Consider the following 57,327-nt stretch of genomic DNA (forward strand, 5'->3'; position numbering starts at 1 on the left):
CCGCAAGAACCACATCCCGCACCTCGACAAGTTCTGGGAGAAGTTCTACTTCCGTCCCGGCAACCTCGGCTACCCCGTCTTCGACACCGCGGTCGGCAAGGTCGGCATGTACATCTGCTACGACCGGCACTTCCCCGAAGGCTGGCGCGAGCTGGGCCTGAACGGCGCGCACATGGTCTTCAACCCCAACGCGACCAAGCCCGGGCTCTCCAACCGCCTGTGGGAGGTCGAGGGTCCCTGCGCCGCGGTCGCCAACGGCTACTTCGTTCTGCAGCCCAACCGGGTCGGCCGCGAGGACAACGAGTACGGCGACGAGGCCGTGTCGTTCTACGGGACCAGCCAGGTGATCGACCCGCGCGGCAACCACGTCGGCGCGGTGGGCTCGTCGGAGCACGAGGAGATCCTCGTCCGCGACCTGGACATGGACCTCGTCCAGCAGATGCGCGACGACTGGCAGTTCTACCGCGACCGCCGGCCGGACACCTACGGCGAGATCGTGGAGGCCTGACCGTGGGCACCACCCTCGTCTCCGGCGGCACCGTCGTCTCGGCCACCGGCCGCACCGCCGCCGACGTGCTGCTGGACGGCGAGACGATCGCCGCGGTCCTCGCGCCCGGCTCCACCCTGCTCGGCCATGACCTCGCGGCATCCGTCGACACCGTCATCGACGCCACGGGCAAGTACGTCATCCCGGGCGGCATCGACGCGCACACGCACATGCAGCTGCCGTTCGGCGGTACGAGCGCCTCCGACACCTTCGAGACCGGGACCCGAGCCGCGGCGTGGGGCGGAACGACCACCATCGTCGACTTCGCCGTGCAGCGCGCCGGCGAGCGCGTGCAGGACGGCCTCGCCCACTGGCACGAGCTCGCGGCGGGTAACTGCGCGATCGACTACGGGTTCCACCAGATCGTCGGAGGAGTGGATTCCGACTCCCTCGCCGCTCTGCCCGGATTGATCGACGAGGGCATCTCGAGCTTCAAGATGTTCATGGCGTACCCGGGGGTCTTCTACGCCGACGACGCGCAGATCCTCCGCGCGATGCAGGTCGCGGCCGACACGGGGTTGCTGACGATGATGCACGCCGAGAACGGCCCGGTCATCGACGTGCTCGCGGAACAGCTGATCGAGAAGAACAAGACCTCGCCGTACTTCCACGGCGTCGCCCGCGCGTGGCAGATGGAAGAGGAGGCCACCCACCGCGCGATCATGCTGTCGCACCTCACCGGCGCGCCGCTGTACGTCGTGCACGTCAGCGCCAAGCAGGCCGTCGAACAGCTCGCGTGGGCCCGCGACAACGGGCAGAACGTCTTCGGCGAGACGTGCCCGCAATACCTCTATCTCTCGCTCGAAGACCAGCTCGGCGCCTCGAGCGACGAGTGGGGCGACTTCGAGGGCGCCAAGTGGGTGTGCTCCACTCCCCTGCGGTCGAAGCACGAGGGCCACCAGCACCACATGTGGCAAGCGCTGCGTACGAACGACGTCCAGATGGTGTCGACCGACCACTGCCCCTTCTGCATGAAGGACCAGAAGACACTCGGCCAGGGCGACTTCCGGGCGATCCCCAACGGCATCGGCTCAGTCGAGCACCGGATGGACCTCATGTACCAGGGCGTCGTGACGGGGCAGATCACCCTGGAGCGCTGGGTCGAGCTGACCAGCACGACCCCGGCGCGCATGTTCGGCATGTACGGCAAGAAGGGCGTCATCGCCCCCGGCGCCGACGCCGACATCGTCGTCTACGACCCGGCCGGACACACCTCGATCGGAGTCGGCAAGACCCACCACATGAACATGGACCACTCCGCGTGGGAGGGCTTCGAGATCGACGGGCACGTCGACACGGTCATCTCGCGCGGCAAGGTCGTCGTCGACGACGGCGCGTACCTCGGCGCCAAGGGCGACGGACGCTTCGTCAAGCGCGGCCTGAGCCAGTACCTGGTCTGAGAGGAGACCCCATGGATTTCGGCGTCGTCCTGCAGACCAACCCGCCCGCCGCCCGCACGGTCCAGCTCTCGCAGCTGGCCGAGGCCCACGGCTTCAGCCACGTCTGGACCTTCGACTCGCACCTGCTGTGGGAGGAGCCCTACGTCGTGCACTCGGCGATCCTCGCAGCCACGCGACGGGTCACCGTCGGACCGTTCGTGACCAACCCCGCGACCCGGGACTGGACCGTCACGGCCTCCACTTTCGCGACCCTCAACGAGATGTACGGCAACCGCACGATCTGCGGCATCGGCCGCGGCGACTCGGCGGTGCGCGTCACCAACGGTCGGCCCACGACTCTGAAAGCGCTGCGGGAGTCGATCCACGTCATCAGGGAGCTCGGCAACTCCCGAGCCGTCGAGTACAACGGCGCGACGCTGCAGTTCCCCTGGAGCCGCGGATCGAAGCTCGACGTGTGGGTGGCGGCCTACGGCCCGCTCGCCCTGAAGTTGACCGGCGAGGTGGGCGACGGGTTCATCCTGCAACTGGCCGACCTCGACATCGCGGAGTGGATGATCAAGACGGTCCGTCAGGCCGCCGAGAACGTCGGCCGCGACCCCGACGAGATCGCCTTCTGCGTGGCCGCACCGATGTACATCGGTGAGGACACTCCGGAGAGCCGCGCGCACATGCGAGAGCAATGCCGATGGTTCGGCGGGATGGTGGGAAACCACGTCGCCGACATCGTCGCGAAGTACGGCGTCGGCTCCGACGTGCCCGCCGCGCTCACCGACTACATCGCCGGGCGCACCGGGTACGACTACAACTCGCACGGCAAGAGCGACAACGACCACGTCGACTTCGTGCCCGACGAGATCGTCGAGCGGTTCTGCGTGCTCGGCACCGCCGAGGAGCACGTCGCCAAGCTCGAGAAACTGCGGGCGCTGGGCGTCACCCAGTTCGCCGGCTACCTCCAGCACGACAACAAGGAGGAGACGATGCGGGTCTACGGCGAGACGGTCATCCCCTCGCTGTCCGAGCACGTGACGGCGAAGCAGTGAGCACCCCGTGACCGATCAGGTCCTGACCCCGGGCGCCACCGAGGTCGTCGGTGCGGCCCGCTCCTCGCGGGGACGCGGGATGGCCGCCCGGATCGGCTGGGGAATCGCCGGAGTGACCGCGGTCGTCGTGCTGTGGGAGCTGTACAAGTTCCTCGGACCGGCGGACGGCGTGACCGTGGGCGGGGACGGATCGGCGGGGTCGGGTGTCATCCTGCTCCCCCGCACCCACGACCGCGCCATGCCGCACGTGTGGGACATGGTCGCGCGGATGTTCGCCCCGACAAGCGGGGGCGACACCCCGCCCCTGATCCTCTCGGTACTCCAGGCGGCCGGAACGACCCTCGGGCTGGCCGCCCTGGGATGGCTCATCGGCGTCGTCGTCGGCGCCCTGCTGGGGATCGCGATGCAGCGCTGGCGGCTGGTCGAAGCCGGCCTCCTCCCGTGGATCGTCGTCAGCCAGATCGTTCCGCTGATCGCCTTCGCGCCCGTCGTCAACGCGCTCGGAACGCAGATCGACCGCGGCGGATTCCCCTGGCCGCAGTGGCTCTCGGTCGCCCTCATCGCGTCGTACCTCGCGTTCTTCCCCGTCGCGATCGGCATGCTCCGCGGGCTCGATGCCCCGGACGCCCTGCACCTCGACCTCATGCGGTCAGGCTCCGCCGGGTGGTGGCAGACGCTGGTCCACCTGCGCCTGCCCGCGGCCGTGCCGCATCTGCTCCCCGCTCTGCGTCTCGCGGCGGCATCCGCCGTCGTCGGCGCCGTCGTCGCCGAGGTGTCGATCGGACTGCGCGGCGGGATCGGCCGCATGCTCATCCAGCTCGCCGGGCAGGCGTCGTCCGACCCGGCCGCCCCCTGGGCGCCGACTCTCGGCACCGTCGTCATGGGACTCGTCGCGGCCCTCGGCGTGGCCCTCATCGGCGTCGCCCTTCATCGATTCCGTCGCGGGGAGGACACCGCATGACCACCACCACCGCTGTTCGGGCCCGCGGGCTCGGAAAGGTCTTCCCGAGCGCCGGCGGCGAGGTGATCGCCCTGACCGACGTCGATCTCGACATCGCCGCCGGGGAGTTCGTCTCGCTCATCGGCCCCTCCGGCTGCGGCAAGTCGACGCTGTTGCGTCTCATCGCCGACCTCGACACGGCCACCAGTGGAGAGCTCACCCTCGCGGGCAAGACCGCGCGGCAGGCGCGACTCGACCAGGACTACGGCATCGCGTTCCAGCAGGCGGGGCTCCTCCCCTGGCGCACGGTCGCGGCGAACATCGCCCTGCCCCTCGAGCTGCACCGCTGGACCCGCGCCCGCCGCGACGCGCGCGTCGCCGAACTCGCCGACCTCGTGGGTCTCACCGACTTCGTCGGGCGCTACCCCGACCAGCTGTCCGGCGGCATGCAGCAGCGCGTCGCGATCGCCCGCGCGCTCGCGGCCTCACCGCGACTGCTGCTGATGGACGAGCCGTTCGGCGCCCTCGACGAGATGACCCGCGAGCGGCTGCAGTCCGAGCTCGCGCGCATCGCCGCCGAGACCGGGGCCACGGTCGTCTTCGTCACGCACTCGATCCCCGAGGCGGTGTTCCTCTCCGATCGCGTTGTCGTGATGAGTCCCCGACCCGGACGGATCACCGAGGTCGTCGACACCCGACCGGGCCGGGCCCGCGACGACCTCCTCCGGGAGTCGCCGGAGTATTTCTCGCGCGTCACCGCCGTCCGCGAAGCGCTCCACGGCTCGCCCCTGCACCGGGCGAACGAGCGATGACGGCCGCTCGACTCCCCGGGTGGGTGCGGCTGCTGGCGCCCCTCGTCGTCGGTGTCGCCGGACTCGCCGCGTGGTACGCCTTCGTCGCCTCGGGCAGCGCCCCACGGATGCTGCCCGCCCCCTTCGCGGTGGCGAACGAGTTCGTCGATCGCTTCGGCCTGATCGCCGAGGCCGCGGGGATCACGGGGACGAACGCCCTCGTCGGCCTCGTCGCCGGCAGCCTGCTCGCGATTCTGTTCGCCGCCCTCGCCGCCACCTGGCGTCCCGTCGACGGCATGACCGCACCTCTCGTCGCCGCGCTCGCCGTCGTCCCCATCGTCGCGCTCACCCCGATCTTCAACACGATGTTCGGCGCGTCGAGCCAGTTCGGTCGCCAGGCGGTCGCCGGGATCGCCGCGTTCGTCCCGGTGTTCGTCAACACCCTCCGCGGCCTCCGTCAAACCAGGCCCGTCCAACGCGACTTCTTCCGCGCCACCGCCGCGAGCGGGGGCCAGACGTTCCTGCGCCTCACGCTCCCCACGGCCCTGCCGTATCTCGTCACGGGCGTGCGGGTCGCGGCATCCCTCGCCGTCATCTCCGCCCTCGTCGCCGAATACTTCGGCGGGCCCGCCGACGGTATCGGCACCGCGATCGCCACCTACGCCAAGTCCGGCCGCGCCTCTCTCGCGTGGGCGTTCGTGGGCGGGGGCATCGTCATCGGCCTCGTCTTCTTCCTCGTCACCTCGCTGCTCGAACGCCTCGTCACCCGCCGCCTCGGCGCGGGCCGTGCGCCGAGCTGACCGGCGTCCGCCCTCCGACGAAAGAGCCTGCACCACCCGACACACGCTCCACCCGAACCGGAAGGACCTTCCATGAGACACAGCACCCGACGCACGCTCGGCGCGATCGCCGGCGTCGGCGTCGCCGCCCTCGCGCTCTCCGCCTGCTCCGGCGGCGGCTCCGCGCCCGCGGCATCCGACGCCGACTTCACCCCGCTCACCTCGGTGAAGCTGCAGTTGCAGTGGCTGCCGCAGGCGCAGTTCGCCGGCTATTACGTCGCCCTCGACAAGGGCTACTTCCAGGAGGAGGGCTTCGACGACGTCGAGGTGCTGCCTTCCGGCGGCGACATCGTCCCGCAGGACGCGCTCGTCGCCGGCGACGTCGATTTCGCCGTCGCGTGGGTACCCAAGGTTCTCGGGACGCTCGAGAACCAGGGCGTCGAGCTGACCGACATCGCGCAGGTGTTCCAGAAGTCGGGCACCACCCAGGTGTCGTGGAAGGGCTCGGGCATCACGAGCGTCGACGACTTCGAGGGCAAGCGGATCGGCTCGTGGGGCTTCGGAAACGAGTGGGAGATCTTCGCGGCCATGGCCGACAAGGGCCTGGACGCCTCGACCGTGCAGATCACGACGCAGGACTTCTCGATGAACGCCCTCCTCGACAAAGACGTGGATGCCGCGCAAGCGATGACCTACAACGAGCTCGCGCAGCTGCTCGAGACGGTGAACCCCGCCACGGGGAGGCTCTACACGATGGATGACATCGACGTGATCTCGTACGAGGACACCGCGGGCGCGATGCTGCAGGACGCCATCTGGGCGGACACGACGCGCCTGGCCGACGACCCGGCCTACGCCGACGCCGCCACGCGCTTCCTCAAGGCCGTGATCAAGGGCTGGGTCTTCGCGCGCGACAACCCCACCGAGGCCGCGGACATCACCTACACCGCCGCGACGGCCCCGGGCGTCGACGCCTTCCCGGTCGGCCCCACGCACCAGCTGTGGCAGATGAACGAGGTCAACAAGCTCATCTGGACCGGCGGCGACTTCGGCATGATCGACGCCGACGCCTGGAAGAAGACCGTCGATGGCGCTCTCAAGGCGGTCAACCAGGACGGGCTCAACCTCATCACGGCGGAGCCGGCGGCATCCGCGTATTCCAACGACTACATCGAAGCCGCTCTCAGCGCCCTGAAGGACGAGGAGGTCACGGTCGACGGCGACTACACGCCGATCGACGTGACACTCACCGAGGGCGGGCAGTAGGACGCGAGGAGCCGAGGAGGCGGGGCGGCCGGGTCATCCGGCCGCCCCGCCGTCGTGTCTGCGCGTCGTCTCCCTCGTGCGCGGTCGGCGGAATCGAGCCGGGCGTTTGATCGCTGCTCCCGGCTCCGCCGAAGGTGACCACCGCGCCGCTCGTGCAGCCGGTGCGCGGCCCGGCACCGGGACGAGCCGGCTCCCGCGTGGTTGACTGACCCCATGCACGCCAGCCCCGCCCCGAAGCACGCGCGCCGCCGGCCCGAGTCCGGGCTCCGCCGCGGGCTCACCCTGCTCGCGATCGCCGTGGCCGTGATCGTCGTCGCCGGGGTGGCGGTGGGAGGCTTCTACGCCTGGTCGCTGACGAGCCGCCTGCAGGAGGCCTCGGTTCCGCTGAAGGACGCCCCGGCCGAGCCCCCGGCCCTCAGCGAGTACAACGAGCCCTTCGCGGTGCTGGTGGTCGGCACCGACGAGTGCGACGACGTCGTGGCCGCGGCGTTCGGCCCGCGCTGCACCGACCCCGAGAACGACGGCGCGCGCAACGACGTCAACATGCTGCTGTACGTCTCGGCGAACCCGCGGCGCGCCACCGTGGTGTCGTTCCCGCGCGACCTGCAGGTCGCGATCCCGGAGTGCACCAACGACGACGGCGCCGTCTTCGGCGGCACCGACCGCGCCTCGATCAACACCGCGTTCGAAGACGGCGGTCTGTCGTGCGTCGCCGACACCATCTCGAACCTCACCGGGCAGAGCATCCCCTTCGCCGCGAAGGTCAGCTTCGGCAACGTCGTCAACATCACCGACGCGATCGGGGGCATCGAGGTGTGCATCGGCGGCGAGGGGATCGACGACCCGGATGCCGGCATCCAATGGGAAGCCGGCCCCCGCACGGTCAAGGGTTTCGACGCCCTCGCCTTCCTGCGCACGCGCAAGGGCATCGGCGACGGCAGTGACCTCGCCCGCATCGGCAACCAGCAACAGTACATGTCGCGCCTGGTCAACAAGCTCCGCAGCGACGAGGTGCTGTCGAACCCGGGCACCCTCATCGGTCTGGCGAACACGGCCGTCAACAACATCCAGCCGAGCGAGAGCCTCGCCGACCCCGTCCGCATCGCGCAGCTGGCGTACACGCTCAAGGACGTGCCGTTCTCCGACATCACCTTCGTGCAGTACCCCGTCGTCGACGACCCGTACGACAGCAACCGCGTCGCGCCCGACGAGGCCTCGGCCCAGGTGCTGTTCGAGGCCCTCGCCGCCAACGCGCCCCTCACGATCACCGGCGAAGCCGGCCGCGGCGTGGTCGCCGACCCGTCGGCTCCCACCGAGGAGCCCACCGCGCCGGCCGAGCAGACCCCCGCTCCGGATGCCACCGATGCCACCGCCTCGCCCGACGCGAGCGCCGCCCCGGGCGTGGTCGATCTGCCCCAGAACATCAACGGCACGAAGGCGGACCAGGCGACCTGCTCGGCCGGCAACGGCTGATCCCGACCACGACGTCGCCGTCCGACGGGCGCACGCCCCCGCGCACGGAGACCGCACACTCAGGTCGATGGGACAGCATCGAGGGGTGAAGACCTCCGCCCGCTTCTCGCTGGTCGTCGTGACCGCAGCGTTCGCCCTCGCCGGGTGCGCGCCCGCGGCCGCCCCGTCGACCCCGACGGCATCCGCCACTCCCACCCCCACCCCGACGCCCAGTCCCACGCGCACGCCCGATCCCCTGGACGGCATGAGCCTGGCCGACAAGGTCGGGCAGCTGTTCATGGTGGGCACCTCGGTCGACGGTGCCGATGCGACGACGGTCGCGGCCGTGCGGGACGACCACATCGGTGGGATCTTCCTGCACGGACGATCGGATGCCGGCACGGAGGCGATCGCGAACCTCGTGAGCGGATTCACCTCGACGGTGCCCGCGGGTCGACCGCCGCTGTGGGTCGCCACCGACCAGGAAGGCGGGACGGTGCAGGTGCTGTCGGGTCCGGGATACGACGACATCCCGTCGGCGCTCGATCAGGCGCAGTCCGATGACGTCGCCCTGCGCGCGAGCGCTGCGACGTGGGGGACGCAGCTCGCCGCCGCGGGGGTGAACATGAACCTCGCGCCGGTCGCCGACATCGTCACGAGCGCGGAGTTCGCGGCATCCAATCCCCCGATCGGCGAGCTGGCCCGCGAGTACGGCTACGACGAGGCGACGGTCGCCGCGAAGGCGGGTGCGTTCGCCGCCGGGATGCGAGACGGCGGGGTGCTGCCGACGTTCAAGCATTTCCCGGGCCTCGGACACGTCGACGACAACACCGACTACTCCACGGGCGTGACGGACGACACGGTCACCGCCGACGGACCCGACGTGGGCGTGTACTCCACGGTGCTGCCGCAGGGGCCCGCCGTCGTCATGCTCTCGACGGCGATCTCCGCGCAGATCGACCCCTCGGCCCCCGCCGCCTTCTCCCCCGCGGTGGTGGGCGTGCTGCGCGACCGCGTGGGGTTCGACGGGGTGGTCACGGTCGACGACCTCTCGGCCGCGCGCCAGGTGCAGCCCTGGTCGCCCGCCGACCGGGCGACGCTGGCGGTCGACGCCGGCGTCGACCTGCTGCTCGTCTCGGCCGACCCGTCGGTGTACCCCGAGATGCATCAGGCCGTGCTGTCGCGCGCCGAGTCCGACCCCGCCTTCGCCGCGAAGGTGGATGCCGCCGCCCGCCGCATCCTGGCCCAGAAGGCCGCGATGCCCTGAGCTCTTGCGCGAGTCTCCACGATTCGTCGCCTCCGACACCGGCGGAGCGACAGATCCTGGCGACTCACGCGCGCTGCGGGCGATACGCTGGAAGGCTGTGTCTGTCGAACCCGTCATCGTCTACCCGCCCGAGCTGCCCGTCAGCGCGGCCCGGGACGAGATCGCGCGCGCCATCCGCGACCACCAGGTCGTGATCGTCGCCGGGGCGACGGGCTCCGGGAAGACCACGCAGCTGCCCAAGATCTGCCTCGAGCTCGGGCGCACCTCGATCGCGCACACCCAGCCCCGCCGCATCGCCGCGCGCACGATCGCCGAGCGCATCGCCGAGGAGATGCAGGTCCCCCTCGGTTCCACCGTCGGCTACAAGGTGCGCTTCACCGACAAGGTGTCGGCCGACACGCGCGTGGCGCTGGTGACCGACGGCATCCTGCTCAACGAGATCCACCGCGACCGGCTCCTGCGCCGCTACGACACGATCATCGTCGACGAGGCGCACGAGCGCTCGCTCAACATCGACTTCCTGCTCGGCTACCTCCGCCGCATCCTGCCGAAGCGCCCCGACCTCAAGGTCATCGTCACCTCCGCGACGATCGACCCCGAGAGCTTCGCGCGGCACTTCGCCGCCGCCCCCGCCGAGCCCGGCGGCGAGCCGGTGCCCGCGCCGGTGATCGAGGTGTCGGGGCGAACGTATCCGGTCGAGATCCGGTACCGGCCGCTCGACGGGGCGGACGAGGTTCCCGACGACGCCGACGACGAGACTCCGCATGCCGGGACCTCGACTCCGCACCCGAAGAAGCCCCGCAGCCCCGCACGGCCGACCGCCACGTCCGGCCGCTCCGCCGACGACGTCGACGAGGTCGGAGCCGTCGTCGCGGCCCTCCGTGAGCTCGACCGGGAGCCCGCGGGCGACGTGCTCGTGTTCTTCCCCGGTGAGGCCGAGATCCGGGATGCGGCGGATGCCATCCGCGGGGCATATCAGAAGGACGCCGCGCCCACCGAGGTGCTCCCCCTGTACGGCCGCCTCTCCGCCGCCGAACAGCACCGCGTGTTCGAGCGCTCCACCGTCGCGGGTGTGCGCCGCCGCGTCATCCTCGCCACGAACGTCGCCGAGACGAGTCTCACGGTCCCCGGCATCCGGTATGTCGTCGACACCGGCACCGCGCGCATCTCGCGCTACAGCAACCGCTCGAAGATCCAGCGCCTGCCGATCGAGGCCGTCTCGCAGGCGTCCGCGCAGCAGCGGTCCGGCCGCGCCGGCCGTACGTCGCCCGGTGTCGCGATCCGCCTCTACTCCGAAGACGACTTCCTCCGCCGTCCGGAGTACACCGAGCCCGAGATCCTGCGCACGTCGCTGGCATCCGTCATCCTGCAGATGCTGTCGCTCGGGTTCGGCGACATCCAGGCGTTCCCGTTCCTGACCCCGCCGGATTCGCGCGGCGTGAAGGCGGCGTTCGACCTGCTCGTCGAGCTCGGCGCGGTGAAGCTGCCGGCACCGGGTTCCGAACGCCGCGATCCCCGCGGCGACGGCGACCCCTCGCGCCAGCGGGGTGGGCGGGGAGACGATCGCGGCCCCCGCCTCACCGAGATCGGCCGCGAGATCGCGCGCCTGCCGATCGACCCCCGCTTCGCGCGCATGCTCATCGAGGCCCGCCGCAACGACGTGTCGAGCGAGGTGCTCGCGATCGTGTCGGGCATGTCGATCCAGGACGTGCGCGAGCGCCCCGAGGAACGCCGCGAGGAGGCCGACCGCTTCCACGCGCGCTTCACCGACCCCACCAGCGACTTCCTGTCGCTGCTCAACCTCTGGGACTACCTGCAGGAGAAGCAGGCCGAGCTCGGCTCGAGCGCGTTCCGACGACTCTGCCGCAGCGAGCACCTCAACTACGTGCGGGTGCGCGAATGGATCGATGTGCACCGGCAGCTGCGGTCGCTGGGCGCCGAGCGCGGGTCGGGCGACGGCGGGCGCGCGGGGAGCCCTGCCCCACGGCGCACCGGACCCGCCCCCTCCCGAGCAGAACGCGGATCATCGACCGTCGACCACACCACCGCCCCCGAGGGACACGCCGCCGGCGACGCGATCCACCGCGCGATCCTGTCCGGGCTGCTGTCGCACCTCGGCATCCTGGATCCGCGCACGATGGCGCAGACCAAGGACCGCAAAGCCCCGGGCGACGCCCGCCCCGTCAAGGGCGAGTACATCGGCGCGCGCGGGGCGCGGTTCGCGATCTTCCCCGGCTCGGGGCTGAAGAAGAAGCGTCCCTCGGCCGTGATGGCCGCCGAGCTCGTCGAGACGTCGCGCTTGTTCGCCCGCACGGTCGCCGCCGTCGACCCCGCGTGGGCCGAAGAGCTCGCGCCCGACCTCGTCAAGCGCTCGCTGAGCGAGCCGCACTGGTCGAAGGATGCCGGCTCCGCCGCGGCCTACGAGAAGGTCACCCTCTTCGGGGTCGAGCTCGTCGGCCGTCGCCGGGTGCAGCTCGCGCGCTTCGATCGCCCTCTCGCGCGCGAGATGTTCGTGCGCCACGCGCTCGTGGAGGGCGAGTGGGACCCCTCGGTGCTCGACAAGCGCCTCACGGCGTTCCTGCGCCGCAACGTCGAGCAGCGCCGCCTGCTGGAGAAGATCGAGGAACGCGAGCGCCGCCGCGACATCCTCATCGGCGACGAGGCGGTCTTCGCGTTCTACAACGCGCGCATCCCCGCTGATGTCACCGACGTGCGCTCGTTCGAGACGTGGTGGAAGGATGCCGTCACCCGCACGCCCCACCTGCTCGACCTGCGCGAGTCCGACCTCACCGGCGACCGGGCGCAAGGCGACGACCGCGCCTTCCCCGCGCGCTGGCGCCAGGGAGACCAGACCCTCAACCTCGCGTACCGCTTCGAGCCCGGTGCCCCCGACGACGGCGTGACGGTCGTCGTGCCGCTGCCGTTGCTGGCTCAGCTGCGCCCCGACGGGTTCGACTGGCAGGTGCCGGGCATGCGCGACGAGCTCGTGACCGCGCTGCTGCGAGCCCTGCCGAAGACGATCCGCCGCAACGTCGTGCCCGCCGCCGACTGGGCTGAGAAGTTCTCCGCCGAGCTGGCCGAGAGGGGCCCCGAGCACACGGGCGGTCTGCCGAAGACGCCGCTGGTCGACGCCCTCGCCGCCCAGGTGCAGCGCGTGGCCAACCAGCGCGTGAGTGCTGCCGACTTCGAGCTCGAGCGCGTCCCGGGGCACCTGCTCCCGTCGTTCCGCGCGGTCGATGCGCGCGGGCGGGCGATCGGCAGCGACCGCGACCTCGGCGCCCTGCAGCGCCGCCTGGCCGACAGGGCCCGCTCCAGCGTGGAGTCGACGATCGCCCGACCGGCGCAGAGAGCCGCGAAGGTCGCCGAGGCCTCCCCCGCGTTCGCCGCGCGCACCAAGCTCACGACGTGGGACCTCGACGAGCTCACCGAGGTCGTCGACACGCCCGTCGCCGGCGGCGTCGTCCGCGGCTACCCGGCCCTCGTGGATGAGGGGGACAGCGTCACGCTGCGCGTCGAGGCGACGCCCGAGGATGCCGCGCGGCACACGCGCACCGGCATCCGACGCCTGATGCTGCTGGCCGTGCCCTCCCCCGCCACGTACGTCCTCGACCACCTCACCGCGAACGAGAAGCTCGCCCTCGCGGCATCCCCGTACCAGAATGCGAAGGCGCTGATCGAGGACGCCCGTGTCGCCCTCGCCGACGACGTGCTCCTGCGCGAGGCGCCGGCCGGTGTCGTCCGCACGAAGGCCGAGTTCGAGCGCGTGCGGGATGCGTTCTCCGCCGTCTCGGTCGAGCGCACGTTCCAGACGGTGTCGCTCGCCGCGAAGATCCTGCTCGCGCAGCGCGAGGTGGAGAGGGCGATGAAGGATGCCGCCTCCATCACGCTGTTGGGCGCGCTGAACGACGTGCGGGGTCAGGTGGCGGGGCTGCTCTTCCCGGGCTTCCTCTCGCGCACGGGCCTGCATCGGCTGCAGCACTACCCGCGCTACCTGGCGGGGGCGCTGGAACGTGTGAAGACCCTGTCGGACAACCCCGGTCGCGACCGCCAGCGGCAGACCGAGTACGAGCGCTCCGCGACCGCGTTCGCCGAGGCGGGCGGTGTCATCCCCCTGCCCGCCGATGCTCCCGCGAACCTCGTGCAGACGCGGTGGCTGCTGGAGGAGCTGCGCGTGAGCCTGTTCGCTCAGCGCCTCGGCACGGCCGAGCCGGTGTCGCCCCAGCGCATCACGAAGGCGCTGAAGGGCGCGTAGGCCGCCGAGGCGGCACGACCGAGCCCCCGGTGCGGGACGTTCGCGTCCTCACGGGTGAATCGCCGCACTTCGCCGCCCAGGCACACCGCACCCGACCATGTCAGGCAACCCGAGCGGGCGCGCCGGCAGCGGCAGCAGCGTGAGATGCCGCACATGGCCGCGCGGGCACACCCTGAGCGACGAAGTCAGGCAACCCGAACGCCCCCGGCCGCGTCGTGCGCTCGCCGTGCAACCGTCCGTCGCACTCACACGCCGAGCGACGCGCCCCACTCCCGCAGGAGGCCCTCGAGCGTCCGCCGCTGAGGCGGGGTGAGGCCCGCGAGCAGGCGTTCCTCGTTCGCCACGTGGGCTGCGAAGGCCTCGTCGATCACGCGTCGCCCCGCCGTGGTGAGGCGGATGACGCGTCCTCGTCCGTCGTCGACGTCGGCGTCGCGCACGACGAGACCGGATGCCACGAGGCGGTCGACGCGTTTGCTCACCGCTCCCGTGGTGACCATCGTGTGCCGCGCGAGCTCGCCGGGGGCGGCCGCGAACGGCTCCCCCGCACGCCGCAGCGCGGCGAGGATGTCGAACTCGCCCTCACCCAGGCCGTGGCGACGGTACTCCGCGACCAGTTCCTCGCGCAGGTGGTCGGCCAGTCGATGCAGGCGTCCGATCACGTGCAGGGGGGAGACATCGAGGTCGGGACGCTGGGCGCGCCACTGGGCCGTGAGGGAGTCGACGCGGTCGGGCGTTGTCATGGCATCCATCTTATCTTCCACGGAAGCTATTGTGTCTTCCATGGAAGCTACGTTGCGCACCGTCGCCGTGACCGCCGTCGCCCCGATCGCGTGGGGCGCCACCTACGTCGTGACGCGGCACGCGCTGCCGGCCGACGCTCCGCTGTGGGGCGCGGCGCTGCGCGCCCTGCCGGCTGGGCTGCTGCTGTGGGCTCTCGCCCGACGCCGCCCGCGCGGATCGTGGTGGGCGAAGGCGCTCGTGCTGGGGCTGCTGAACTTCGCGGCGTTCTTCGTGCTCGTGTACGTTTCCGCACACCTGCTGCCGTCGTCGATCGCCGCCTCGGTCATGGCGCTCGCTCCCCTCGCCCTCGCGGGGATCGCGTGGCCCCTGCTCGGGCAGCGGCCGACGGTGCGGTGGGCCCTGGCCTCCGCCGTCGGCATCGCCGGCGTGCTGCTCGTGGTGGGTGGGAGCACCGGAGCGATTCCCCCCGTCGGCGTCATCGCCTCCCTTCTCGCCCTGATGGCGTCGTCATCCGGGGCGATCCTCACCACCCGCTGGCGTGACGAGACGCCGCTGCTCGCCACGACCGCCTGGCAGCTCACCGCCGGAGGACTCGTGCTCGTCGTCGTCGCCGCCGTCGGAGAGGGCCCTCCGCCTCGAGTGGATGCCGCGGGGGTCGCCGCCTATGCCGGGATCGCGGTCGTGGCCACCGCCCTGGCGTTCGTCTGCTGGTTCACGGGTCTGCGACACCTTCCGGCCGGAACGGTGGGCCTCATCGGACTGCTGAACCCGGTGACCGGGGTGCTCCTGGGCGTCCTCGTGGGCGGGGAGACCCTCACCGGTCCCCAGCTCATCGGCATCGCCGCGGTTCTCGCCGCCATCGCCGCCACCCACGCGCGGCGGCGGAGTTCGCGGCGTTCCACGCGCGGACCCGTGCCCTCCCCGAAGGGATGAGCACGGGGCGCGCGGGGAGCGGATGGTCACGAGCGCAGGCGCACCTCGCCCATCGTCGCCGTGACATCGACCTCGGCGGTGGCCGTGGGGCTCTGCCGCAGACCGTTGTCGACCTGCCCCAGACCGTCGTCGATGCTCACGCGGTACTCGTCGTCCGGCAGACGGAGGTCGACGGACCCGGCCGTGAGCTGCACATACGTGCGGATCGGGGTGGATCCGCGCAGGTGCGCCGTCACCTCTCCCCCGGTCACCTCGAACGCGGCGGTGCCGACGTCGCGCAGCTGCACCGAGGCCGATTCCCCCGATATGTCCAGCTCGAGCTCCCCCGCCGCGCCGTTCAGCGAGGTGGTCCCGCCGGCGACGCGGACCGAGACCGTGCCGTAGTCGCCCTGGAGGTCGAGAGCGCCGCCGCTGACCTGCGCCTCGACACCGAGTCTCGTCCCCGCCCACTGGCGCGGAAGGGTGATCGTGGCGGATGATCCCCCGCCCCAGTCGACGAACGACCGGTTCGGCGAGGCGACGCGCAGCGCGTCTCCGCGGCGTTCGAAGGTCCAGCCCGCACGACCGGTCGCGGCATCCAGCCGTGCGCTGTCGACGTCGCCGTAGGCGATCGTCAGGGCTCCCCCGGTGACGTCGATGTCGAGCGACCCCACCGCCTGCGCCGCACCGTCGACGCGGACCGATCCGCGGTCGGCGTCGCGCAGCACGACGACCGCCGAGGCGGCGGTTCCGGCGACCGTGCCGAGGGCGACGCACGCGCCCACCACGATCGTGACGATCGACACCGCGAAGGCGGCGACGCGACGACGGGGCGGCGCAGGGGCGGCGGGAGGTGTGTCGATGGTCATGAGGTCGCTCCGGTGTGGTCGTGGCCCAGGTGCACGAGAGCGGCGATGACGCGGCGGTTGCCGGTCTCGTCCTGCTCCAGGCCGAGCTTGGTGAAGATGGCGGTGATGTACTTCTCGACGCTCGCCTCGCTGACGAACAGCGCCCCGGCGATCGCCTGGTTCGAGCGCCCCTCGGCGATCAGGCCGAGGACGGCCCGCTCGCGGTCGGTGAGGCTCTGCAGTCGCTCGTCGCGGCGACGCCGTGTGAGCAGCTGCGCGACGACCTCGGGATCCAGCACGGTGGCACCGTCGGCGATGGAGGCAACGGCGGCGAGGAAGTCGGCGACGTCGGCCACACGGTCCTTGAGCAGATAGCCCAACGCGCCCTGCCCGTCGGCGATCAGGTCGCTCGCGTAGCGCTCCTCGACGTACTGCGACAGCACGAGCACCGGGAGCCCCGGATGCCGCGACCTCAGCGCGATCGCGGCGCGGATGCCCTCGTCGGTCCAGGTCGGCGGCAGCCGCACGTCGAGGATGCACAGCTGCGGCGCCGTCGCGGCGACGGCGGCGTCCAGGCCGTCCGCGTCGGGCAGGGCCGCGACCACCTCGTGGCCGTCGTCGGCGAGCAGGCGCACGAGGCCCTCGCGCAGGAGGACGGAGTCCTCGCAGATCAGGATGCGCACGGGACGTTCACCTCCACCGTCGTCGGTCCGCCCTGGGGGCTATCGATGCGGGCCGTGCCGCCCGCCGCCGTGACGCGATTGACGATCCCGTCCAGGCCGCCACCGGGCACGATGCGCGCCCCGCCCAGACCGTCGTCCTCGACGCGTGCCCACAGCGACCCGTCATCGCGCACCCGCACGTCGACACGGCAGGCGGCGGCACGGGAGTGCTTGGCGGCGTTGGTGAGGGTCTCCGCGATGGCGAAGTACACGGCCTCCTCGGCCGCCCGCCCGCAGCGGCGGGGCAGGCGCACGTCAAGGGTGACCGGGATGTGCGAGCGCGACGCGAGCGCCGAGAGGGCGGCATCCAGGCCCCGATCCTCGAGCACCGAGGCGTGGATGCCGCGGGCGAGCTGCCGGAGTTCCGTGATGGCCGACTTGGTCGAGGCGTGCGCCTCGGCGACGAGGGCCTTGGCCGCCTCGGGGTCGTCGTCGATCTTGGTCTGCGCGAGTCCGAGGGTCATGCCGATCGACACGAGCCGCGGCTGGACCCCGTCGTGCAGGTCGCGTTCGATGCGCGTGCGCTCGACCTCGGCCGCGCGGACCGCTCCGGCCCGACGGGTGTCGGACGTGCGGGCCTGCTCGACGAGCTGCGCCTCGCGGGAGGGGACGAAGATCGCGCGCACGATCACGCCGTGCAGGATCGCGAGGCCGATGACGGTCGCCACCCCGACGATGACGGCGATGACCCCCACGAGGGGGACACCCGCGCCGCTCAGCGGGATCAGATCGAGGAAGCGCGTGTTCGACCAGCCGAAGATCGGGCTGACGGCGAGGGCGAGGCCCCACGCGAGTCCGGCGAGGGCGGTCACCGTCACGAGTCCCATCACCGTCGCGATCGAGAACGAGGCCACCGCGCGCCACTGCAGCGGGTCGATCGCCTGCAACCAGATCGAGTGCAGCACCCCGACGAAGCCCGGCTTGGCACTGCGGCGCGGCCGCAGCGGCGCGAGACCGAGATCGTAGAGCCCGTCGACGCGCGCACGTTCGAACCAGGCGACGGCGAAGAGCGCGTAGACGAAGACGACCAGCACGACGACGCCCACGAGAAGCGCCGCGAGCAGCCCGACGCCCGAGCCCAGCATGCTGAACAGCCCTGTGAAGACGGCCGGCCCGATCACGCCCAGCGCGGCCAGGTGCGCGACGGCAGCGGCGACGCGCCCGGGCGAGGCGACACGCACCCGCTCCGGCACACCGCCCGTCGGCGGGGCGGTCTCGACGGGCCCGCCGGGAACCGGCGGAGGGGGCGGGAGGACGGATGCCGTGGTCATGCGTTCCACGCTAGGGCGCGGTCGGCGCGGGCACCGCCCGGTCAGCCCCCGCGCGGGTTCGGGTTATCCCGAATCACGCGGTCACAGCTCGTCGGCGGAGATCCACCCCGAGGCGATCAGCTCTTCCACGTCGTCGGCGCGCAGGATGCTCGGCGCCACCTCGTCGCCGGCCTCGTCGGGCGCGTCGCGGTCGGCGAGCAACGCCTCGACGGCGTCGGCGGTCGCCGACACGAGTGCCCGCGGATCGGCGAACACGGTGGCGTCGAGGTCGCCGTCGCGCAACGCGCGCACGGTCGGCGCGTCGGCTCCCGATCCGACCACGAGCGGTGAGGGGGCGGGCTCGGCATCGCCGTCGCCGCGGTCCGTCGCCTCCGGGGAGGGCGTCGGCGTGGCGGTCTCGCCTTCGGCCTCGGGAGCCTCGGTCGTGAGCGCGGTCACCACACCCCGGGTCACCGCGTCGCCGAGCGCGAGCACGGTCGTGGGCACGTCGCCGGGGTCACCCGCCCGGAGCTCGCGCACGCGCTCCTCTGCCGCGTCGGCCTGCGCCTGCGCGGTCCGACCGCCGACGGCGGCGGCCTCGGGGGTCGCACCCGACACGATCTCGATGCGGCCGTCCGCGACGGCCGGCTGCAGGGCGGCGAGGGCGGCGGCGTAGCGCTCGACCTCCCAGGCGTCGGAATCCGCGCCGCTCAGCACGGCGACCCGGGCCGTCTCGGCCTCGGCGGTCTCGGTGCCCGGCGTTCCGGGCGTGGCGGCCGGGCTCGGGCTCGACGACGCCGTCGCGGTGCGCGGCGCGTCGGCGAGATCGGCGAGAAGCGCCTCCGCCTGCGCGCGCCCGAGGGCGGCGGCGTCGAAGGCGACCGCTCCCCCCACGTCGAGTCCGTCGAGCGACCGCCCGAACGCGACGACCGGCACCCCCGCCTCGTCGGCGGCGGCGATCGACGCGGACAGGTCTCCGGATGCCAGGGGCGCGACGACCACGGCATCCACGCTCTTCGTGAGCATGTTCTGCACCTGGGCGGCCTGCGTGCGAGCGTCGGAGGCTGCGAACTGCAGGTCGACGCGGTACCCGCGCGCGGAGAGTTCGCGGCTGAGCGCGTCGCCGCCGCGACTCCACAGCGCGTCGGCCGTCGTCGGCAGCGACACCCCGATGACGCCCGCGCCGTCGTTCGAGCCGGGGGCGGTCGCCGGCGCCGGGGAGCAGGCGGCGAGAGCCACGGTCACGGCGACCAGGGCCGCGGCCGCACGGAGCGCGCGCGAAGGTGTCATCCGATCCATCCTCCCCCACGCGACAACGCCCCGCCGCACGAGGCGACGGGGCGTTGCAGGGAGAGCGGGACTCAACCGCGGGTGCGGTTCTTGTTCCACACGTCGAAGGCCACGGCCAGCAGCAGCACGAGACCCTTGATGAACTGCTGCACGTCGGTCGAGATGCCCATGAGCGACATGCCGTTGTTCAGCACACCCATGACCAGACCACCGGCGATCGCGCCGACGACGCGGCCGACGCCACCCTGCACGGCGGCACCGCCGATGAAGGATGCCGCGATGGCGTCCAGCTCGAAGAGGTTTCCGGCGCCGGGGCCGGCCGAGTTCAGGCGGCCCGTGAAGACGATGCCGGCGAGGGCCGCGAGCACTCCCATGTTCACGAAGAGCAGGAAGTCGACGCGACGGGTGTTGATGCCCGACAGCTTGGCCGCGGTGCGGTTGCCGCCGATCGCGTAGATGTGGCGGCCGAAGACGCTGCGGCTCATGACGGTCGAGTACCCGATGATGAGCAGCGCCAGCACGACGAGCACGATGGGCGTGCCGCGCGATCCGGGCGCGACACCCAGCAGGTAGGTGAGGTACGCGATGAGGGCGCCGCCACCGATGACCTTCACCAGGAACGCCGCGGTGGGCTCGTTCTGCAGCTCGAGGGCTGCGCGCTTGGCGCGCTGACGCACCTGCGACGCGACGAAGAGCACGAGGGTGAGCACTCCGAGGGCGACGGTGATCCACTCGGCCGGCGAGCTGGTCGCCGGGAAGAGGTCGGGGAACAGGTAGCCGCCGCCGAGCTGGCGGTACTCGGTCGGGAAGGGCGTGATCTGCGTGTTGCCGAGCGTCATCTGCGTGAGGCCGCGGAACAGGAGCATGCCCGCCAGGGTCACGATGAAGGCCGGGATGCCGATGTAGGCCACCCAGAAGCCCTGCCACATGCCGACCACCGCGCCCAGCACGAGGGAGAGCAGGATGCCGAGCCACCAGGGCAGGCCCCACTGCACGATCAGCACGCCCGAGACGGCGCCGACGAAGGCCGCGACCGATCCGACCGAGAGGTCGATGTGACCGGCGATGATGATCATCACCATGCCGATCGCGAGGATCAGGATGTAGCTGTTCTGGACGATGATGTTCGACACGTTGCCCGCGGTGAGCAGGCGCCCGCCGGTGAGGGCCTGGAACAGCAGCACGATGACGATCAGCGCGATGAAGATGCCGATCTCGCGCAGGCGCGAGGTGAAGAACTGCACGATGCCGCCGGCACCGCTGCCACTGCCGTTACCGGCGCCACCGCCGACGGGGCCCTTCGGCGTTGAGGGACCCTGCGGGGTCACCGTGTTGTCAAGCGCTGACATGGTCGGCTTCCTTTTCCTTCGTCATGAGCACCATGAGGGCCTCCGGTGTGGCCTCTTCGATGGGCAGCTGGCCGGTGATGTGGCCTTCGCTGAGGGTGTAGATGCGGTCGCAGATGCCGAGGAGCTCGGGCAGCTCCGAGGAGATGACGAGCACCCCCTTGCCCTGTGCCGCGAGGGAGTTGATGATCGTGTAGATCTCGTACTTGGCACCGACGTCGATGCCACGGGTGGGCTCGTCGAGGATGAGCACCTCGGGGTCGGAGAACAGCCACTGCGACAGCACGACCTTCTGCTGGTTGCCGCCGGAGAGCTTGCCCACGACCACGTCGACGCTGGGCGCCTTGATGTTCATCGACTTGCGGTAGCGGTTGGCGACCAGATACTCCTCGTCGCCGTCGACCCAGCCGCCCTTCACGAGCTTGCGCATCCCGGCGAGCGAGATGTTGCGCTTGATCGTGTCGATGAGGTTGAGCCCGGCGCCCTTGCGATCCTCGGTCACGTAGGCCAGACCGCTGCGGATCGCCGCGGGGACGGTCGAGGTGTCGGCCTTCTGCCCGCGGATGTAGACGCTGCCGGAGATCCGCGAGCCGAAGCTCTTGCCGAAGACGCTCATCGCGAGCTCCGTGCGACCCGCGCCCATGAGACCCGCGATGCCGACGACCTCGCCGGCGCGCACGTTCAGGTTCGCCTGGTGGATGACGGTACGGGTGGCATCCGTGGGGTGGCTGACGTTCCAGTCCTCGATGCGCAGGACCTCCTCGCCGATCTCCACGTCGCGGTCGGGGTACCGGTTCTCCAGCTCACGGCCGACCATGCCGCGGATGATGCGGTCTTCGCTGGTGCCGCCGGTCGCGACGTCGAGCGTCTCGATCGTGCGGCCGTCGCGGATGATGGTCACCTCGTCGGCGATCGCGCGGATCTCGTTGAGCTTGTGGCTGATGATGATGCAGGTGATGCCCTGGCCGCGGAGGTGGCGGATCAGATCGAGCAGGTGCTCGGAATCGTCGTCGTTCAGGGCCGCGGTCGGCTCGTCGAGGATGAGGAGCTTGACGTCCTTCGACAGCGCCTTGGCGATCTCGACGAGCTGCTGCTTGCCGACGCCGATCTCGTTCACCGGCACGTCGGGGCTGTCGCCGAGTCCCACGCGCGCGAGGAGCTTCGAGGCCTCGCGGTTGGTGGCATCCCAGTCGATGAGACCACGGTGGGTGATCTCGTTGCCGAGGAAGATGTTCTCGGCGATCGAGAGGTAGGGGCTCAGCGCGAGCTCCTGGTGGATGATGACGATGCCGGCCGCTTCGCTGTCGCGGATGTCCTTGAACTCCACGGTCTGGCCGTCGAAGACGATCTCCCCGCGGTAGTCGCCCGCGGGATACACACCGCTGAGCACCTTCATGAGGGTCGACTTGCCGGCGCCGTTCTCGCCGCAGATGGCGTGGACGGTCCCGCGCTCGACGGTCAGCGACACGTCGGCGAGCGCGATGACGCCGGGGAACTCCTTGGTGATCGAGCGCATCTCGAGGATGGTGCTCACGAGGTCCTCCTTGCAGAACCGGCTCGTGGCCGGTCGGGATGGTGGGGCGGGCGCCGGAGGCGGACCCGCGGGAGCCTCCGCCGCGACCCGACGGGGCCGCGGCGGAGGCGGGGTGGGAGACCGGGGTCCCCCGGGGGATCAGCCCAGGTCGGACTCGGAGTAGTAGCCGCTGTCGACCAGGATCTCCTTGTAGTTGTCCTTCGTGACGATCGTCGACTCGAGCAGGTACGACGGGACGACCTTCTCGCCGTTGTCGTAGGTCTCGGTGTCGTTGACCTCGGGCTCGGTGCCCTTGCGGATGTCGTCGACCATGGTCACGGCCTGCTTGGCGAGCTCGCGCGTGTCCTTGAAGATCGTCGAGTACTGCTCACCCGCGATGATCGACTTGATCGAGCCGACCTCGGCGTCCTGACCCGTGATGACGGGCAGGTCGGAGGCCGAGTAGCCGCCCGAGGTGAGGGCCGAGATGATGCCGATCGACAGGCCGTCGTAGGGCGAGAGCACGCCGTTGAGCTTGGTGCCGCCGATGACGGTGAGGATGTTCTCCATGCGCTTCTGCGCCGTCTCGGGCAGCCAGCGGAGGATGGCCGCCTGGCCGAACTCGGTCTGGCCGGAGGGGACGACGAGCGTGCCCTTGTCCAGGTACGGCTGCAGGGTGTCGATGGCACCCTTCCAGAAGAACGTGGCGTTGTTGTCGTCGGGGCTACCGGCGAACAGCTCGACGTTGAAGGGACCGGCGGCGCCCGTCTCCTTGCCCGAGGCGTCGAGGACGCCCAGGCCCGTGAGGAGCGAGGTGGCCTGCTGCACGCCGACCTTGTAGTTGTCGAACGTCGTGTAGTAGTCGACGTTCTCGGTGCCGTTGATGAGGCGGTCGTACGCGATGACGGGGATGTTCGCGTCCTTGGCCTGCTGCAGCACGTCGGTCAGCGTGGTGCCGTCGATCGAGGCGATGATCAGGGCCTTGGCGCCCGTGGTGATCATGTTCTCGATCTGCGAGACCTGCGTGGGGATGTCGTCGTTGGCGTACTGCAGGTCGACCTGGTAGCCGAGCTCCTCGAGCTGCGACTTGACGTTGTTGCCGTCGGCGATCCACCGCTCCGACTGCTGCGTGGGCATGGCGACGCCGATGGTTCCGCCGGCCTCCTGCGAGTCGCCGCTGCCGGCGCCGGTGCGGTCTCCCGCGCAACCGGCGAGGCCGATGCCGAGCGCGAGGACGCCCGCTCCCGCGACCGCCTTGAGCATGCTGTGCTTCTTCACTCTGGTTCCCTCCGTTGGGTATGTGGCGCGGTCTCTCCCCATGGAGCCCACCGCTTCAGCGAGCGACGCACCGGCCGGGCGCAGAGGTCGGCGGGGCGAAACGAAGCCGTTCGGCGAGGCGGTGACCCGCATCGTTCGAAACCTCTTCGTCTCGACGGATCCGCTCCGCAGCGAGTCCCGTCGGCCTGTGCGACCGGTCATGTGACCGTTCACATCGTGTGTGTGATGCTACCCCGCCGCCGGAGGAAGCTGTCAAGTCCCGGTGCGCTCACCGCCAGCCGTTGCCGAAACGTGACGATTCGAGGCCAAGGCGGCACGCGCGACGCGGGCGCGGTCAGCGGGAAGGCGGTGCGGTGGAGGAGCGCACGATGAGGCGCAGCTGGGCGGGGTCCGACGACGAGTCCTCACCCGTCGCCTCGCCCAGGGCGGCGAGGAGGTCGGTCATCGCGCGGGTCCCGATCCCGACGAAGTCCTGCCGGACGGTCGTCAGCGGGGGCCAGAGGTGAGCGGATTCGGGCACGTCGTCGAACCCGACGACCGAGATGTCCTCGGGGACGGAGCGACCTATGGCCCGAACGGCATGCATGAACCCGAGCGCCATATGGTCGTTGCCCGCGAACACCGCGGTGGCGTCCTCGGTGCGCAAGAGCTCCAGCCCGGCCTCGAAACCGAACTGCGCGGTCCAGTCGCCCAGCACCGGCGGACGGGGCGACAGGTCGTTGGCATCCATCTCGGCGAGGTAGCCGCGCATGCGGTGATCGGCCTCGACCCAGTCGCGGGGCCCGGCGATGTGCAGGATGCGGGTGTGCCCCAGCTCGATGAGGTGGCGCACGGCGGCGCGGGCACCGGCCGTCTGATCGTTGTGGGATGTCGCGGTGCCGGTGGACGCGACGATCTGCACCGGAACCGGGAGCTTCAGCTCGTCGAGGATCGGGACCACCCGTGTCTGCGGCGCGACGGCGATCAGCCCCTCGATCGACTGCTGCATGAGGTGGTCGATGGAGGACCGCACGTCGCCGGGGGCACTGGTGGCGAGATTGGTGATCGTGAGCCGATAGCCCGCAGCGCGGGCGGCCGACTCGATCGCCTGGACCATCGAGGCGACGCCGTGCGTGGGCGTGCGCGGACCCAGCACGCCGATGAGCTTCGACCGGCTGGTCGCCAGCGCGCGGGCCGCCTGGTTCGGCACGAACTTCAGCTCGGCGATGGCGGAACGCACCTTGGCGGCGGTCTCGGGCCGCAGCGCGGAACTGTTGTTGATGACCCGCGAGACGGTCTGGTACGACACCCCGGCGAGCCGCGCGACATCGCGGATGCTCGGGGCGCGCCCCGTGGTCTCCGGGATGTCGGTGTCGCTCATCAGCCGCCTCATTGCGGGTCGCGCGCGTTGCGTGACCGGTCACACGAGAATAGCCGACGCGGCGCGATTCCCCGTTCCCGGCCCGTTCTCCCCGCTCCGACCACTCGCCGCAGACTTCCCGTCGCCGACGAAACCGCCGCCGGCTGCCGCCCCGATGTCAGCCGGATGCCGTCTCGCGCGGCCCGCGGCGCGGGGCGACCCGCTCGGCGACACCCCGCGCTCACGCGGGCCGGCACGAGTGCGCTCAGGAACGCAGCAGGGCGCCGTAGAACCGAATGCCGCGCAGCCACACGTCGACACGGATGCGCTCGTCGGGCGCGTGCAGGGCGTCGCGCTCGGAGCGGGTGAGGTGGAACGGGGCGAAGCGGTACACGGCATCCGTCAGTCCCGTGTAGAAGCGGCTGTCGCTCGCCCCCAGCTGCAGGTACGGCAGGGGGACGACGTCGTCGCCGAGGGTCTCGGTCACGGTCCGAGACAGCCGCCGCCACGCCTCCCCCCGCCAGGGCGAGACCGGCGACGGATCGTCTCCGTGGCGCAGCTCGATGTCGACGAGGGGGTCGCGCACCGCGCGCCGCAGATGGATCGCCGCGTCCGCGAGCGTGTCGCCGGTGAGCAGCCGCACGTTGACGCTCGCCCGCGCGGTGGTGGCCAGCACGTTCTCGCCCGGCGATCCCTCCAAGCGGGTGACCACGGCGGTCGTGCGCACGAGGGCGTTGGTCTCGGGACCGAGCGCCGACAGCACGACGGTGAGCACGGGTGCCGCCAGCCGCGGGCGTCGGAACACCGAGGCCAACGGCTCCGCGACGTGGGCGGCGGCGGTGGCGAGCATCGCGTGCACGGGAGGGGCGAGACGCCGAGGGAACGGGTGGCGCCGCAGTCGGTCGATCGCCCGCGCCAGCCGCGCCGTGGCCGGCATCGGCGGCGGCGTCGACGCGTGTCCGCCCGCCTCGCGGGTGACGAGGTCGAAGGTGGCGACCCCGCGCTCGGCGACCCCGATCATCGCCGTCGGCGCCGCGACCCCGGGAACCGCGCCGTCGACGACCGCTCCGCCCTCGTCGAGCACCAGCGCCGGTCGCACGCCCCGCTCCGCGAGGAGCCGCGCCATCGCACGGGCCCCGGTCCCGCGTGTCTCCTCGTCGTGGCCGAACGCGAGCCAGACGTCGGCCCGCGGTACGACGCCCTCGGCGAGCGCCTCCTCGACCGCTTCGAAGACGGCGACGAGCGCCCCCTTGTCGTCGATCGCGCCGCGGGCGTGGATCGTGGCATCCGGCCCCTCGCCTTCGATATCGGCGGCGAAGGGGTCGTGGCGCCAGGATTGCCCCTCGATCGGGACGACGTCCTGGTGCGCGAGGAGCAGCAGCGGCGCCTCGGTCGAGGCGCCCGGCCAGCGGTACAGCAACGAATGACCGGCGACGACCTCGCGCTCGAGGTGCGCATGCGTGAGGGGGTAGAGGCGCTCGAGCGCGTCGCGGAAGAGCACGAACGCGTCGTCGTCGACCTCGGCCGGATCGGCTCGGGAGACCGTGGGGATGGACAGCAGCTCACGGAAGCGCTCGACGGGCGTCATGCGACGAGCCTACGGGCCGTCCCGCCGCGCGTGCGGGGCCGCCCGCGTCGCCGGCGGAGGTGCGCGCGGCGTCCTGTCGGCGCCCGTGCGGCCCGGGCACGGATACGGTGGAGCGCATGACCGGACTGCACTGGGGCATCCTCGCAACGGGCGGCATCGCGCACGCCTTCACCTCCGACCTGCGCACCGCGGGCCTCGACGTCACCGCCGTCGGCTCGCGGAGCCTCGACAGCGCGCGGGAATTCGCCGCGGCGTACGACATCGCGCACGCGCACGGCTCGTACGACGACCTCGTGGCCGACCCCGACGTCGACATCGTCTACATCGCCACCCCGCACCCCTCGCATGTCGAGAACGCGCTGCTCGCCCTCGACCACGGCAAGCACGTGCTGGTCGAGAAGCCGTTCACCCTGAACGAGGCGGAGGCCGCAGCCATCCGCGAGAAGGCGGCCGAGAAGGGCCTGCTGGCGATGGAGGCGATGTGGACGCGCTACCTGCCGCACATGGTGCGCATCCGCGAGATCATCGCCGCCGGAACGCTCGGTGAGATCCGCGTCGTCGCCGCCGACCACACGCAGAAGATCTCGACCGACCCCGCGCACCGCCTCAACGACCTCGCCCTCGGCGGCGGCGCCCTGCTCGACCTCGGCATCTACCCGATCTCGTTCGCCGTCGACGTGCTGGGCCTGCCCGAGCAGGTGTCGGCACTCGCCCGGATCTCGGATGCCGGCAGCGACGCCGAGGTGGCGACCATGTTCGTGCACGAGGGCGGCGCCCTGTCGACCACGGTGTCGTCATCGCGCGCGGCGGGCGCCGACACGGCGCAGGTCGTCGGGACCGAGGCCCGCATCGAGATCGACCGCGTCTGGTACACGCCCACCTCGTTCCGGGTGATCACCTCCGACGGCACGGTCACAGAGGAGTTCACCAGCGAGATCGAGGGGCGCGGCATGCAGTTCCAGGCTCTCGCGGCGGAGCGCCTCGTCGCCGACGGCGCGATCTCGAGCGATGTGCTGGGGATCGACGAGACCGTCGCGATCATGGGCGTGCTCGACGAGGTGCGTCGTCAGATCGGCGTGGTGTATCCCGGCGAGCGCTGAGCGCGCCGCCCGTCACCCGCCCCGTCCGACCCCGTGGTCGGGCGGGGCGTCGCGTTTCAAGCAAAGAAGCGGGGCCGCACGGGCGGTGGTTGCGCGCCGGGCGGACCGGGATTCGGCCGCGGCGCATCGGTGCGCGGACCGGGCCCCGGCCCGGCGGCATCCGGGACGCCTCCTCGGCGCAATGGCCGCACGCAGCGCGTGACGGACCACGGCGGGACGGATGCCGGATCGCACCGCGGCTACCCGGGAGGGGTCGCGACCGGTCAGACTGGAGGCATGCCCGACACCCAGACCGCCCGCGTCGCCGTCTACCTCGACTTCGACAACATCGTGATGTCGTGGTACGACCGCGTGCACGGGCGCAACGCGTATTCGCGCGACCGACAGAAGATCGCCGAGAACCCCATGGACTCCGAGATCGCGGAACGCCTCACCAAGGCGACCATCGACGTGGGCGCCGTGATCGACTACGCGGCCTCGTTCGGCACGCTCGTGCTCACGCGCGCGTACGCCGACTGGTCGGCTCCGGTGAACGCCGAGTACCGCTCGCAGCTGGTGGCGCGCGCCGTCGACCTCGTGCAGCTCTTCCCCGCGGCGGCGTACGCGAAGAACGGAGCCGACATCCGGCTCGCGGTGGATGCCGTGGAAGACATGTTCCGCCTCCCCGACCTGACGCACGTCGTGATCGTCGCCGGCGACAGCGATTACGTCCCGCTCGCTCAGCGCGTCAAGCGCCTCGGTCGCTACGTCGTGGGCGTGGGGGTGGCGGGGTCGACGGCGAAGTCGCTCGCCGCGGCCTGCGACCGCTTCGACGCATACGACTCGCTGCCCGGCATCCCGAATCTCGCCGAGACGAAGAAGGATGCCGCGCCCTCGCGGCCCCGCGCCCGCAAGCGCTCGAAGGACCCGGCGGTCGACCTGCTCGACCGCGCCATGCAGCTGGAGGCCGAACGCGCCGACGGCGAGTGGCTGCACGCCTCGGCGGTCAAGGACCTCATGAAGCGCCTCGACCCGTCGTTCAGCGAGAAGGCGCTCGGGTTCCGCAGCTTCTCGGACTTCCTCAAGGCCCAGACCGACCACGTCGAGGTCGACGAGGAGTCGAACGTCGTGCAGGTGCGCGCGGTCGCCAGAAGCTGAGGCGCGCGGGCGGCTCCGCAGCCCCCCTGGTCGAGTGTCCAGAACACCCGGACGCCGAAGGAAATCGTCCGGGTGTCGTGGACACTCGATGGTGGCGGAGGGCGCGCGGGAGCGGCGTGTCAGCGGCGCTCGGTGCCGGGCGCGACGTGCGCGAGCACGCGCTCCCAGACCGACGTCAGCGTGACGTGTCCGTTGATCGAGCCGATCTCGTCGGCGGGGATGACCTCCATCTCGGCGACGCGCATGCGCTCGACGTACCACTGCGCGTCGGCGGGGTGCGCGGGCCCCTCGCCACCCACGATCACGAGCGCCTCGGCATCCAGGTGGTCGAGGAGAGGGGTGCGCAGGTCGCGACTGAGGGGGTCGACGGGACTCTCGACGCCCACGATCGCGAGACGGTCCACGACCGGGCCCATGGCGGCGGCCAGATAGATCGCGATCGGCCCCGCCGATCGTTCGCCGACCAGCCCCACCGTCGCGCCGGGGGCCTCGCGGTCGAGTAGCGCCCGGAGCGCCTCGACGGTGAGACCGGCGGGCGTCTGGCCGCCGAAGACCGGCGGGTCCTCGAGCTCCGGAGCATCGAGGCCGACCGCCACGACGCGCACGTCGAAGGCCGAGGTCACGCGGGCATCGGGATCGGTCGTGGCGACGTCTCCGGTGCGCAGCACGACGACCACGCGCGGAGCACCGGGGGTGCCGAAGCTGCGGTAGCCGAGTTCGCCGTCGAGCCAGGGGGCCAGACTCATCGCGTCATCCTTCCGTCGCCGCACCGCCGCCGGGCAGCAGCGCGCGCAGGGTGTCGATCGTGTCGGCCTCGGCCGCGGGCTTGTCGGAGCGGTACTGCTTCACCCGGGCGAAGCGCAGGGCCACTCCCCCGGGATAGCGGACCGACCGCTGCACGCCGTCGATCGCGATCTCGACGACGGTGTCGGGGACGACACGGATGCCGCCGGGCACCTCGCCCGTCTCGCGTTCGGCGAAGTGCGCCGTCTGCCAGGTCAGCAGTTCGTCGGTGAGGCCCTTGAACGTCTTGCCGACCATGACGAAACCGCCCGGTTCGCCGAAGACCCCCTCGGGATCGCGGGCACCGAGGTGGAGGTTGGAGTACCAGCCCGACCGGCGACCCGAGCCGCGCTCGACGCCGAGCACGACGAGGTCGAACGTGTGCACCGGCTTGACCTTGAGCCAGCTCTTGCCGCGGCGGCCCGCGGTGTAGGCCGCGTCGAGCCCCTTGATCATGACGCCCTCGTGACCCGCCGCCAGGGCGTCGCGTGCGAAGGCGTCTGCGGCGTCGGAGTCGTCGGTGACGACGGCCGGGATGCGCCAGGCCGCCGCCACCCGCTCGAGCGCGTCGAGGCGCGCTCCGAGGGGTTCGTCGACGAGGTCGCTCCCGTCGAGATGCAGGATGTCGAAGAACCACGGTCGCAGGGCGATCTCGCGCGCGGCCTCGGCGCCGAATCGCGCCATGGTGTCTTGGAAGGGGCGCGGGGCACCGTCGTCGTCGAGTGACAACGTCTCGCCGTCGAGGATCACCGCCTCGACGGGCAGAGCCCTCACGACCTCCACGATCTCGGGGACGCGGTGGGTGACGTCGGCGAGGGTGCGGGTGTACACGTGCACCTCGTCGCCCTGGCGGTGCACCTGCACGCGCGCGCCGTCGAGCTTGTACTCCACCGAGGCGCGCCCCGCGACGGCCAGCGCCTCCGCGACGGAGGTGGCGGTCGAGGCGAGCATGGGCTGCACGCCGCGGCCGACGACGAGTCCCACGGCATCCAGCTCGGCGTCCGAGCCCGTGAGGGCGACGAGCGCGGTGCCGCCGAGGTCGCCCGAAAGCATCGCCGCGCGTCGCACCGCGGTACCGTCGCGATCGGAGGCCCGGGCGACGGCATCCAGAAGCACGCCTTCGAGGGCACCCGTGCGCAATTCGCCCGTCATCACCCGCACGAGCAGGTGCCACTCGGCGGCCGTGGCGCGACCGGCCACCTCGTCGAGCAGTGCGGTGCGCTGCGCGGCCGATCCGCTGCCGCCGAGGGCCACGAGTCGGTCGAAGGCCTCGTCGACGTCGGAGACGGTCAGCGACGGGGTGTCGGCGTGCTCTCCCCCGCGGCTGGACAGCGTCTTCCACCCGACGCCGAGTCGCCCCTGGCGCGGGGAGGCGGTGAGGATCCCCACCGCGGGGACGATCTCGTCGGGCGCGAGCCCGCGCAGCAGTTGCGCGAGGGCGTCGACCTTCGCCAGACGCGAGCGCGTGCCGGTCACCGCCGCGAGCGCCGTCTCGATGTCGCCGAAGAGCATGTCGGCATCCTGGCATCCCCCTCCGACATCGCCGCGCCGCTTGCGTCGGCGCTCGGCGCGTGCCACCTCGCCGGACGGTGCGCCTCGCGCGTCGCGCACCACACGTCGGCCCCGCCCGCAACCCCCGAGCCGTTGCGGAACGCCTGAGGTGTGCTGGAGGACCTCCCCCCAGGAATGAGGCCTTCGTGAACGCTCCCGCCACCCTCGAACAGTCCGCCCGCACCGCCCGCGAGGTCTTCGGGTGGGACGACCTGCTCCCGGGGCAGGCCGAGGCGATCGACGCGGTGGTCAGCGGACGCGACACCCTCGTCGTCTTCCCCACCGGCGCCGGCAAGTCGGCGGTGTACCAGATCGCGGGGTGCGAACTCGGCGGCGTGACGGTGGTCATCTCGCCCCTCCTCGCCCTGCAGCGCGACCAGATCGACTCGATCGACCGCGCTCCCGACGCCCCCGCCGCCGTCGCGCTGAACTCCCGCACGAGCGCGAGCGCGAAGCGCGCCGCGTGGGCCGCCATCGAGGGCGACGATGCGGTGTACGCCTTCCTCGCCCCCGAGCAGCTGGCCAACAGCGAGGTGTTCGACCGTCTCGCGCGCGCCGACGTGCGGCTCGTGGTGATCGACGAGGCGCACTGCGTCTCGGCCTGGGGCCACGATTTCCGGCCCGACTACGCGCGCATCGGCGATGCCGTCGAAGCGCTGGGCCATCCCCCGGTGCTGGCGCTCACCGCCACGGCATCCGCCCCCGTCCGAGACGACATCGTCTCGAGCCTCGGCATGCGCGACCCGCACCTCGAGGTGCGCGGGATGGACCGCCCCGAGATCCACATGGCCGTCCGCCGACACGAGCACGACGACGACAAGCGTCGTGCCGTGATCGCGGATGTGCAGGATGCCGACGGTCCGACGCTCGTGTACGTGGCGACGCGCAAGGAGACCGACGCCTACGCCGACGAGCTCGCCGACCTCGGGCTGCGCGCGGCGCCGTATCACGGGGCCATGGCGCAGAAGCGACGCGACGAGGTGCACGCCGCGTGGAGCGCGGGCGACCTCGACGTCGTCGTGGCCACCTCCGCCTTCGGCATGGGCGTCGACAAGTCCGACGTGCGCCTGGTCGTGCACGCCGACGTGACGGAGTCGCTGGACTCGTACGCCCAGGAGATCGGCCGCGCGGCGCGCGACGGCCGCCCCGCCCGCGCGATCCTGCACTACCGCGCCGAGGACTTCTCGCTGCGGTCGTTCTTCGCCGGTGGGCACAGTAAGCGCGCCGATGTCGCCGGGGTCTGGGACGAGCTGCGGCGGGCGGAGAAGCCGATGCGCGCGAAGGACATCGCCGCGTCGTCGGGCCGCTCGGTCCGCGCCATCGGGCGCGTGCTCAATCAGCTGGTCGCGTGCGAGCTCGCCGAGTCGGGTCCCGACGGCGTCTCCGCGCGCACGAAGGCGTCGGCGGGCGATGCGGTGGCCGCGGTCCGCGATCGCGACGAGGCCGAGGAGCGCGTCCGCGCCTCACGCATCGAGATCATGCGCGGCTACGCCGAGACCTCGCACTGCCGCCGTCGAGCCCTGCTGGAGTACTTCGGTGTCGAGACCCCGACCCACTGCGGGTCGTGCGACCGCTGCGACGCGGACGCCACCGCTCCGGCCCCGGTCGAGACGACGGCCCCGGATGCCGCGGCGGCCGACGCGGACGGCATCCGCATCGATTCCGTCGTCCACCACGGCGAGTTCGGCACCGGGACGGTGATGGGCGTCGAGGAGGACCGCCTCACGGTGTTCTTCCCCGAGCACGGGTACAAGGTGCTGGCCCGCGCGGCGTTCGAGACCGGCGTGCTGGAGCTGGGCGAAGCGGCCTGAGGCGCGGGGCTCGCGCTCGCGCGAGGTCGCAGGTGCGGGGGCGGTACGCGCGAAGCGGTCTGAGGCGCGGGGTCAGTGCTCGCGCGTCGCCCACCACGCCCACGCCACGAGCGGCGGCTGCAGGAACAGGCGGAGGAAACGCGACCGGTCGGTGTTCAGGCCCGGGGCCGAGCGGCCCGTGCGCCACTGGTGCACGTTGCCCGGGAACACCGCGACGAAGAACGCGGCGATCGCCGCCCCGACACGCCGCCGCTCCGCCGGAAGGGCGATCAGCGCGACCCCGAGCACCATCTCCACGGCGCCGGATGCCACGACGATGGCGTCCTTGTCGGTGTGCAGCAGTCGCGTCGCCCATCCCGGGACGACGATGCGGTAGCCACGACGCCCCCACGTGAGGTGGCCCGCGCCCGCCGCCACCAGCAGGAGGGCCAGCGCGCCGCGCGAGACCGATCGGAGTGTGGGGCGTCGTCGTCGTGGCATCCGGTCAGTCTGCCACCGCGCTCGACGCGCGGGGCCGATCGTGGGGGATCTCGAGACGCGGGCGGCGTCCCTCCGCGGCAGCGCGCCACAGCCACTCCACCGGTCCGAGCGCGAACCGACGCAGCCAGAGATGGGCGGACACGGCGACCACCCCCGTGATGACGACGAACGCCAGGACGGTCACCGGAACGCGCCAGGCCTGGGCGCTCTCGGCCACCCCGAGACCCCAGCCGTAGAAGAGCGCGCCCCCGAGCAGGTTCTGCAGGAGGTAGGCGCTGAGGGCTACGCGACCGACCTCCCTCCCGCGTCGGGCGAACCACCCCTCGGTCCCGCGCCGCAGGCACAGCTCCGCCACGAGCCCCAGGATGCCGAGGGCCACCACGGGCGCGACCACATAGCGCTCGAGCAGCAGACTGCCCGGCGATGCCGTCAGTGCGAGAGCCACATCGATCGGCACGGCGACGGCACCGGCCGTCATGAGACGTCGACGCACGCGCGCGCCTGCGTCGCCGAAGACCTCGGCTCGCCACAACGCCGCGCCCGTCAGGAACATCGCGACCGAGAGGAAACCGATCAGCACCGGCTCCGCCCGGAAGACGGCGACGTTGTCGAGGCGGAAGAGCGCGAGGCCGAGGAAGGACTCCGTCGCGTACGGGCTGGGTCCGGCGGGGAGACCGGCGTCGACATCTGCGCCGGGCACGGCCGTCAGCAGCAGCACGAGCGCGGAGATGAGGGCGAGGTGGAGTGCACCGAAAGCGAGGATCATCGCGCGCTGAGCCCGCGGCCGCGTCAACAGCAGCACCGACACCACGGCGGCAGTGACGGCGTAGCCCATGAGCACGTCGAACTCCGCGATGAGCACGTAGTTCACCACGCCGTCCACGAACAGCAGGGTGGCGCGCCAGAGGTAGCGTCCGGGCCAGCGCCGCGCGCGGCGCCGCGCTGCACGGTGCTGGATGGCGAGACCGACGCCGAAGGTGAGCGAGAGCAGGGCGAGGAACTTCCCCTGCGCGAGGGCCATGAGCACCAGCTGCGTCGTCGCGGCCCCCGCGGATTCGTCCGGCAGCACCGGGTCGTCCAGCATCCCCCACAGGCCCCACGGATGCGAGAAGACCCAGATGTTCGTGGCGAGAGTGCCGATCAGGGCGATACCGCGCACGACATCGAGCGTGTCGATCCGGCGAGACCCCGTCGGCCCGGGCAATACGTTCGTATTGTTCACGGGTTCACCGTAGCCTACGACGGTGACCTCCTCCCCTCCCCCGCGCGCCACGCGCGCGGGTATCGCCGAGGCGGTGCTGGAGGTGCTGTCGGAACGCGGTGCCGACGCGCTGAGCGTGCGCAACGTCGCCGCCGCCGCGGGGGTGTCGGTGGGCGCCGTGCAGCACCACTTCCCCACGCGCGCCGCGCTCGTCACCGGAGCGATGGATGCTGTCACGGCCGGTTTCCGCGCTCGTCTTTCGACCGCGCTGACCGACGTCGACTCCGCCCCTCGCCGCCTGGAGGTCTTCTGCGCCGAGCTCGCCGCGCTCGGAGATGCCGGTCGTCGTGACGCCGTCGTGTGGACCGCGTTCGCGTCACGCGCCGGCACCGATCCCGACGTCCGCGAGATCCATCGGAGGGAATGGGCGCTCACGGAGGCCGGCTTACAGGCTCTGCTGGCGGCCGCTTACCCCGACGCCGGGATCGACGCGGACGACGCGGGGCTCGTCCTCGCCGTCCTCGACGGCATCGCCGTGGCGCGCGGCGCCGAGGGCGATGAACGCATGTCGCCGGATCGGGGGCGACGTCTCATCGACGCGACGCTGGCGCACTTCGCCACTCGACGCGGAGGTCGACCTGCCGTCACCCCTCCGGTGGAGGGCGCGGGTCTCGCCGACGAGGGCCGCCTCGGGTGAACGGACCCGCTGCCCCGAGCGCCGTCGGGCGCGGCCGCACGACGCGTGGGGCCGACGCGAGCGCGGAGCGGGCGTCCGGCCGCGGCGCCGACCCGCGTGCCCGGAGGCGCCCGATGCCCGCGTCTCCTAAGCTCTCGCCATGACGCCCGCGGAGACGACCATCACCATCCGTCCGGCCCGCCCCGAGGATGCCGAGGGCATCGCGTTCGTGCACGCGACCTCGTGGCGCGAGACGTACGGGCGGTTCGTCGACGATCCGGAGACGAACCCGTGGTTCGCCGTCGAGCCGCGGATCGGCATGTGGCGGTCGAACCTCGCCGATGACGTCCTCTCGACGGTGGTGGCCGTCGCCGGGGAACGCATCGTCGGGTTCGCGTCCGTGCAACCGACCCCGGATCCCGACGCCGCGCGACCGGAAGAGCTGACCATGATCTACGTCCTCAACGCCGCCCACGGGACGGGAGCGGGGCAGAGCCTTCTCGATGCCGTCCTGGGCGAACGACCCGCCTCGCTGTGGGTGGCCGCCGACAATCCCCGCGCCCGTGCGTTCTACCGCCGGAACGGCTTCGTCGCGGACGGGGCGCAGTCCTCGTTCGGCCCGATGAAGGAGACCGTCCGGTTGGTGCGCTGAGTCGGACGACGCGGCGCGGCGGCGCAGCACGAGCCCCGCGTCCCGGACCCGACCCGGCGCGGGCGCGCGCGGGTCGCGCCTCTCAGCCCGGGTTCGGCGCCGTCCGTCGCGCGAAGTCGACGTAGGCGGCCACGGTGTCGTCCGGCACGATCGCACGGAGCACGACCTCGTCGGCGGCGGCGGCGTAGGCGTCGAGGGCGTCGGCGAGCTCGGTGACGTCGCGGATCGTCGTGTCGATGGCATCCACCCCCATCCGCTCGAAATTCGCGGCGTAATTCGGGAACGACGCGTAGCGCGCCGTCTCGGCCTCGAGGCGCTCGCGCGCCGCGGGGACGATGGCGGTGCGCACGTAGACCGCCACGTGCGTCTCGGGTGCGATGTCATGCAGGGCGGCTGCCTGATCGGCGGCCTCGGTCGGCGGTACCCAGTTCAGCAGCACGCCGTCGGCGCGCTCGGCGGCGAGGCGGCGCATCTTCGGGCCCAGTGCCCCGACCAGAACGCGCGGCAGACCGGCGGCGTGCAGCTCGTCGGCGGCCGCGCGTACGCGGGCGAGGGCGCCCTCACGCGCCATGCCCGAGCCGATGCCGATCGTCACGCGATCGGACGGGAGCGACAGGGATGCCGCGTCGGCGGCGATCGCGGACGCGGGGCGACGATCCACCGGCACGACGCCCGTCGCGAGCCGGAGGCGTTCGGTCACGCGCGCGGCCGCGGCGACCGCCGCGAGGGCGTCACCGTCGGGGGTGTCGTTGACCCACAGGGTGTGGAACCCGGCCTTCTCGACCTCGGGGGCGATCTCGGCGATCGCGTCGGGACCGAGCGACCCGGCGACGCCGAGCGAGACGACGCCCCGGGTCATGACACGCCCCCGGCGTCGGGGACCGCGACCGCGACCTGACCCACCGCCGAGAAGAACGCGCGGAGGTCGACGTCGTCGGTGGGCAGCAGCACCACGTCGTCAACGCCCGCCGCCTGGAACCGGGCGACCCCCTCGGCGACCTCGGACACGGATCCCGCGAGCACCCGGTCGGCGGCGTCGGGGCGGTCGGCGAGCACGGCCGTCGCGCGATCGTGGGCGTCGGGTCCGAAAGCCGTGAGCACGTACGCCACGACATCGGCCCGACCCGCGCGGCCGGCCGCACGACGCGCGGTCTGCACGGTCTCGACGGCGGCGGCGATCTCGGCGACGGTGTGCCGGCTGTCGAGCACCACGCCGTCGGCCACCTCTCCCGCGAGGGCGAGCGTCTTCGGCCCCTCCGCCGCGGCGTAGACGAGAGGAGCGGCCGCCGGCGGCCAGTCGAGCGCGACGTCGCGGAGTGTCACGTAGCGCCCTTCGGCGTTCACCGTCTCACCCGCCAGCAGGGCGCGCAGGGCCGGGAGCTGTTCCCGCATGAGCGTCAGCGGAGACGCGGCCTTGGCGCCGACCTGGCGCATCCAGTCCTGCACGCCGTGCCCGAAGCCCGGAAGGAGCCGCTGCGGGAACATGCGCTCGATCGTGGCCACCTCCATCGCGGAGGCGGCGACGTTGCGCAGCGGGAGCGGCGCGATGCCCACGCCGACGCGGAGGTGGTCGGTCACGGCGAGGGCCGCGGCCGCAGCCGCCCAGGCGGACGAGCGGAAGCAGTCCTCCCACAGCCACAACTCCTCGACGCCGGCATCCTCCGCCGCGCGTGCGGCGTCGCGCAGCTCTTCGGGCGGGTGGGGGTACGGGCTGAAGATCGTGCCGATACGACTCATGCGTCTACTCTGCCCCGAACCTCCGACATCCGGGCAGGGGTGGCGCCCGCGGACGACGACGCCCCCGGCGCCGAAGCACCGGGGGCGTCGAAGAAACCGCGCGTCAGGCGGCGACGGCCGACACGACGGGCATCACCACGAACGCCGAATCCGTGGCATCCACCGTCACCGTCCCGCCGTCGCTCAGGGCGCCGGAGACGAACAGGTCGGCGATGCGATCGTCGACCTCGCGCTGGATGACGCGGCGCAGCGGCCGGGCGCCGTACTCGGGCTCGTACCCGACCTCGGCGAGGCGGTCGATCGCCGCATCCGTGACCTCGAGAGTCACCTCGCGGCCCGCGAGCCGGCGCGAGGTGGCGCCCAGCAGCAGCCGCACGATCTCGCGCAGCTGCGCCTTATCGAGCTTGCGGAACAGCACGATGTCGTCGATGCGGTTGAGGAACTCCGGCCGCATCGCCTCGCGGAGCTTGCCCATCACGCGGTCGCGCAGGTCGTCCTCGGCGAAGTCGCGACCCGTGGTGGTGAAGCCGATGGCCCCCGAGCGGGATGCCAGCACTTCGGCGCCCAGGTTCGAGGTCATCACGATCACGGTGTTGCGGAAGTCGACCGTCCGCCCCTGACCGTCGGTCAGTCGACCGTCGTCGAGCACCTGCAGAAGCAGGGTGAACACATCGGGGTGGGCCTTCTCGATCTCGTCGAACAGCACGACCGCATAGGGGTTGCGGCGCACGCGCTCGGTGAGCTGACCGGCCTCGTCGTAGCCGACGTATCCCGGAGGGGCACCGATCAGACGCGATACGGTGTGACGCTCGCCGAACTCGCTCATGTCGAAGCGGATGACGGAACCGTCGTCGTCGAAGAGGGAGCCGGCGAGCGCTTTCGCAAGCTCGGTCTTGCCGACGCCGGTGGGTCCGAGGAAGAGGAACGATCCGACGGGCCGGTTCTCGTCCCCCATGCCGGTGCGGTTGCGGCGCACGGCCTTGGCGACAGCGGCGACCGCGTCGTCCTGCCCGATGACGCGGGCGTGCAGCTCCGTCTCGAGCTCGGCGAGGCGTCCGCGCTCGGTGGCGGTGAGACGGGCGACCGGGATGCCGGTGGCCCGGCTGATGACCGCGGCGATCTCGGGTTCGTCCACCACCGCGGCGCCGCGCGGGGCGGTCGTCGCATCGTCGAGCCGGCTCTGCACGGCGGCGATCTCGTCGCGCAGGCGCGAGGCCTCCTCGTAGTGCTCGGCGGACACGGCGGCGTTCTTGTCGGCCTCGAGGGTGGCCAGCCGTTCGAGGAGCGCCGAGGTGTCGACCGAGACGCCCAGGCGCAGGCGCAGCCGGGCTCCGGCCTGATCGATCAGGTCGATCGCCTTGTCGGGCAGCACGCGGTCGGGCAGGTAGCGGTCGCTGAGTTCCACCGCGGCGCGCAGCGCGTCGTCGGTGTAGGCGACGGCGTGGTGCTGCTCGTAGGCGGCGCGCAGGCCGCGCAGGATCTCCACGGCATCCGTGATCGAGGGCTCCCCCACGCGCACGGGTTGCAGGCGCCGCTCGAGGGCGGGGTCCTTCTCGATCGTGCGGTACTCGCGCAGGGTGGTCGCCCCGATCAGGTGCACGTCGCCGCGAGCGAGCCGGGGCTTGAGGATGTTGCCGGCATCCATCGATCCGTCGCCGCTGCCGCCCGCGCCGACGAGGGTGTGCACCTCGTCGATGAAGACGACGAGCTTGTCGGATGCCGAGATCTCGTCCATCGTCTGGGTGAGGCGCTCCTCGAAATCGCCGCGGTAGCGGGCACCCGCGAGCATCGCGGCCAGATCGAGCGAGACCACGCGGGTGTCGCGCAGCTGCTCGGGCACCTCGTCCGCGACGATCGCACGGGCGAGTCCTTCGACGACCGCGGTCTTGCCCACGCCGGCCTCGCCGATGAGCACGGGGTTGTTCTTCGTGCGACGACTGAGGATCTCGATGGTCTGCTCGATCTCGTCGGTGCGGCCGATCACGGGGTCGAGTTCGCCCGCCGCGGCGCGCGCGGTGAGATCGGTGCCGAAGCGGTCGAGGTTCGGGGTCGTGGATGCCGCCTCGGTCGGGGCATCGCTCTGCTCCCCGCCCACGACGGTCTCGCGCACGCCCTGGGTCAGGGCTTCGGCGGTGACGCCGGCCTGCGCGAGGATCTGCCCGGCCGGGGCGTCCTGCGCGAGTACGAGAGCGAAGAAGAGGTGGTCGGGGTCGACGTAGGTCGAGCCCGCGGCGCGGGCGACCTGGAAGGCGTGGAAGAGGGCGCGCTGCACGGAACCCGCGACGACCGCTCCGTCGACGTGCGCCGGGGCGCCCGCGGCGGGCAGGCGGCTCTCGGCGGCACGCGCGATCGCGGCCGGGTCGGCGCCGAGTCGGGCCACGGCGTCCTTCGCGGGCGAGCGCCCCACGAGCACGTGCAGCACGTGCAGGGCGTCGAGTTCACGCTGCCCGCGGCCGAGGGCGAAGCGACCGGCCTCCTGGAGCGCGTCCTGCGTCCGCGCGCTCAGGAACCGGCTGAGGTCGATCGAACGCTCGGCGCGTGCCTGCTCGCCCGCGAGGTAGCGCGCGAGGAACTCGTCGAACGACTGGGCGCCGTCTTCCCCGGCGCCGGGGGTGAAGTCTTCGGGCAATTCCGTCTCCTGTGATACGTGAGTGCGGTTGGCTCAAGTCTGCAACTTGAGCACCGTCGTATCAACTTCAACGCGTCACCCGCGCGGCTATTCCCGGGTAGCCGCGATCGACGGGTCGACCTCGTCCCAGAGCTCCACCGTCTGCACGATCCAGAACACCGCGAACAGTGCCAGCGCCACCGACTCCCCCACCAGCACCACCGGGATGCCGCGCTGCTCCACCCCCGCGAGAACCCCGACGATCAGCAGCACCAGAGTGGCCGCGATGGCCCCCGCCACCGTCGCGTACGCCACGCGCAGGCGGCTCCGCCTCACCCGCGCGGGCCGGGGGCGCCACGCGGCCAGGCCCGCCACGACGGCGATGAGCACGAAGAACGCGACGGCGGCGGCCTCGTGCGCGCGCGCGAGGAAGGCCTCGGGCGCCACCCGGGCCCAGACGCCGCCGCCGAGCACGATCGCCGTGATCACCGCGGCCGTCGTCACCACCCCGCGACTCCGCGTGCCCTGCACCCGCGCGAGCACGATCGCGACCACGACCCCCAGGAGAACCACGGATGCCACCGCTCCCGCGTTGTTCGCGACCGTCGCGCGCACCTCGGGCGGGATGCATCGCACGTCGACACCGCAGGAGACCGAGGTCGGCACGAACGCGATGACGAGGGCGAGCACGGCCGCGACGTCGAGCAGCCCCTGTTCCACACTGCGCCCCGACAGGGCGAGCAGCGCCAGCGCGATGGCGCTGAGAGCGCCCACGAAGACGGGACCGGCGGGCGTGTAGTACGCCGCACTCACCGAGGGGAGCACGCCCCTCCCGACCAGTTCGATCCCGACGCCGACGGCGAGGAACACCGTGGCCCCCACGATCGCGAGCCGCACGTACCGGTACGTGCGCTGGGTCGACGTCGTGCGGATGCGCATACCCGCATCCTGGCAGGAGCCGCCGACACGACCGGTCGCCCGGCGGGTGTCGGCGGCGTCTGGAAGACTTCCCGCATGCGCGAATTCCTCGCCGGAGCAGGTCTCCTCGCTCGTGGGCTCGGCCAATGGCGTCGCACGCCGGGCGCGATGGCGCTCGGACTCATCCCCGGGACGCTCGTGGGCCTCGTCTTCGGCGGCGCCCTCGTGGCCTGGGGTCTGGTCCTGCCCGGTCTCGTCGACGACTGGACGCCCTTCGCCGACGGCTGGGCGCCCTTCTGGGCGGGGGCGCTGCGCACCGCGATCGGGGTCGCGTCGTTCGGCGCGGCCCTGCTGCTGGCCGTCGTGTCGTTCACCGCCGTCACCCTCGCCGTCGGCGAGCCGTTCTACGACCGCATCTGGCGCGCCACCGAACGCAGCGCCACGGGCGAGGTCCCCGAGGCCGAGTACGGCTTCTGGCGAGCCGTCGGCGACAGCGCACTGCTCATCCTCCGCGGCATCCCGGCCGCTCTCCTCGCCTGGCTGCTGGGCCTGATCCCCTTCGTCGGCGGGGTCGCGGGGTTCGTCGCCGGCGTGCTGCTCACCGGCTGGCTCCTCGCCGACGAGCTCACCTCCCGCGCCCTCTCGGCGCGGGGCCTCGACCGGCGCGCGCGTCGCGCGATCATCCGCGCGCATCGCGCCCGCGCCCTCGGATTCGGGGTCGCCACCCAGCTCTGCTTCCTCGTGCCGTTCGGCGCGGTGGCCGTCATGCCCGCGGCCGTCGCCGGCAGCACCCTCTGGGCGCACGCCGCCCTCGGGTCCGCCGCGTCGCCCCCTCAGACGAGGGAGGCCGACAGGGCCGCGACGCAACCCGCGCCGGCCGCGGACCGTTCCTCCGACGCGGCACGATAGCCTGGAGCGACCGAAGGGATCTTCATGTTCATCGTCTCGCTCATCCTGTTCGTCGGCGGCATGCTGCTGACGGGACTGTCGTTCTCGCTCGCGGCCCCCGCGCTGTTCTTCGCCCTCGGCATCCTGCTGGTCACGGCGTCCCTGGCCCTGCCCTTCCACTTCGGCACGCGGTAAGTCCTCCGCTCGGCGTCCGCGTGAGCGGCGCCGAGCCGCCGGGTACCGTTGCACGGTGCCCTTCTCGTTCGACGCCCTCCGTCGCCGCCCCGATCTCGAGGGTCCCGACCTCGTCGCCGTCGACGCCGCCGATCGCCTGATCCTCGACGAGTCGGCCGTCGCCCGCGCCGACCTCCCTGACGGCGCCCTCGTCGTCATCGGCGACACGCACGGCGCGCTCACCCTGGCCTCCGCCGACGCGGGGGCGCGCGGCATCCGCGTGCATCAGGACGAGCTGCTCGGCGAACGGGCGCTGGCCGCGAACGCTTCCGACGCCGGGCTCGACGAGGCCTTCACCTCGCTCCCGCTCGATGCCGACCTGCTGCGCGGTGCGCGCGTCGTGCTGATGCGCCTTCCCCGCTCGCTGCGGGCCCTGGCCGATGCGGCCGGGCTCATCGCCCTGCACGCGCACCCTGAGGTGCAGGTGTTCGCGGGCGGGCGCATCAAGCACATGACGCTCGCGATGAACGAGGTGCTCCGCGAGCACTTCGACCGCGTCGACGTCTCGCACGCGCGGCAGAAGTCGCGCGTGCTCCTCGCCCGCGGACCGCGCGGCGGCGCGACCCCGGTCCCCGACGAGGCGGAGGTCGACGGCATCCGGATCCGCGCCTTCGGCGGCGCGTTCGCGGGAGCCTCGATCGACATCGGCACCCGCCTGCTCCTCGCCCACCTGCCCGCCCCGCGCGGCGACGAGGCGATCGACCTCGCGTGCGGCACGGGGGTCGTGGCGGCGGCGCTGGCCGTGCGCACCCCCTCGCTGCACGTCGTCGCGTGCGATCAGTCCGCGGTCGCCGTCGCCTCGGCCCGGGCCACCGCGGCGGCCAACGGCGTCGCCGACCGCGTGCGCGTCGACCGCGACGACGTACTGGGGGCGAGACCGGATGCCAGCAGCTCCTTCATCGCGCTCAATCCCCCGTTCCACGCGGGTGCGGCCCTCGCCGACGGTCTCGCTCCCCGCATGTTCGCCGACGCCGCGCGCGTGCTGCGGCCGGGCGGCGAGCTGTGGACCGTGTGGAACTCCGCCCTGCAGTATCGACCCGCCCTCGAGCGCCTCGTCGGCCCGACCCGCCAGGTCGCCCGCGACCGCAAGTTCACCGTGACGGTGTCGACGAAGCGGTGACCGACCGAGGGGACGCGACGGCGGGACATGCCGTGTCCCCGTCGCAGGCAAGCCGTCGCATCGGCACGCGCTTGGGCGTAGATTCGGGGACGCTCGACGAGGAGGGAGGACAGCACCATGCGCGTGCCCGCCATCGCCACCTCTCTCGTCGTCCTCTCGGCACTGCTCTCCGGCCCCGAGCCCGCCCTGGCCGACACGCGCGCCGACCCGCTGGATGCGACGGTGTCGACACCGGCGCTCGCCGACTGCTCGAGCATCACGGCGACGGGACGCGAGTACGCCCGCCTGCACGGCATCGCCCTGTGCGGGGCCGATTCCGCTCCGGCATCCGCGCCCCTGCGCACAGAGCAGGTCGGCGGCGAGGAATGCGGGTCGGCGACGCTGGTCATGACCAGCCGCGGCGGCGGCGTCGCCACGGTCGAGTGGCGCGTCGAGTCGACGACCGGGCCGGTGCTCGGGGTCGAGCTCGACGTGTCGACCGCGGGCCGCTCGGGCGACACGATGCGGCGGTTCATCGATGACGCCGCCAGTCAGCGCGTGCGCCGGAGCACGGTGGCGTTCCTGGGCGTGGGGCGGGCGGTGGCGACCGTCTCGGGCACCGTCACCACCTTCCTGGCGACGTGCCGCATCGCGCCCGCGAGCGTGCGCATCCACGTGCGGTGACGCCCGCGCACCACCGCCGCGCGGGCGGTCAGCCCTTGCCGCCCGGCGGACCCGCGATCAGCAGCACGACGAACACCAGCGCGACGACCACGACCAGCACGAGGCCCAGAATCGCGGGTCGGCGCAGGAAGAAGCGCAACAGGCGGTCGAGCGGGCGACGATCGCGCGGATCCGACGTCTCGTCGAGTCGCCAGGCACCCTGCAGGCGTCCCGTGCGGTGCAGCCAGATCTCCGTCGGCACGGTGGCGTACGGGATGACGGCGCTCACGACCGCGATCGCGGCCGGGCCGAAGCCCCACCGCTGATTCAACGCCACCAGCACGGCCGTGGCGCCGTAGGCGAGGAACACGAAGCCGTGGATGCCGCCGCCGATCGACACCGCGATCGGCAGGTCGGCCGTGGCCCGCAGGATGAGGCCGGCGATGAGCAACGTCCACGAGACCGCCTCGGCGATCGCGAGGGTGCGGAACAGGGTCAGGGGCGTGCGGAACACGTCTCTCCTCGATCGGTCGGGACTTCCCACCCTACGGAAGGGCTCGACGGGTCACCCGGGCACCTTTCGACGTCGAGACGTCCCGCCGCCATCACTCGATCGGCTGGTCGTCGCCGTCCAGGCTCGGGTCGGAACGCTCCCCCTCGGCGGCCGTGGTGGTGTCGGGCTCGGGCCCGGGTTCGATCGGGGGCTTCTCGCGGTCGGCATCCATGCCCCCACCTCACCAGATCCCCGCGCGCAGGCCACGGCCTTGACGCCGCCATCTCGGAACGGATGCCGCCCACCCGGCGCGTAGGCTGGAGGGGTGGCGGAATCCCGGGGGCGCGTGTGGACCGGCGTCATCCGGGTCGGCCCCCACCGGGGCGATCATCGGGTCGCGGTGCGCGCGGTGCTCAGCGTCGGCATCCCCCTGATCGCCCTCCTGCTGCTGAACCGCCTCGACCTCGCCGTCTACGCGAGCTTCGGCGCGTTCGCCGCCCTGTACGGCCGCACCGACGCGCCGCGAGCCCGTGTGCGCATGCAGGCGACGGCGGGGGTGATCCTCGTCGGTTCGATGCTCGTGGGCACCGCCCTGTCGGCCCTGTCGACGCCCGCCCCCGTCAGCGTCGCGGTCGTCGCCGTGCTCGCCGCGATCGTGACGCTCTTCGCTTACCGCGCCCAGTGGCATCCTCCCGGCGCGCTCTTCGCGGTGTTCGCCGCGGGAGCCACCGCGAGCTTCCCGGCGACGGCGTCGACGTTCGCGACCGTCGTCGTGGTCGGCGGCGCGAGCGTGGCGTGGAGCCTGCTCGTCACGACCGTCTTCGTGCTGGCACGCCGGGGGTCGTGGGCGCGTCCGACGCGCCCCCGGCCGTCGATCGGCGCGGTGGCCGGGGAGATGACCGCGACCGTCGGAATCGCCGCACTGCTCGCCGGCATCGCGGGGGCGCTGCTGGTCGGGACGCACTGGTACTGGGCGATGGTCGGCGCCGTCGCCGCGGTCGGCGGGGCTCACGTCACCGCGCGCCTCATCCGGGGCGTCCAGCGTCTCGTGGGCACCCTGCTCGGTGTGCTGATCGCGGCGGGGCTGCTCGCCCTCCACCTCCCGCCGTGGCTCGTCATCGCCGTGGCGGTCGTGCTGCAGGCCGGGGCCGAATTGTTCGTGGGGCGCAACTACGGCATCGCGATGCTCTTCATCACCCCGCTCGCGCTGCTGATGATCTCCCTCGCCTCGCCGGCCTCCCCCGACCTGCTGTTGCGCGACCGCGTGATCGAGACGGTCATCGGCGTCGCGGTCGGCACCGCGGTGGCGATCGTCTCCGCCGGACTCCGCCGCCGCGGAACGCGGGGGTGACGACGATGGATGCCCCCTCCCCCCGCCGCCTCGGACACGACGCCGCCGAGCGCATCAGTGCGGGCTGCTACGGCGCGCTCGTCTCGGCATCCACGCTCATCGGGCTGAGCGACAGCGAGCTGGGACTCGTCGTGGCCGTGGTCGCGCTGACGAATCTCGTGTACTTCGCGACGCATGTCTTCGCGTACTCGCTCGGCGACACCTCCACCGAGCGCCCGTCGAGGATCTTCCGCCACCACCTCGCGGTGAGCGCGCCCATGGTGTCGGTGACGTTCCTGCCGCTGCTCGTGGTCGTGCTCCTCGTCGCGTTCGGTGTCGCCCTGGCGACCGCGCTGCTCTGGGGCGTCGGGGTGGCGATGGCCTACCTCGTCGTCGTCGCAACGGCCGGAGCGCGCCTGCGGGGGTACTCCCTCGTCGGCGTCGTCCTGACGGCGATCGGGGCCGCACTGGTGTCGGCGCTGCTGATCGTGGCGAAGCTGTTGCTGCACTGACCTCGAAAGGACCCGCGCATGCCCTCCCCCTCCCTCACCGTCGTCGGTGCGATCAACGTCGACCTCACCGCGCGCGTGGATCGCGCGCCCGCCGCGGGCGAGACCGTCGCCGACGGCGTGCTGCAGCGCGGACCCGGGGGAAAGGGCGCCAACCAGGCGGTCGCCGCGGCCCGCCTCGGCGCCGCCGTGCGTCTGGTCGGCGCGGTCGGCGACGACCTCGACGGGCGCGGGATCCGCACGCAGCTCGCGGCCGAGGGCATCGACGCCTCCGGGGTGCAGACGGCGTCGGCCGCCACGGGAACGGCGCTCATCGTCGTCGATGCGACCGGCGAGAACTCGATCGTGGTGTGCCCGGGGGCGAACGCCGAGATCGACGCGACGCACCTGCGCATCGAGCCCGACAGCGCCGTGCTGCTGCAGCTCGAAGTGTCGGATGCCGTCGTGATCGCCGCCGCGCGCGCGTCGAGCTTCCTCGCCGTCAACGCCGCCCCCGCCCGCCCGCTCCCGCCCGGCGTGCTCGAGAAGTGCGACGTCGTCATCGTCAACGAGACCGAGTACGCACAGCTCCCCGAGGTGCACGACGTGCCGCTGCTGTGCGTGACGCTGGGCGCCGCGGGTGCTCGCCTGTACCGTTACGGCGAGCTCGCGGCATCCGCCCCGGGACTCGCCTCGACCGTCGTCAACACCGTCGGCGCGGGCGACGCGTTCTGCGCGGCCCTGGTCTGCGGTCTGCTGCGCGGCGACTCCGATGAGACCGCGCTCGTGCGCGCGTGCGCCGTGGGGGCCGCCGCGGTCGCCGATCCCGCCTCGCAACCCCGTCTCTCCCACCTCGACACCTACGGAGCCGACGCATGACCCGCCGCCCGATCCTCGTCGACTGCGACACCGGCATCGACGACGCGCTCGCCCTGGCGTACCTGCTGGCCGAGCCGGCGGTCGAGGTCGTCGGCGTCACGACGGTGTCGGGGAACACGGATGCCGCCCGCGCGGCCGCCAACACGCTCTCGCTGTTCGAGCTCGCGGGGGTGCACGACATCCCGGTGGCGATCGGCGCGCACGACTTCCGCGGTCGGGCCTACGCCGGAGGCGCTCCCCACGTGCACGGCGACGACGGCGTCGGCGGCATCGCCCTGACCGCCGCCGCCCGGACCCACGACGCGCGACCCGCGGTCGAGCTCATCGATCACCTGGCGACGCGGCATCCCGATCTCACCGTTCTCGCCCTCGGTCCGCTCACCAACCTCGCCGCCTACGCCGAGACGTCCGGAGTCGCCGCCTTCGACCACCTCGTCGTGATGGGCGGCGCCTTCGCCCACTCCGGCAACGTCACGGCGTGGGCCGAGGCGAACATTCACAACGACCCCGAGGCGGCGGCCGTCGTGTTCGCGCAGGACTGGGACACCACCCTCGTGCCGCTGGACGTCACCATGACGCAGACGCTCGACGAGGCCGACCTCGTGCGCCTCGAGGCGATCCCGGGCGCCCTGCCGCGGGCGCTGGCCGCGATGCTGCCGCTGTACCTCGACTTCTACGCCGGACGCGTCTTCCCCGATCGCCGGTGCGCCCTGCACGATCCCCTCGCCGCGATGGTCGCCGCGGGGGCGCTGCGGGGCGTGAGCGTCACCTCGGGACACGTCGACGTGCGCCTCGAGCGCGGCGAACGCGGGCGCACGGTGTCGTCGCGCGGCTCCGACACGCAGCGCTGGGTGCGCGGCATGGAGGGCTCCGCGGTCGAGGTGCTGCTCGAGCGGCTCGAGGCGCGGGAGTGGCCGGTCTGACGCGCTCGCGCCGGGCCGGCGCGCCGCTGATCGCGGGCGGGGCCGGTTCCGCGAGAGGCTGTCGATGCCGGCGGGGTCGGCTCCGCGAAAAACCGTCCGCACCGGCGCCGCCGGCTCCGCGAGGGAGCACCGGCGCCGCCGCGCGAGCGGACCGGCGCGCCGGGCCCCGGCGGCCCGCTAGCGGCTGAGCGGAGCCCCGGCGCCGAACGCCGCCGCCGCGAACCGCTCCCCGATCAGGCGGTGCGTCGCCGTGTCGGGGTGCAGCCCGTCCGGGAGCGGGTGGGTGACCGCCTCGTCGGCGCCGTACAGCGACAGACCGTCGAGGTAGTGCAGCGCGGGGTCGTCGGCCCGCGCAGCCATCACCGACGCGAGCAGATCCCGGATCACCTCCAGAGTGAGCGCTCCGCGCGCGACCTCGGCGGGCGACCCGGTGGCGACGAATCGCGCCGACCCGGAGCGCAGGCTCTCCGGATCGAAGGCGCCGGGGCCGGGGGTCTTCTCGTGGATGCCGCTGAAGATCGGCGACACCACCAGCAGCGGGGTGTCGGGATGCCCCTCGCGGATCGTGTCGAGGAACCCGTGCACCGCCGGGACGAAGGCGCGCGCCCGCATCGCGTCGGCGTTCACGACGTTGATGCCGAGCTTGACGCTGATGAGGTCGGCATCCCGGTCGCGGATCACCCGGGCGAGGAAGGGGTCGACCATCGCGCTGCCCCCGAAGCCGAGGTTCTGCAGCTGCACCCCCGCGGCGCGCGCCGCGACGACGGGCCAGATCTCGGTGGGAGCGGCGGCGTTCGAGCCGTGGCTGATGGAGCTGCCGTGGTGCACCCAGACCGGTCGGGCGTCGGCGATCGGGGCGAGCGGCGCGTCGGACTCGAGCGAGACGAGGTCGATCTGCTCGTTGTGGGGCAGCCAGATCTCGACGGTCTTCTCGGCCGGAGCGAGGTCGCCCACCGCGACGGTGTCGGCCGCCCCGGGCCGAGGAGTCGCCGCTCCCGTCGCCAGGTCGAGCTCGAGCGCGTCGCCGTCTTCGAGAGGTCGACGCCGCACGAGCACGTCGTCGACCAGCACGTCCACCTGCCCGCGGGCACGATCGAGCCCGCGGTACGACACCCGCGTGGCGTGCAGGCGCAGGGTGAGGGTGGTCGCCGTCGTCCGGAAGCGCAGATGGATGCCGGACGGCTGACGCTCCACCATCGCGAGCTGCCCGTCGGCCTCCCGGGAGCGGTACGGCAGCGGCAGGCGATGCAGGCGCAGGCCGCGCTCGACCGGCTCGAGCTCCGCGCCGCCGCGAATCAGCTCCGGGGTCAGGGGGGTCGTGATCACTTCTCGTCCTTCGCGTTCCAGTGAGCCAGGAGACCGTCGAGACGGTCGATGAGCAGGCGCCAGGAGTCGTCCGCCGGCGGCGCGCTGTGCGCGAAGCTCCCGATGTGCTCGAGGTGCAGGAAGCCGTTCAGGAACGACCCGATGAGCCGCGTCGCGTGCACGCGATCGTCCTCGGGGATGCCGTAGCCGCGCAGCACCGCTGCCGGCCCACGGCTCGATCGCGCGGCCTCCTCGGTGCGCGCGACCGCGTCGCCGGCCCGGCGCTGCAGGCTCTCCCAGCGGCCGGGGTGGGCGCGCGCGTACTCGCGGTGCGCGTCGCACAGCGCGCGGAGGGCGTCTCGCCCGGCGCGACCGGCCACCGCCTCGCTCGCGCGGTCGCCCACCTCGCCGAGCGCGAGGGTCGTGATGCCGTCGCGGAGGGCCGCGAGATCGCGCACGTGGCCGTAGAGGCTCGGGGTGCGCACGTCGAGTTCACGGGCGACGGCGGAGAGGGTCACCTCGGTGAGGCCACGCGCGTCGGCGAGGTCGGCCGCGGTGCGGATGACGGATCGCGGGGTGAGCGGAGGGCGTTGCATGCCGTAAGCCTATAGGTATTAGGCTATTAGCTACTAATCGTAGTTGGGGAGCGGCGAATGACGAAGGCCCCGCACGGTCGTCCGTGCGGGGCCTTCGTCGTCGGAACTCAGAAGTCCCAGTCGTCGTCTTCCGTCGCCTCGGCCTTGCCGATGACGTACGACGAGCCCGACCCCGAGAAGAAGTCGTGGTTCTCGTCGGCGTTCGGCGAGAGCGCCGACAGGATCGCCGGGTTCACGTTCGTCACCGACGCGGGGAACATCGCCTCGTAGCCGAGGTTCATCAGCGCCTTGTTGGCGTTGTAGTGCAGGAACTTCTTGACGTCCTCGCTCAGTCCGACCGAGTCGTAGAGGCTCTGGGTGTAGCCCACCTCGTTGTCGTAGAGCTCGTACATCAGCGAGAACGTGTAGTCCTTGATGTCCTGACGACGGGCCTCGTCGACGGTCTCGAGTCCGCGCTGGAACTTGTAGCCGATGTAGTACCCGTGCACGGCCTCGTCGCGGATGATGAGGCGGACCAGGTCTGCCGTGTTGGTGAGCTTGGCGCGGCTCGACCAGTGCATGGGCAGGTAGAAGCCCGAGTAGAACAGGAACGACTCGAGAAGGGTCGAGGCGACCTTGCGCTTGAGGGGATCGTCGCCACGGTAGTAGTCCATGACGATGCGCGCCTTCTTCTGAAGGAACTCGTTCTCGGTCGACCAGCGGAACGCCTCGTCGATCTCCTTCGTCGAGCACAGCGTCGAGAAGATCGACGAGTAGCTCTTCGCGTGCACCGACTCCATGAACGCGATGTTCGTGTAGACGGCCTCCTCGTGCGGAGTGATCGCGTCGGGGATCAGCGAGACCGCGCCCACCGTGCCCTGGATCGTGTCGAGGAGCGTGAGCCCCGTGAAGACGCGCATCGTGAGCGTCTGCTCCTCGGGGGTGAGCGTGTTCCACGACTGGATGTCGTTCGACAGCGGCACCTTCTCGGGGAGCCAGAAGTTGTTCACCAGACGGTTCCAGACCTCGAGGTCTTTGTCGTCCTGGATGCGGTTCCAGTTGATGGCCTGCACGTGGTTCAGCAACTGCAGCTTCTCAGCCATGTCGTTCCTGTGTCCTTGATCGGTCGGTGGTCAGCGGATCAGAGCATGCACGAGACGCACTCGGTCATGTCGGTGCCCTCGAGCGCCAGCTGACGGAGGCGAATGTAGTAGATGGTCTTGATGCCCTTGCGCCAGGCGTAGATCTGGGCCTTGTTGATGTCGCGCGTCGTGACGGTGTCCTTGAAGAACAGCGTCAGCGACAGGCCCTGGTCGACGTGCTGGGTGGCTGCGGCGTACGTGTCGATGACCTTCTCGTAGCCGATCTCGTACGCGTCCTGGTAGTACTCCAGGTTCTCGTTCGTCATGAACGGGGCCGGGTAGTAGACGCGACCGAGCTTGCCTTCCTTGCGGATCTCGATCTTCGAGGCGATCGGGTGGATCGAGCTCGTCGAGTTGTTGATGTACGAGATCGATCCGGTCGGCGGCACGGCCTGCAGGTTCTGGTTGTAGATGCCGTGCTGCTGGATGGAGGCCTTCAGCTCGCGCCAGTCGTCCTGCGTGGGGATCTGCACCCCGGCGAAGAGTTCCTTCGCCTTGGCCGTCTGCGGCTCCCACGCCTGGTCGGTGTACTTGTCGAAGAACTCCCCCGACGCGTAGGTGGAGTTCTCGAAGCCGTCGAAGGCCGTGCCGCGCTCGATCGCGAGGCGGTTCGAGGCGCGCAGCGCGTGGAACAGCACCGTGTAGAAGTAGATGTTCGTGAAGTCGATGCCCTCTTCGGAGCCGTAGTAGACGTGCTCACGAGCGAGGTACCCGTGCAGGTTCATCTGGCCGAGACCGATGGCGTGCGAGCGGTCGTTGCCGTCTTCGATCGAGCGCACCGAGGCGATGTGGCTCTGCACGCTGACCGCGGTGAGGGCACGGATCGCGGTCTCGACCGTGAGGCCGAGGTCGCCGCCGTCCATCGCGAGGGCGATGTTCATCGAGCCGAGGTTGCAGCTGATGTCCTTGCCGATGGTGTCGTACGAGAGGTCCTCGTTGTACGTGGTCGGCGTGTTGACCTGCAAGATCTCGGAGCACAGGTTCGACATGTTGATGCGGCCGGCGATCGGGTTCGCCTTGTTCACCGTGTCCTCGAACATGATGTACGGGTAGCCCGACTCGAACTGGATCTCGGCGAGGGTCTGGAAGAACTCGCGCGCGTTGATCTTCGTCTTCTTGATGCGCGGGTCGTCGACCATCTCGCGGTACTTCTCGGTGACCGAGATGTCGCCGAACGGCTTGCCGTAGACCTTCTCGACGTCGTAAGGCGAGAAGAGGTACATGTCCTCGCCGTTCTTCGCGAGCTCGAACGTGACGTCGGGGATGACGACACCCAGCGACAGCGTCTTGATGCGGATCTTCTCATCGGCGTTCTCGCGCTTGGTGTCGAGGAACCGGAGGATGTCGGGGTGGTGGGCGTTGAGGTACACCGCGCCGGCGCCCTGACGCGCACCGAGCTGGTTGGCGTAGCTGAAGCTGTCTTCGAGGAGCTTCATGACGGGGATGATGCCCGACGACTGGTTCTCGATCTGCTTGATCGGCGCACCCGCTTCGCGGATGTTCGACAGCAGCAGGGCCACGCCGCCGCCGCGCTTCGACAGTTGCAGGGCGGAGTTGATGCCGCGGGCGATCGACTCCATGTTGTCTTCGATACGGAGCAGGAAGCACGACACGAGCTCGCCGCGCTGGGCCTTGCCCGCGTTGAGGAACGTGGGGGTCGCGGGCTGGAAGCGGCCCGAGATGATCTCGTCGACGAGCTGGACCGCGAGACGCTGGTCGCCGTCGGCGAGGGCGAGGGCGGTCATGACGACGCGGTCCTCGAAGCGCTCGAGGTAGCGCTTTCCGTCGAAGGTCTTGAGCGTGTAGCTCGTGTAGTACTTGAACGCGCCGAGGAAGGTCTCGAATCGGAACTTGGCACCGTAGGCGCGGTCGTTCAGCTCCTGGATGAACTCCATCGAGTACTTCGCGAGCACGGTCGGCTCGTAGTACTCCTTCTCGACGAGGTAGTCGAGACGTTCCTTGAGGGAGTGGAAGAACACCGTGTTCTGGTTGACGTGCTGCAGGAAGTACTCCCGCGCCGCGCGCTTGTCGGCGTCGAACTGGATCTTGCCGTCGGCGTCGTACAGATTCAGCATCGCGTTGAGGGCGTGGTAATCCAGTCCCTCGAATCGCGCTTCGGTCTTGAAGTCCACGTCGGTCAGCTCAACTTCCACCATCGTTCCAATCCCTCGGTGACCCGCTGGACATCGTCGGGGGTGCCGAAAACTTCCAGCCGGTATAGGTGCGGCACCGCGCATTTGCGCGCGATGATGTCTCCGGCGAGGCAGAAGGCGTCGCCGAAGTTCGTGTTTCCCGCGGAGATGACCCCGCGGATGTTTCGTCGGTTCCGCTCCTCGTTGAGGAACCGGATGACTTGCTTGGGGACCGCGCCCTTCTCGACGCCTCGGCCGGCTCCCCCGCCATAGGTGGGGGTGACCAGCACGAAGGGTTCGTCGATGTGGAGGGGCGGGTCGGTCGGCCGGAGCGGAATGCGCACGGCCCGCTTGCCGAGCTTCTCGATGAAACGTGCGGTGTTGCCGGACACGCTCGAGAAGTAGACGAGCAACGGGGCCTCGGTCGCCGACACGACAGCGCTCATGACGGGGGTCTGAGAGCCTGTCGCCGGATCAGGCGAGGCGCGACGCGAGCTCGTCGATCTTGTCGGGGCGGAAGCCCGACCAGTGGTCCTCATCGGTGATGACGACGGGTGCCTGCAGGTACCCGAGCGACTTGACCTGCTCGAGCGCCGACGGGTCTTCGGACAGGTCGAGCACGTTGTACTCGATGCCCTTCGAGTCGAGCGCGCGGTAGGTCGCGGTGCACTGGACGCAGGACGGCTTGGTGTAGACCGTGATCGCCATGTCGTTCTCTCTCTCCCCTGGAAAATCGTCGTCCGGGCGGGCAGGGCTCGCCGGGACCTCAATACTACATATGGGGACGGACATCGGAAGGCACCACAAGGGGTAGTAGTTACATCCGTGTGATTTTCCACCGTCTCTCCCCATGTACAACACAGGTTGTCCACGATTTCATCCACAGATGGCCCTCCCTCCCGAGCGCTGTTAACAGCCGCGATTCCGCGGTTGTCGCCGAGTCCGACGCCGTCTGTCCACAGATCGGACGCTAGACGGGGGTTCCGACATCGCACAGGCCGTGGAATTCGCCCACCGGCGTGTCGCGGCGTGTCGCCGGACCGGCCCCACCGGCCGCCGATCGAGATCCCCCGGTCCGCGCGAGAGCACGGCATCCGATCCCCGAGGACGGCGTGATCTCGACACGACCGCGTGCGTCCGGGGCGCAGGGCCGGCGCTCCCCCTGCGCACGACACCCGCCGTCGACACGGATGTCCGAACCGCGCTGTAGCGTTGTGCGGTGGCCGGCTACCGCGAACTGCTTCGAACCCCTGGCGTGGGGCGCATCATCGCCGCGCAGCTGACCGCGCGCTTCCCCAACGGCATGACGAGCCTCGCCGTCCTGCTGCACATCGAGCACGTCACGGGGTCGTACGGCGCCGCGGGCCTGGTGCTGGCCGCCACGAGTATCGGGCAGGCCGTCGCGGGCCCGGTCACGAGCCGGTGGATGGGGCGCTGGGGCATGCGCCGCGTCCTCACCGTCACGCTGCTCGTGTGCGCGGCCGCCATCGCCACTCTCGCGCTCATCGAGATGCCGCTGCCCCTGTACATGACGCTCGGCCTCGTCGCGGGCCTTTCGACACCGCCGATCCAGTCGGCCGTGCGCACCATCTACCCGAAGATGGTCAATTCGAAGCAGCTCACCCCGCTGTACTCGCTCGACGCCTCGCTGCAGGAGATCATCTGGGTGCTCGCACCGGTGCTCATCACCCTCGTCGCGACCCAGGTCGGCACCGTCCCCGGGCTGTTGCTCGTCGTCGTCATCCTGCTCGGCGGCGGCGCCTGGTTCATCCTCAGCCCCGAGGTCGGCCGCGTCCGCATCCCGCGCAGCCGTCGGGGTCTGGGGCGCGTCCTGGCCAAGCCGCCCGTGATCCTCGCCACCGCGACCGGGTTCCTCCTCATCGGCGCGTGCGCCGCGGTCGAGGCGGGCGTGGTCGCGACCTTCGACCACGGCGGCCTCGAGGCCGGGCTCATCCTCGCCGTCTTCGCCGTCGGCAGCCTCGCGGGCGGACTCTCGTTCGGCCACATCCCGATCGGCCCCTGGGCCATGGCGCGCCGCCTCGCGATCGTCGCCCTGGGCCTGTCGCTCACGATCGTCTCGCTCAACGCATGGTGGCTGGGAGCGACCCTGCTGGTCGCCGGCGCCGGCATCGCCCCCGCCCTCGCGGTGATGTTCGCGATGACCTCCGCGAGCGTCCGCTTCAGCGAGACCGCCGAGGCCTACGGCTGGATCAGCACCGGGCAGCTCATCGGCGCCGCCGCCGGCTCCGCCGTCGCCGGGCTCCTCATCGACGGCATCGGCCCCACCGGGGCCTACGTCGCGGCGGCGGCTTTCGCGATCGCCGGTTTCGTCGTCGCCGCGGTCTGCGTGCGCGGCTTCCCCGACCTGCGCCACCGCGACGCCAGCCCGATCCCCGACACCGAGCCGGTCGAGACCATCACCTGACCGGTCGCCGACCGCCCGGCATCCACGGCCCCGCCGGAACCCATGGGAGCCGCTCGGGCACGGGCCCGGGCGCGGTTCGGGGTGCATTCCGCACGTCGGGGCGCGATTCCCGCGCCCGGACCGCAGGATCACGCCCCGAACCCGCTACCCGCGGCCCCGGCGGGGCCACCGGGAGCGAACGGCAGTGGGACGATCAGTGCGTGCGGCGCAGCAGCTCCAGCACGGCGAGCGCGTAGGCGTCCTCGGGAGCGGGGTGGTCGAACACGAGGGTGGAGCCGCCGATCGAGATCTCGACCTCGTAGGTGTCGGACAGCCGCCGCAGCGAGCGGAACGTCGAGCGCAGCAGCTCGCGCAGCTGCAGCTCCGACGGCAGCCACAGCGCCTCCTCGGTCGCCACGGAGTCCAGCGCCCACTCGGTCGTGCCGTTGAAGGCCAGGGTGCGCCCCGTGGGATACTCGCGCGGCTCGACCGTCATCTCGCTCACGGTGAACACGTCGGCCTCGAACTCGGGCTCGTCGAGTTGGAAACGGTCGCCGGATCGCGGATGCCACACCAGACCCGCCTCGCGCAGGGCCAGGGCCATCTCGGTCGAGATCATGGCATCCATTCTGGGGGGCGATCGGCGCACGGCGGCCGAACGGGCGCGCGCGCACGGAGCCTCGAGGCCTACGGCGCCTCGACCCCCCTGTCACCCCCGGCCGCGATGTCGGCGGTCACGAGCAGAATGGATGCCATGACCTCGTTCGATCCGGCTCGGTATCTGCCCGACGATCTGCTGGCGCGGATGCGCGAGCGGGCGGTCGTCCACGACCGCGAGAACACGTTCCCCCACGACGACCTCGACGAGCTGCGCGCGGCGGGGTATCTCGGCATCCTGGTCTCCGAGGAGCGGGGCGGCGGGGGCCTCGGCCTCGCCGAGGCGTCGGTGCTGCAGCAGCGGCTCGCCGGGGCGGCGCCCGCCACGGCGCTCGCGGTGAACATGCATCTCGTGTGGACCGGGGTGGCCAAGGTGCTGCGCGACCGCGGGATCGATGATCTGTCCTTCGTCGAGGAGGGCGCCGCGGCGGGCGAGGTCTTCGCGTTCGGCATCAGCGAGGCCGGCAACGATCTCGTGCTGTTCGGCAGCGACACGACAGCCGAGCCCGACGGCGAGGGCGGTTACCGGTTCACCGGCACGAAGATCTTCACCTCCCTCTCCCCCGCGTGGGACCACCTCGGCGTCCACGGGCTCGACAGCACGTCGCCCGACGGCCCGAAGATGGTGTTCGCCTTCCTCGATCGCGATGACTCCGTCGTCAGCCGCGACGACTGGGACACCCTCGGCATGCGCGGCACCCAGAGCCGCACCACCGAGCTGCGCGGCGCGCACGCGCCCGCGCGCCGGGTGGTGCGCCGGCTCGACCCGGGCCCGCAGCCCGATCCGCTGGTGTTCGGGATCTTCTCCGTGTTCGAGATCCTTCTCGCCTCGGTCTACACGGGCATCGCCCGCCGCGCCCTGGAACTCGCGGTCGAGGCGGCGACCTCGCGCCGCTCGAA

Annotated in this window: 52 protein-coding genes (2 of these 52 running past the window's edge); 26 read left to right on the forward strand and 26 right to left on the reverse strand. The window is 71.6% G+C overall.

Annotation, left to right across the window (positions count from 1 at the left end; translation table 11 throughout):
- From AB0230_RS06100 to AB0230_RS06145, 10 genes are all read left to right on the forward strand, one after another.
- On the forward strand, positions 1–508 hold the 3' portion of the coding sequence (locus AB0230_RS06100) for a nitrilase-related carbon-nitrogen hydrolase (protein ID WP_315994656.1). Its footprint begins 341 nt before the window's first position; only the last 508 of its 849 coding nucleotides appear in the window; the start codon falls outside the window, past its left edge; the stop codon is at positions 506–508.
- 2 nt (positions 509–510) lie between these two features.
- Entirely contained in the window at positions 511–1,947 is a 1,437-nt protein-coding gene (gene hydA, locus AB0230_RS06105; RefSeq protein ID WP_363389560.1) for a dihydropyrimidinase, read from the forward strand.
- 11 nt (positions 1,948–1,958) lie between these two features.
- A complete protein-coding gene (locus AB0230_RS06110) occupies positions 1,959–2,987 on the forward strand; it encodes a TIGR03842 family LLM class F420-dependent oxidoreductase (protein ID WP_366374594.1) in 1,029 nt (342 codons plus the stop codon).
- A gap of 7 nt (positions 2,988–2,994) precedes the next feature.
- Complete coding sequence (locus AB0230_RS06115) at positions 2,995–3,948, forward strand: ABC transporter permease subunit (protein WP_363578609.1); 954 nt, start codon at positions 2,995–2,997, stop codon at positions 3,946–3,948.
- The gene (locus tag AB0230_RS06120; RefSeq protein WP_315994660.1) at positions 3,945–4,739 is read left to right on the forward strand and encodes an ABC transporter ATP-binding protein; all 795 of its coding nucleotides are present in this window, start codon (positions 3,945–3,947) and stop codon (positions 4,737–4,739) included. The genes AB0230_RS06115 and AB0230_RS06120 overlap by 4 nt, the downstream gene beginning before the upstream one ends.
- Positions 4,736–5,518, forward strand: coding sequence for an ABC transporter permease subunit (locus tag AB0230_RS06125; protein WP_363578607.1), 783 nt, complete (start codon positions 4,736–4,738; stop codon positions 5,516–5,518). The genes AB0230_RS06120 and AB0230_RS06125 overlap by 4 nt, the downstream gene beginning before the upstream one ends.
- Before the next feature lie 72 nt (positions 5,519–5,590).
- On the forward strand, positions 5,591–6,763 hold the full coding sequence (locus AB0230_RS06130; RefSeq protein WP_366374597.1) for an ABC transporter substrate-binding protein: 1,173 nt from the start codon (positions 5,591–5,593) through the stop codon (positions 6,761–6,763).
- Between the two features lie 213 nt (positions 6,764–6,976).
- Complete coding sequence (locus tag AB0230_RS06135; protein ID WP_366374599.1) at positions 6,977–8,236, forward strand: LCP family protein; 1,260 nt, start codon at positions 6,977–6,979, stop codon at positions 8,234–8,236.
- Positions 8,237–8,321: 85 nt separating this feature from the next.
- The gene (locus AB0230_RS06140) at positions 8,322–9,482 is read left to right on the forward strand and encodes a glycoside hydrolase family 3 N-terminal domain-containing protein (protein ID WP_366374601.1); all 1,161 of its coding nucleotides are present in this window, start codon (positions 8,322–8,324) and stop codon (positions 9,480–9,482) included.
- Between the two features lie 97 nt (positions 9,483–9,579).
- A complete protein-coding gene (locus AB0230_RS06145; protein WP_366374603.1) occupies positions 9,580–13,734 on the forward strand; it encodes a DUF3418 domain-containing protein in 4,155 nt (1,384 codons plus the stop codon).
- A 245-nt stretch (positions 13,735–13,979) separates the two neighbouring features.
- On the opposite strand, the gene AB0230_RS06150 is transcribed toward AB0230_RS06145, so the two are convergent.
- Positions 13,980–14,474: a MarR family transcriptional regulator gene (locus tag AB0230_RS06150; RefSeq protein WP_315994666.1), complete on the reverse strand. Its 495-nt coding sequence runs from the start codon at positions 14,472–14,474 to the stop codon at positions 13,980–13,982.
- Between the two features lie 40 nt (positions 14,475–14,514).
- On the opposite strand from AB0230_RS06150, the gene AB0230_RS06155 reads away from it, so the two are divergent.
- Positions 14,515–15,408, forward strand: a complete 894-nt coding sequence (locus AB0230_RS06155; RefSeq protein WP_366374606.1) for an EamA family transporter — start codon at positions 14,515–14,517, stop codon at positions 15,406–15,408.
- Positions 15,409–15,434: 26 nt separating this feature from the next.
- Here AB0230_RS06155 and AB0230_RS06160 read toward each other — a convergent pair whose 3' ends face one another.
- From AB0230_RS06160 to AB0230_RS06200, 9 genes are all read right to left on the reverse strand, one after another.
- Complete coding sequence (locus tag AB0230_RS06160; RefSeq protein WP_366374608.1) at positions 15,435–16,256, reverse strand: DUF2807 domain-containing protein; 822 nt, start codon at positions 16,254–16,256, stop codon at positions 15,435–15,437.
- Positions 16,253–16,918, reverse strand: coding sequence for a response regulator transcription factor (locus tag AB0230_RS06165; protein WP_315994669.1), 666 nt, complete (start codon positions 16,916–16,918; stop codon positions 16,253–16,255). Before AB0230_RS06165 ends, AB0230_RS06160 begins: the two co-directional genes overlap by 4 nt.
- The gene (locus AB0230_RS06170) at positions 16,906–18,228 is read right to left on the reverse strand and encodes a sensor histidine kinase (RefSeq protein WP_366374610.1); all 1,323 of its coding nucleotides are present in this window, start codon (positions 18,226–18,228) and stop codon (positions 16,906–16,908) included. Before AB0230_RS06170 ends, AB0230_RS06165 begins: the two co-directional genes overlap by 13 nt.
- A gap of 81 nt (positions 18,229–18,309) precedes the next feature.
- Positions 18,310–19,497 (reverse strand): substrate-binding domain-containing protein, encoded by a 1,188-nt coding sequence (locus AB0230_RS06175; RefSeq protein WP_366374612.1) that lies wholly within the window; start codon positions 19,495–19,497, stop codon positions 18,310–18,312.
- 71 nt (positions 19,498–19,568) lie between these two features.
- Positions 19,569–20,846: a multiple monosaccharide ABC transporter permease gene (mmsB, locus tag AB0230_RS06180; protein ID WP_315994672.1), complete on the reverse strand. Its 1,278-nt coding sequence runs from the start codon at positions 20,844–20,846 to the stop codon at positions 19,569–19,571.
- Positions 20,833–22,359: a multiple monosaccharide ABC transporter ATP-binding protein gene (gene mmsA, locus AB0230_RS06185; protein ID WP_315995257.1), complete on the reverse strand. Its 1,527-nt coding sequence runs from the start codon at positions 22,357–22,359 to the stop codon at positions 20,833–20,835. Before mmsA ends, mmsB begins: the two co-directional genes overlap by 14 nt.
- 156 nt (positions 22,360–22,515) lie before the next feature.
- Positions 22,516–23,619 carry a multiple monosaccharide ABC transporter substrate-binding protein gene (gene chvE, locus AB0230_RS06190; RefSeq protein ID WP_315995258.1) on the reverse strand — a complete coding sequence of 368 codons (1,104 nt, stop codon included), beginning with the start codon at positions 23,617–23,619 and terminating at the stop codon, positions 22,516–22,518.
- Between the two features lie 349 nt (positions 23,620–23,968).
- Positions 23,969–24,994 carry a LacI family DNA-binding transcriptional regulator gene (locus AB0230_RS06195; protein ID WP_363578599.1) on the reverse strand — a complete coding sequence of 342 codons (1,026 nt, stop codon included), beginning with the start codon at positions 24,992–24,994 and terminating at the stop codon, positions 23,969–23,971.
- A 244-nt stretch (positions 24,995–25,238) separates the two neighbouring features.
- On the reverse strand, positions 25,239–26,561 hold the full coding sequence (locus AB0230_RS06200; RefSeq protein WP_363389600.1) for a M20/M25/M40 family metallo-hydrolase: 1,323 nt from the start codon (positions 26,559–26,561) through the stop codon (positions 25,239–25,241).
- Positions 26,562–26,677: 116 nt separating this feature from the next.
- On the opposite strand from AB0230_RS06200, the gene AB0230_RS06205 reads away from it, so the two are divergent.
- Positions 26,678–27,661 carry a Gfo/Idh/MocA family oxidoreductase gene (locus AB0230_RS06205; RefSeq protein ID WP_315994675.1) on the forward strand — a complete coding sequence of 328 codons (984 nt, stop codon included), beginning with the start codon at positions 26,678–26,680 and terminating at the stop codon, positions 27,659–27,661.
- Between the two features lie 276 nt (positions 27,662–27,937).
- Positions 27,938–28,798 (forward strand): NYN domain-containing protein, encoded by an 861-nt coding sequence (locus AB0230_RS06210; protein WP_366374615.1) that lies wholly within the window; start codon positions 27,938–27,940, stop codon positions 28,796–28,798.
- Positions 28,799–28,917: 119 nt separating this feature from the next.
- Here AB0230_RS06210 and AB0230_RS06215 read toward each other — a convergent pair whose 3' ends face one another.
- Together AB0230_RS06215 and AB0230_RS06220 are read right to left on the reverse strand one after the other, a co-directional pair.
- Positions 28,918–29,544, reverse strand: coding sequence for a hypothetical protein (locus AB0230_RS06215; protein WP_363389606.1), 627 nt, complete (start codon positions 29,542–29,544; stop codon positions 28,918–28,920).
- Positions 29,545–29,548: 4 nt separating this feature from the next.
- Complete coding sequence (locus AB0230_RS06220; protein WP_366375467.1) at positions 29,549–31,093, reverse strand: ATP-dependent DNA ligase; 1,545 nt, start codon at positions 31,091–31,093, stop codon at positions 29,549–29,551.
- 185 nt (positions 31,094–31,278) lie between these two features.
- On the opposite strand from AB0230_RS06220, the gene AB0230_RS06225 reads away from it, so the two are divergent.
- Complete coding sequence (locus AB0230_RS06225) at positions 31,279–32,943, forward strand: RecQ family ATP-dependent DNA helicase (protein WP_366374617.1); 1,665 nt, start codon at positions 31,279–31,281, stop codon at positions 32,941–32,943.
- Positions 32,944–33,015: 72 nt separating this feature from the next.
- Here AB0230_RS06225 and AB0230_RS06230 read toward each other — a convergent pair whose 3' ends face one another.
- Positions 33,016–33,423: a hypothetical protein gene (locus AB0230_RS06230; protein ID WP_363389612.1), complete on the reverse strand. Its 408-nt coding sequence runs from the start codon at positions 33,421–33,423 to the stop codon at positions 33,016–33,018.
- Between the two features lie 4 nt (positions 33,424–33,427).
- Positions 33,428–34,582 (reverse strand): DUF418 domain-containing protein, encoded by a 1,155-nt coding sequence (locus AB0230_RS06235; RefSeq protein ID WP_366374619.1) that lies wholly within the window; start codon positions 34,580–34,582, stop codon positions 33,428–33,430.
- Between the two features lie 85 nt (positions 34,583–34,667).
- Between AB0230_RS06235 and AB0230_RS06240 the strand changes: the two genes are divergently transcribed.
- On the forward strand, positions 34,668–35,321 hold the full coding sequence (locus AB0230_RS06240) for a TetR family transcriptional regulator C-terminal domain-containing protein (protein WP_366374621.1): 654 nt from the start codon (positions 34,668–34,670) through the stop codon (positions 35,319–35,321).
- 139 nt (positions 35,322–35,460) lie between these two features.
- Positions 35,461–35,952, forward strand: coding sequence for an N-acetyltransferase (locus AB0230_RS06245; protein WP_363389615.1), 492 nt, complete (start codon positions 35,461–35,463; stop codon positions 35,950–35,952).
- An 82-nt stretch (positions 35,953–36,034) separates the two neighbouring features.
- Here the strand turns inward: AB0230_RS06245 and AB0230_RS06250 are convergent, their stop codons facing one another.
- From AB0230_RS06250 to AB0230_RS06265, 4 genes are all read right to left on the reverse strand, one after another.
- A complete protein-coding gene (locus AB0230_RS06250; protein WP_366374624.1) occupies positions 36,035–36,811 on the reverse strand; it encodes an LLM class flavin-dependent oxidoreductase in 777 nt (258 codons plus the stop codon).
- Positions 36,808–37,689 carry an LLM class flavin-dependent oxidoreductase gene (locus AB0230_RS06255; RefSeq protein ID WP_363389621.1) on the reverse strand — a complete coding sequence of 294 codons (882 nt, stop codon included), beginning with the start codon at positions 37,687–37,689 and terminating at the stop codon, positions 36,808–36,810. The genes AB0230_RS06250 and AB0230_RS06255 overlap by 4 nt, the downstream gene beginning before the upstream one ends.
- Positions 37,690–37,792: 103 nt before the next feature.
- Entirely contained in the window at positions 37,793–40,318 is a 2,526-nt protein-coding gene (locus AB0230_RS06260) for an ATP-dependent Clp protease ATP-binding subunit (RefSeq protein ID WP_366374627.1), read from the reverse strand.
- A gap of 87 nt (positions 40,319–40,405) precedes the next feature.
- Positions 40,406–41,236, reverse strand: a complete 831-nt coding sequence (locus AB0230_RS06265) for a hypothetical protein (protein ID WP_366374629.1) — start codon at positions 41,234–41,236, stop codon at positions 40,406–40,408.
- 75 nt (positions 41,237–41,311) lie between these two features.
- On the opposite strand from AB0230_RS06265, the gene AB0230_RS06270 reads away from it, so the two are divergent.
- The 4 genes from AB0230_RS06270 to AB0230_RS06285 all read left to right on the forward strand — a co-directional run bounded on the left by AB0230_RS06270 (position 41,312) and on the right by AB0230_RS06285 (position 44,120).
- Positions 41,312–42,124 (forward strand): EI24 domain-containing protein, encoded by an 813-nt coding sequence (locus AB0230_RS06270; protein WP_363578587.1) that lies wholly within the window; start codon positions 41,312–41,314, stop codon positions 42,122–42,124.
- A gap of 24 nt (positions 42,125–42,148) precedes the next feature.
- Entirely contained in the window at positions 42,149–42,298 is a 150-nt protein-coding gene (locus AB0230_RS06275) for a hypothetical protein (protein WP_298873232.1), read from the forward strand.
- A gap of 55 nt (positions 42,299–42,353) precedes the next feature.
- Positions 42,354–43,457, forward strand: coding sequence for a methyltransferase (locus AB0230_RS06280; RefSeq protein WP_366374632.1), 1,104 nt, complete (start codon positions 42,354–42,356; stop codon positions 43,455–43,457).
- A gap of 117 nt (positions 43,458–43,574) precedes the next feature.
- Complete coding sequence (locus AB0230_RS06285) at positions 43,575–44,120, forward strand: hypothetical protein (RefSeq protein WP_366374634.1); 546 nt, start codon at positions 43,575–43,577, stop codon at positions 44,118–44,120.
- Positions 44,121–44,148: 28 nt separating this feature from the next.
- Here AB0230_RS06285 and AB0230_RS06290 read toward each other — a convergent pair whose 3' ends face one another.
- Positions 44,149–44,613: a DUF3817 domain-containing protein gene (locus AB0230_RS06290; protein ID WP_315994690.1), complete on the reverse strand. Its 465-nt coding sequence runs from the start codon at positions 44,611–44,613 to the stop codon at positions 44,149–44,151.
- 304 nt (positions 44,614–44,917) lie between these two features.
- On the opposite strand from AB0230_RS06290, the gene AB0230_RS06295 reads away from it, so the two are divergent.
- The 4 genes from AB0230_RS06295 to AB0230_RS06310 are packed head-to-tail and all read left to right on the forward strand — an operon-like array spanning position 44,918 to position 48,212.
- Positions 44,918–45,943, forward strand: coding sequence for an FUSC family protein (locus AB0230_RS06295; RefSeq protein WP_315994691.1), 1,026 nt, complete (start codon positions 44,918–44,920; stop codon positions 45,941–45,943).
- A gap of 5 nt (positions 45,944–45,948) precedes the next feature.
- Positions 45,949–46,434 carry a hypothetical protein gene (locus AB0230_RS06300; protein WP_363389646.1) on the forward strand — a complete coding sequence of 162 codons (486 nt, stop codon included), beginning with the start codon at positions 45,949–45,951 and terminating at the stop codon, positions 46,432–46,434.
- 18 nt (positions 46,435–46,452) lie between these two features.
- Positions 46,453–47,289: a PfkB family carbohydrate kinase gene (locus AB0230_RS06305; RefSeq protein WP_315994693.1), complete on the forward strand. Its 837-nt coding sequence runs from the start codon at positions 46,453–46,455 to the stop codon at positions 47,287–47,289.
- Positions 47,286–48,212 (forward strand): nucleoside hydrolase, encoded by a 927-nt coding sequence (locus tag AB0230_RS06310; protein ID WP_366374637.1) that lies wholly within the window; start codon positions 47,286–47,288, stop codon positions 48,210–48,212. The genes AB0230_RS06305 and AB0230_RS06310 overlap by 4 nt, the downstream gene beginning before the upstream one ends.
- 177 nt (positions 48,213–48,389) lie before the next feature.
- Here AB0230_RS06310 and AB0230_RS06315 read toward each other — a convergent pair whose 3' ends face one another.
- The 6 genes from AB0230_RS06315 to nrdH all read right to left on the reverse strand — a co-directional run bounded on the left by AB0230_RS06315 (position 48,390) and on the right by nrdH (position 54,074).
- Positions 48,390–49,538, reverse strand: a complete 1,149-nt coding sequence (locus tag AB0230_RS06315; RefSeq protein ID WP_366374639.1) for a GDSL-type esterase/lipase family protein — start codon at positions 49,536–49,538, stop codon at positions 48,390–48,392.
- Complete coding sequence (locus tag AB0230_RS06320) at positions 49,535–50,113, reverse strand: TetR-like C-terminal domain-containing protein (protein ID WP_366374641.1); 579 nt, start codon at positions 50,111–50,113, stop codon at positions 49,535–49,537. Before AB0230_RS06320 ends, AB0230_RS06315 begins: the two co-directional genes overlap by 4 nt.
- Before the next feature lie 107 nt (positions 50,114–50,220).
- Positions 50,221–51,195, reverse strand: a complete 975-nt coding sequence (nrdF, locus tag AB0230_RS06325; protein WP_108320566.1) for a class 1b ribonucleoside-diphosphate reductase subunit beta — start codon at positions 51,193–51,195, stop codon at positions 50,221–50,223.
- A gap of 38 nt (positions 51,196–51,233) precedes the next feature.
- The gene (gene nrdE / locus AB0230_RS06330) at positions 51,234–53,390 is read right to left on the reverse strand and encodes a class 1b ribonucleoside-diphosphate reductase subunit alpha (protein WP_363389659.1); all 2,157 of its coding nucleotides are present in this window, start codon (positions 53,388–53,390) and stop codon (positions 51,234–51,236) included.
- On the reverse strand, positions 53,372–53,812 hold the full coding sequence (nrdI, locus tag AB0230_RS06335; protein ID WP_366374644.1) for a class Ib ribonucleoside-diphosphate reductase assembly flavoprotein NrdI: 441 nt from the start codon (positions 53,810–53,812) through the stop codon (positions 53,372–53,374). The genes nrdE and nrdI overlap by 19 nt, the downstream gene beginning before the upstream one ends.
- Before the next feature lie 28 nt (positions 53,813–53,840).
- Entirely contained in the window at positions 53,841–54,074 is a 234-nt protein-coding gene (nrdH, locus tag AB0230_RS06340; protein ID WP_055838040.1) for a glutaredoxin-like protein NrdH, read from the reverse strand.
- Between the two features lie 511 nt (positions 54,075–54,585).
- Between nrdH and AB0230_RS06345 the strand changes: the two genes are divergently transcribed.
- Positions 54,586–55,791, forward strand: coding sequence for an MFS transporter (locus tag AB0230_RS06345; RefSeq protein WP_315994699.1), 1,206 nt, complete (start codon positions 54,586–54,588; stop codon positions 55,789–55,791).
- A 193-nt stretch (positions 55,792–55,984) separates the two neighbouring features.
- On the opposite strand, the gene AB0230_RS06350 is transcribed toward AB0230_RS06345, so the two are convergent.
- A complete protein-coding gene (locus AB0230_RS06350; RefSeq protein WP_366374647.1) occupies positions 55,985–56,389 on the reverse strand; it encodes a pilus assembly protein CpaE in 405 nt (134 codons plus the stop codon).
- 135 nt (positions 56,390–56,524) lie between these two features.
- On the opposite strand from AB0230_RS06350, the gene AB0230_RS06355 reads away from it, so the two are divergent.
- Positions 56,525–57,327: the 5' portion of an acyl-CoA dehydrogenase family protein gene (locus AB0230_RS06355; RefSeq protein WP_366374649.1), read on the forward strand. 358 nt of this gene lie beyond the right edge of the window; 803 of the gene's 1,161 nt are visible here — the first part of the coding sequence; the start codon lies at positions 56,525–56,527; its stop codon lies beyond the right edge, outside the window.

Origin of the sequence: Microbacterium sp. NPDC089190, from assembly GCF_040701795.1 — a bacterium.
GTDB lineage: Bacteria > Actinomycetota > Actinomycetes > Actinomycetales > Microbacteriaceae > Microbacterium > Microbacterium galbum.

Excerpts from the sequence above, each read along its gene's own strand:
- AB0230_RS06305 (WP_315994693.1), top strand. The coding sequence starts at position 46,453 with ATGCCCTCCCCCTCCCTCACCGTCGTCGGTGCGATCAACGTCGACCTC.
- AB0230_RS06195 (WP_363578599.1), bottom strand. The coding sequence starts at position 24,994 with ATGAGCGACACCGACATCCCGGAGACCACGGGGCGCGCCCCGAGCATC.
- AB0230_RS06275 (WP_298873232.1), top strand. The coding sequence starts at position 42,149 with ATGTTCATCGTCTCGCTCATCCTGTTCGTCGGCGGCATGCTGCTGACG.
- AB0230_RS06310 (WP_366374637.1), top strand. The coding sequence starts at position 47,286 with ATGACCCGCCGCCCGATCCTCGTCGACTGCGACACCGGCATCGACGAC.
- nrdH (WP_055838040.1), bottom strand. The coding sequence starts at position 54,074 with ATGGCGATCACGGTCTACACCAAGCCGTCCTGCGTCCAGTGCACCGCG.
- nrdE (WP_363389659.1), bottom strand. The coding sequence starts at position 53,390 with ATGGTGGAAGTTGAGCTGACCGACGTGGACTTCAAGACCGAAGCGCGA.
- AB0230_RS06300 (WP_363389646.1), top strand. The coding sequence starts at position 45,949 with ATGGATGCCCCCTCCCCCCGCCGCCTCGGACACGACGCCGCCGAGCGC.
- AB0230_RS06200 (WP_363389600.1), bottom strand. The coding sequence starts at position 26,561 with ATGACGCCCGTCGAGCGCTTCCGTGAGCTGCTGTCCATCCCCACGGTC.
- AB0230_RS06110 (WP_366374594.1), top strand. The coding sequence starts at position 1,959 with ATGGATTTCGGCGTCGTCCTGCAGACCAACCCGCCCGCCGCCCGCACG.
- AB0230_RS06160 (WP_366374608.1), bottom strand. The coding sequence starts at position 16,256 with ATGACCATCGACACACCTCCCGCCGCCCCTGCGCCGCCCCGTCGTCGC.
- AB0230_RS06205 (WP_315994675.1), top strand. The coding sequence starts at position 26,678 with ATGACCGGACTGCACTGGGGCATCCTCGCAACGGGCGGCATCGCGCAC.
- AB0230_RS06350 (WP_366374647.1), bottom strand. The coding sequence starts at position 56,389 with ATGATCTCGACCGAGATGGCCCTGGCCCTGCGCGAGGCGGGTCTGGTG.
- AB0230_RS06210 (WP_366374615.1), top strand. The coding sequence starts at position 27,938 with ATGCCCGACACCCAGACCGCCCGCGTCGCCGTCTACCTCGACTTCGAC.
- AB0230_RS06125 (WP_363578607.1), top strand. The coding sequence starts at position 4,736 with ATGACGGCCGCTCGACTCCCCGGGTGGGTGCGGCTGCTGGCGCCCCTC.
- AB0230_RS06175 (WP_366374612.1), bottom strand. The coding sequence starts at position 19,497 with ATGACACCTTCGCGCGCGCTCCGTGCGGCCGCGGCCCTGGTCGCCGTG.
- AB0230_RS06150 (WP_315994666.1), bottom strand. The coding sequence starts at position 14,474 with ATGACAACGCCCGACCGCGTCGACTCCCTCACGGCCCAGTGGCGCGCC.
- AB0230_RS06245 (WP_363389615.1), top strand. The coding sequence starts at position 35,461 with ATGACGCCCGCGGAGACGACCATCACCATCCGTCCGGCCCGCCCCGAG.
- AB0230_RS06270 (WP_363578587.1), top strand. The coding sequence starts at position 41,312 with ATGCGCGAATTCCTCGCCGGAGCAGGTCTCCTCGCTCGTGGGCTCGGC.
- nrdF (WP_108320566.1), bottom strand. The coding sequence starts at position 51,195 with ATGGCTGAGAAGCTGCAGTTGCTGAACCACGTGCAGGCCATCAACTGG.
- mmsA (WP_315995257.1), bottom strand. The coding sequence starts at position 22,359 with ATGCGCTCGATCACCAAGGAGTTCCCCGGCGTCATCGCGCTCGCCGAC.
- AB0230_RS06320 (WP_366374641.1), bottom strand. The coding sequence starts at position 50,113 with ATGCAACGCCCTCCGCTCACCCCGCGATCCGTCATCCGCACCGCGGCC.
- AB0230_RS06170 (WP_366374610.1), bottom strand. The coding sequence starts at position 18,228 with ATGACCACGGCATCCGTCCTCCCGCCCCCTCCGCCGGTTCCCGGCGGG.
- nrdI (WP_366374644.1), bottom strand. The coding sequence starts at position 53,812 with ATGAGCGCTGTCGTGTCGGCGACCGAGGCCCCGTTGCTCGTCTACTTC.
- AB0230_RS06130 (WP_366374597.1), top strand. The coding sequence starts at position 5,591 with ATGAGACACAGCACCCGACGCACGCTCGGCGCGATCGCCGGCGTCGGC.
- chvE (WP_315995258.1), bottom strand. The coding sequence starts at position 23,619 with ATGCTCAAGGCGGTCGCGGGAGCGGGCGTCCTCGCGCTCGGCATCGGC.
- AB0230_RS06265 (WP_366374629.1), bottom strand. The coding sequence starts at position 41,236 with ATGCGCATCCGCACGACGTCGACCCAGCGCACGTACCGGTACGTGCGG.
- AB0230_RS06220 (WP_366375467.1), bottom strand. The coding sequence starts at position 31,093 with ATGCTCTTCGGCGACATCGAGACGGCGCTCGCGGCGGTGACCGGCACG.
- AB0230_RS06250 (WP_366374624.1), bottom strand. The coding sequence starts at position 36,811 with ATGACCCGGGGCGTCGTCTCGCTCGGCGTCGCCGGGTCGCTCGGTCCC.
- mmsB (WP_315994672.1), bottom strand. The coding sequence starts at position 20,846 with ATGTCAGCGCTTGACAACACGGTGACCCCGCAGGGTCCCTCAACGCCG.
- AB0230_RS06120 (WP_315994660.1), top strand. The coding sequence starts at position 3,945 with ATGACCACCACCACCGCTGTTCGGGCCCGCGGGCTCGGAAAGGTCTTC.
- AB0230_RS06215 (WP_363389606.1), bottom strand. The coding sequence starts at position 29,544 with ATGAGTCTGGCCCCCTGGCTCGACGGCGAACTCGGCTACCGCAGCTTC.
- AB0230_RS06285 (WP_366374634.1), top strand. The coding sequence starts at position 43,575 with ATGCGCGTGCCCGCCATCGCCACCTCTCTCGTCGTCCTCTCGGCACTG.
- AB0230_RS06155 (WP_366374606.1), top strand. The coding sequence starts at position 14,515 with ATGGAAGCTACGTTGCGCACCGTCGCCGTGACCGCCGTCGCCCCGATC.
- AB0230_RS06135 (WP_366374599.1), top strand. The coding sequence starts at position 6,977 with ATGCACGCCAGCCCCGCCCCGAAGCACGCGCGCCGCCGGCCCGAGTCC.
- AB0230_RS06255 (WP_363389621.1), bottom strand. The coding sequence starts at position 37,689 with ATGAGTCGTATCGGCACGATCTTCAGCCCGTACCCCCACCCGCCCGAA.
- AB0230_RS06230 (WP_363389612.1), bottom strand. The coding sequence starts at position 33,423 with ATGCCACGACGACGACGCCCCACACTCCGATCGGTCTCGCGCGGCGCG.